Annotated in this window: 49 protein-coding genes (1 of these 49 cut by a window edge); 24 read left to right on the top strand and 25 right to left on the bottom strand. The window is 72.3% G+C overall.

Annotation, left to right across the window (positions count from 1 at the left end; all coding sequences use genetic code 11):
* The 6 genes in view from ABD333_RS06785 to ABD333_RS06810 are tightly spaced (at most 32 nt apart) and all read left to right on the top strand, a layout consistent with a single transcriptional unit that may run on beyond the window.
* A protein-coding gene (locus ABD333_RS06785) for an SDR family oxidoreductase (RefSeq protein ID WP_344538665.1) crosses the window boundary here: on the top strand, positions 1–657 show its 3' portion. The gene continues 126 nt to the left of window position 1, outside the view; the window shows 657 of its 783 coding nt (coding positions 127–783); the start codon falls outside the window, past its left edge; the stop codon is at positions 655–657.
* A 1-nt stretch (position 658) separates the two neighbouring features.
* Positions 659–1276, top strand: a complete 618-nt coding sequence (locus ABD333_RS06790) for a TetR/AcrR family transcriptional regulator (RefSeq protein WP_344538666.1) — start codon at positions 659–661, stop codon at positions 1274–1276.
* Positions 1277–1303: 27 nt separating this feature from the next.
* Positions 1304–2458, top strand: a complete 1155-nt coding sequence (locus tag ABD333_RS06795) for an acetyl-CoA C-acetyltransferase (protein ID WP_344538668.1) — start codon at positions 1304–1306, stop codon at positions 2456–2458.
* 16 nt (positions 2459–2474) lie between these two features.
* A complete protein-coding gene (locus ABD333_RS06800; protein WP_344538670.1) occupies positions 2475–3623 on the top strand; it encodes a CoA transferase in 1149 nt (382 codons plus the stop codon).
* Entirely contained in the window at positions 3620–4450 is an 831-nt protein-coding gene (locus ABD333_RS06805) for an HTD2 family dehydratase (protein ID WP_344538672.1), read from the top strand. Before ABD333_RS06800 ends, ABD333_RS06805 begins: the two co-directional genes overlap by 4 nt.
* A 32-nt stretch (positions 4451–4482) precedes the next feature.
* Complete coding sequence (locus ABD333_RS06810; RefSeq protein WP_344538673.1) at positions 4483–5106, top strand: TetR/AcrR family transcriptional regulator; 624 nt, start codon at positions 4483–4485, stop codon at positions 5104–5106.
* Here the strand turns inward: ABD333_RS06810 and ABD333_RS06815 are convergent.
* Entirely contained in the window at positions 5084–5641 is a 558-nt protein-coding gene (locus ABD333_RS06815) for a TetR/AcrR family transcriptional regulator (RefSeq protein WP_344538675.1), read from the bottom strand. The two genes, ABD333_RS06810 and ABD333_RS06815, sit on opposite strands and share 23 nt — an antisense overlap.
* Before the next feature lie 73 nt (positions 5642–5714).
* On the opposite strand from ABD333_RS06815, the gene ABD333_RS06820 reads away from it, so the two are divergent.
* Complete coding sequence (locus tag ABD333_RS06820; RefSeq protein WP_344538677.1) at positions 5715–7535, top strand: ABC transporter ATP-binding protein; 1821 nt, start codon at positions 5715–5717, stop codon at positions 7533–7535.
* Here ABD333_RS06820 and ABD333_RS06825 read toward each other — a convergent pair.
* A complete protein-coding gene (locus ABD333_RS06825; RefSeq protein WP_344538679.1) occupies positions 7489–8649 on the bottom strand; it encodes an acyl-CoA dehydrogenase family protein in 1161 nt (386 codons plus the stop codon). The genes ABD333_RS06820 and ABD333_RS06825 overlap by 47 nt on opposite strands.
* A 43-nt stretch (positions 8650–8692) precedes the next feature.
* Between ABD333_RS06825 and ABD333_RS06830 the strand changes: the two genes are divergently transcribed.
* Both ABD333_RS06830 and ABD333_RS06835 read left to right on the top strand, forming a co-directional pair.
* Positions 8693–9874, top strand: coding sequence for an acyl-CoA dehydrogenase family protein (locus ABD333_RS06830; RefSeq protein WP_344538681.1), 1182 nt, complete (start codon positions 8693–8695; stop codon positions 9872–9874).
* The gene (locus ABD333_RS06835) at positions 9875–11059 is read left to right on the top strand and encodes a CaiB/BaiF CoA transferase family protein (protein ID WP_344538683.1); all 1185 of its coding nucleotides are present in this window, start codon (positions 9875–9877) and stop codon (positions 11057–11059) included.
* On the opposite strand, the gene ABD333_RS06840 is transcribed toward ABD333_RS06835, so the two are convergent.
* From ABD333_RS06840 to ABD333_RS06860, 5 genes are all read right to left on the bottom strand, one after another.
* Complete coding sequence (locus ABD333_RS06840) at positions 11008–12309, bottom strand: MFS transporter (RefSeq protein WP_344538685.1); 1302 nt, start codon at positions 12307–12309, stop codon at positions 11008–11010. The genes ABD333_RS06835 and ABD333_RS06840 overlap by 52 nt on opposite strands.
* A gap of 47 nt (positions 12310–12356) precedes the next feature.
* The gene (locus ABD333_RS06845) at positions 12357–13121 is read right to left on the bottom strand and encodes an ABC transporter ATP-binding protein (protein WP_344538686.1); all 765 of its coding nucleotides are present in this window, start codon (positions 13119–13121) and stop codon (positions 12357–12359) included.
* 2 nt (positions 13122–13123) lie between these two features.
* Positions 13124–14176, bottom strand: coding sequence for a FecCD family ABC transporter permease (locus ABD333_RS06850; RefSeq protein WP_344538688.1), 1053 nt, complete (start codon positions 14174–14176; stop codon positions 13124–13126).
* Positions 14166–15251: an ABC transporter substrate-binding protein gene (locus ABD333_RS06855; RefSeq protein WP_344538690.1), complete on the bottom strand. Its 1086-nt coding sequence runs from the start codon at positions 15249–15251 to the stop codon at positions 14166–14168. The genes ABD333_RS06850 and ABD333_RS06855 overlap by 11 nt, the downstream gene beginning before the upstream one ends.
* Positions 15252–15327: 76 nt before the next feature.
* Positions 15328–15921 carry a hypothetical protein gene (locus ABD333_RS06860; protein ID WP_344538692.1) on the bottom strand — a complete coding sequence of 198 codons (594 nt, stop codon included), beginning with the start codon at positions 15919–15921 and terminating at the stop codon, positions 15328–15330.
* Positions 15922–15999: 78 nt separating this feature from the next.
* On the opposite strand from ABD333_RS06860, the gene ABD333_RS06865 reads away from it, so the two are divergent.
* The 3 genes from ABD333_RS06865 to ABD333_RS06875 all read left to right on the top strand — a co-directional run bounded on the left by ABD333_RS06865 (position 16000) and on the right by ABD333_RS06875 (position 18959).
* Entirely contained in the window at positions 16000–16866 is an 867-nt protein-coding gene (locus ABD333_RS06865) for a helix-turn-helix transcriptional regulator (RefSeq protein ID WP_344538693.1), read from the top strand.
* A 138-nt stretch (positions 16867–17004) separates the two neighbouring features.
* A complete protein-coding gene (locus ABD333_RS06870) occupies positions 17005–18012 on the top strand; it encodes an aldo/keto reductase (RefSeq protein WP_344538695.1) in 1008 nt (335 codons plus the stop codon).
* On the top strand, positions 18012–18959 hold the full coding sequence (locus ABD333_RS06875) for a quinone oxidoreductase family protein (RefSeq protein WP_344538696.1): 948 nt from the start codon (positions 18012–18014) through the stop codon (positions 18957–18959). The genes ABD333_RS06870 and ABD333_RS06875 overlap by 1 nt, the downstream gene beginning before the upstream one ends.
* On the opposite strand, the gene ABD333_RS06880 is transcribed toward ABD333_RS06875, so the two are convergent.
* Genes ABD333_RS06880 through ABD333_RS06895 form a run of 4 tightly spaced genes read right to left on the bottom strand, consistent with a single transcriptional unit; the run spans position 18949 to position 22347 of the window.
* Positions 18949–20013, bottom strand: a complete 1065-nt coding sequence (locus ABD333_RS06880; protein WP_344538698.1) for an NAD(P)H-dependent flavin oxidoreductase — start codon at positions 20011–20013, stop codon at positions 18949–18951. The genes ABD333_RS06875 and ABD333_RS06880 overlap by 11 nt on opposite strands.
* Positions 20010–20741 (bottom strand): CoA-transferase subunit beta, encoded by a 732-nt coding sequence (locus ABD333_RS06885; RefSeq protein WP_344538699.1) that lies wholly within the window; start codon positions 20739–20741, stop codon positions 20010–20012. Before ABD333_RS06885 ends, ABD333_RS06880 begins: the two co-directional genes overlap by 4 nt.
* Entirely contained in the window at positions 20738–21601 is an 864-nt protein-coding gene (locus ABD333_RS06890) for a CoA transferase subunit A (RefSeq protein ID WP_344538700.1), read from the bottom strand. Before ABD333_RS06890 ends, ABD333_RS06885 begins: the two co-directional genes overlap by 4 nt.
* Positions 21598–22347 carry an enoyl-CoA hydratase family protein gene (locus ABD333_RS06895; RefSeq protein ID WP_344538702.1) on the bottom strand — a complete coding sequence of 250 codons (750 nt, stop codon included), beginning with the start codon at positions 22345–22347 and terminating at the stop codon, positions 21598–21600. Before ABD333_RS06895 ends, ABD333_RS06890 begins: the two co-directional genes overlap by 4 nt.
* Positions 22348–22402: 55 nt before the next feature.
* Here ABD333_RS06895 and ABD333_RS06900 point away from each other — a divergent pair, with 55 nt between their 5' ends.
* Both ABD333_RS06900 and ABD333_RS06905 read left to right on the top strand, forming a co-directional pair.
* The gene (locus ABD333_RS06900; RefSeq protein ID WP_344538704.1) at positions 22403–23170 is read left to right on the top strand and encodes an SDR family oxidoreductase; all 768 of its coding nucleotides are present in this window, start codon (positions 22403–22405) and stop codon (positions 23168–23170) included.
* Between the two features lie 28 nt (positions 23171–23198).
* Complete coding sequence (locus ABD333_RS06905) at positions 23199–24107, top strand: SDR family oxidoreductase (protein WP_344538706.1); 909 nt, start codon at positions 23199–23201, stop codon at positions 24105–24107.
* Here ABD333_RS06905 and ABD333_RS06910 read toward each other — a convergent pair.
* Positions 24092–25045, bottom strand: coding sequence for an AraC family transcriptional regulator (locus ABD333_RS06910; RefSeq protein ID WP_344538708.1), 954 nt, complete (start codon positions 25043–25045; stop codon positions 24092–24094). The genes ABD333_RS06905 and ABD333_RS06910 overlap by 16 nt on opposite strands.
* Positions 25046–25062: 17 nt before the next feature.
* Positions 25063–26088 carry a hypothetical protein gene (locus ABD333_RS06915; RefSeq protein ID WP_344538710.1) on the bottom strand — a complete coding sequence of 342 codons (1026 nt, stop codon included), beginning with the start codon at positions 26086–26088 and terminating at the stop codon, positions 25063–25065.
* A gap of 157 nt (positions 26089–26245) precedes the next feature.
* Between ABD333_RS06915 and ABD333_RS06920 the strand changes: the two genes are divergently transcribed.
* On the top strand, positions 26246–27070 hold the full coding sequence (locus ABD333_RS06920) for an NAD(P)H-binding protein (RefSeq protein WP_344538712.1): 825 nt from the start codon (positions 26246–26248) through the stop codon (positions 27068–27070).
* A 1-nt stretch (position 27071) separates the two neighbouring features.
* Here the strand turns inward: ABD333_RS06920 and ABD333_RS06925 are convergent, their stop codons facing one another.
* On the bottom strand, positions 27072–27485 hold the full coding sequence (locus tag ABD333_RS06925; protein ID WP_344538714.1) for a MarR family winged helix-turn-helix transcriptional regulator: 414 nt from the start codon (positions 27483–27485) through the stop codon (positions 27072–27074).
* Between the two features lie 92 nt (positions 27486–27577).
* Between ABD333_RS06925 and ABD333_RS06930 the strand changes: the two genes are divergently transcribed.
* From ABD333_RS06930 to ABD333_RS06940, 3 genes are all read left to right on the top strand, one after another.
* Positions 27578–29347, top strand: a complete 1770-nt coding sequence (locus ABD333_RS06930) for an ABC transporter ATP-binding protein (protein WP_344538716.1) — start codon at positions 27578–27580, stop codon at positions 29345–29347.
* Between the two features lie 210 nt (positions 29348–29557).
* Entirely contained in the window at positions 29558–30166 is a 609-nt protein-coding gene (locus tag ABD333_RS06935; protein WP_344538718.1) for a hypothetical protein, read from the top strand.
* On the top strand, positions 30163–31635 hold the full coding sequence (locus ABD333_RS06940) for an NADH-ubiquinone oxidoreductase-F iron-sulfur binding region domain-containing protein (protein WP_344538719.1): 1473 nt from the start codon (positions 30163–30165) through the stop codon (positions 31633–31635). The genes ABD333_RS06935 and ABD333_RS06940 overlap by 4 nt, the downstream gene beginning before the upstream one ends.
* A gap of 36 nt (positions 31636–31671) precedes the next feature.
* On the opposite strand, the gene ABD333_RS06945 is transcribed toward ABD333_RS06940, so the two are convergent.
* A complete protein-coding gene (locus ABD333_RS06945) occupies positions 31672–33129 on the bottom strand; it encodes a serine/threonine-protein kinase (protein WP_344538720.1) in 1458 nt (485 codons plus the stop codon).
* A gap of 287 nt (positions 33130–33416) precedes the next feature.
* On the opposite strand from ABD333_RS06945, the gene hrpA reads away from it, so the two are divergent.
* Entirely contained in the window at positions 33417–37376 is a 3960-nt protein-coding gene (gene hrpA, locus ABD333_RS06950; RefSeq protein WP_344538722.1) for an ATP-dependent RNA helicase HrpA, read from the top strand.
* A 33-nt stretch (positions 37377–37409) separates the two neighbouring features.
* On the opposite strand, the gene ABD333_RS06955 is transcribed toward hrpA, so the two are convergent.
* The gene (locus tag ABD333_RS06955) at positions 37410–38003 is read right to left on the bottom strand and encodes an ATP-dependent Clp protease proteolytic subunit (RefSeq protein ID WP_344538724.1); all 594 of its coding nucleotides are present in this window, start codon (positions 38001–38003) and stop codon (positions 37410–37412) included.
* A 90-nt stretch (positions 38004–38093) separates the two neighbouring features.
* Between ABD333_RS06955 and ABD333_RS06960 the strand changes: the two genes are divergently transcribed.
* The gene (locus tag ABD333_RS06960; protein ID WP_344538725.1) at positions 38094–39035 is read left to right on the top strand and encodes a LysR family transcriptional regulator; all 942 of its coding nucleotides are present in this window, start codon (positions 38094–38096) and stop codon (positions 39033–39035) included.
* A gap of 1 nt (position 39036) precedes the next feature.
* Here ABD333_RS06960 and ABD333_RS06965 read toward each other — a convergent pair whose 3' ends face one another.
* The 3 genes from ABD333_RS06965 to ABD333_RS06975 are packed head-to-tail and all read right to left on the bottom strand — an operon-like array spanning position 39037 to position 41864.
* On the bottom strand, positions 39037–39261 hold the full coding sequence (locus ABD333_RS06965; protein WP_344538727.1) for a hypothetical protein: 225 nt from the start codon (positions 39259–39261) through the stop codon (positions 39037–39039).
* A 30-nt stretch (positions 39262–39291) separates the two neighbouring features.
* Positions 39292–40893, bottom strand: a complete 1602-nt coding sequence (locus tag ABD333_RS06970) for an ABC transporter permease (protein WP_344538728.1) — start codon at positions 40891–40893, stop codon at positions 39292–39294.
* Positions 40890–41864: an ABC transporter ATP-binding protein gene (locus ABD333_RS06975; RefSeq protein ID WP_344538730.1), complete on the bottom strand. Its 975-nt coding sequence runs from the start codon at positions 41862–41864 to the stop codon at positions 40890–40892. Before ABD333_RS06975 ends, ABD333_RS06970 begins: the two co-directional genes overlap by 4 nt.
* Positions 41865–41952: 88 nt before the next feature.
* Here ABD333_RS06975 and ABD333_RS06980 point away from each other — a divergent pair, with 88 nt between their 5' ends.
* Together ABD333_RS06980 and ABD333_RS06985 are read left to right on the top strand one after the other, a co-directional pair.
* Entirely contained in the window at positions 41953–42453 is a 501-nt protein-coding gene (locus ABD333_RS06980) for a GbsR/MarR family transcriptional regulator (protein ID WP_344538732.1), read from the top strand.
* An 80-nt stretch (positions 42454–42533) separates the two neighbouring features.
* Positions 42534–44054 carry a coiled-coil domain-containing protein gene (locus ABD333_RS06985; protein WP_344538734.1) on the top strand — a complete coding sequence of 507 codons (1521 nt, stop codon included), beginning with the start codon at positions 42534–42536 and terminating at the stop codon, positions 44052–44054.
* A gap of 39 nt (positions 44055–44093) precedes the next feature.
* Here the strand turns inward: ABD333_RS06985 and ABD333_RS06990 are convergent, their stop codons facing one another.
* From ABD333_RS06990 to ABD333_RS07000, 3 genes are all read right to left on the bottom strand, one after another.
* A complete protein-coding gene (locus ABD333_RS06990) occupies positions 44094–44393 on the bottom strand; it encodes a hypothetical protein (RefSeq protein ID WP_344538736.1) in 300 nt (99 codons plus the stop codon).
* Positions 44394–44464: 71 nt separating this feature from the next.
* Positions 44465–45145, bottom strand: coding sequence for a hypothetical protein (locus tag ABD333_RS06995; protein ID WP_344538738.1), 681 nt, complete (start codon positions 45143–45145; stop codon positions 44465–44467).
* Positions 45146–45659: 514 nt separating this feature from the next.
* Positions 45660–46175 carry a hypothetical protein gene (locus ABD333_RS07000; RefSeq protein ID WP_344538740.1) on the bottom strand — a complete coding sequence of 172 codons (516 nt, stop codon included), beginning with the start codon at positions 46173–46175 and terminating at the stop codon, positions 45660–45662.
* Positions 46176–46373: 198 nt separating this feature from the next.
* Between ABD333_RS07000 and ABD333_RS07005 the strand changes: the two genes are divergently transcribed.
* Entirely contained in the window at positions 46374–47180 is an 807-nt protein-coding gene (locus ABD333_RS07005) for an ABC transporter ATP-binding protein (RefSeq protein WP_410558634.1), read from the top strand.
* A 14-nt stretch (positions 47181–47194) separates the two neighbouring features.
* Here the strand turns inward: ABD333_RS07005 and ABD333_RS07010 are convergent, their stop codons facing one another.
* The 3 genes from ABD333_RS07010 to ABD333_RS07020 are packed head-to-tail and all read right to left on the bottom strand — an operon-like array spanning position 47195 to position 51065.
* Positions 47195–48514 carry an AAA domain-containing protein gene (locus ABD333_RS07010; protein WP_344538742.1) on the bottom strand — a complete coding sequence of 440 codons (1320 nt, stop codon included), beginning with the start codon at positions 48512–48514 and terminating at the stop codon, positions 47195–47197.
* A complete protein-coding gene (locus tag ABD333_RS07015; RefSeq protein ID WP_344538744.1) occupies positions 48511–49983 on the bottom strand; it encodes a hypothetical protein in 1473 nt (490 codons plus the stop codon). The genes ABD333_RS07010 and ABD333_RS07015 overlap by 4 nt, the downstream gene beginning before the upstream one ends.
* Positions 49980–51065, bottom strand: a complete 1086-nt coding sequence (locus tag ABD333_RS07020) for a hypothetical protein (RefSeq protein WP_344538746.1) — start codon at positions 51063–51065, stop codon at positions 49980–49982. The genes ABD333_RS07015 and ABD333_RS07020 overlap by 4 nt, the downstream gene beginning before the upstream one ends.
* A gap of 304 nt (positions 51066–51369) precedes the next feature.
* Here ABD333_RS07020 and ABD333_RS07025 point away from each other — a divergent pair, with 304 nt between their 5' ends.
* Positions 51370–51795 carry a CBS domain-containing protein gene (locus tag ABD333_RS07025; protein WP_344538748.1) on the top strand — a complete coding sequence of 142 codons (426 nt, stop codon included), beginning with the start codon at positions 51370–51372 and terminating at the stop codon, positions 51793–51795.
* Positions 51796–52179: the final 384 nt, after the last annotated feature.

A 52179-nucleotide genomic window follows, 5' to 3' on the forward strand; every position in this document is an offset into this window, starting at 1 on the left:
CGCGTGCTGATCTCGGACGCGCACGAACGGCGTCTCGGGCAGTCGCTCGCGGAGCTGGAGAAGGAGTTCGGCACCGGCAGGGTCGCCGCGCTGCCCTGCGACGTGACCTCCGAGGAGCAGGTCCGGGCGCTCTACGACCTGGCCCTCGAACGCTTCGGGCGCATCGACGTCGCGGTCAACAACGCCGGGCTCGGCGGCACCGCCGACCTGGTCGACATGCCGGACGACCAGTGGGACCGCGTCCTCGACATCACGCTGAACGGCACCATGCGCTGCACCCGCGCGGCCCTGCGCCGCATGCGCGACCAGGGCTCCGGTGTGATCGTCAACAACGCGTCGGTGATCGGGTGGCGGGCACAGAAGGGCCAGTCGCACTACGCCGCCGCCAAGGCCGGGGTCATGGCGCTCACCCGCTGCGCCGCACTGGAGGCCGCCGGCTTCGGGGTACGGATCAACGCGGTCTCGCCGTCCCTGGCCATGCACCCGCACCTGGTCAAGGTGACCTCGGAGGAACTCCTGGAGGAGCTGACGCGCCGCGAGGCGTTCGGCCGCTACGCCGAACCCTGGGAGGTGGCCAACGTTATCGTCTTCCTGGCCAGCGACTACTCGTCCTACATGACGGGCGAGGTCGTCTCCGTCTCCTCTCAGAAAGCGTGACATGAGCCCACGACGGCGCGACGCCGAAGGCACCGCCGCGGCACGGGCGGAACGGCGGGCCGAGCTGCTCGCCACCGCCGCCGAGGTGTTCGCCTCCCAGGGGTACGCCGCCACCACCGTCCGGAAGGTGGCCGACGCCGCCGGGATCCTCGGCGGCAGCCTGTACTACCACTTCGACTCCAAGGAGTCGATGGCCGACGAGATCCTTTCGACGTTCCTCGACGAGATGTGGGCCGCCTACGACCGGGTCCTCGCCGCCGGGCTCGGCGCCCGCGAGACGCTGGAGGCCCTGGTCGTGGAGTCGTTCCGCTCGATCGACCGGCACCGGCCCGCCGTCGTCGTCTACCAGAACGAGTCCAAGCACCTGGCGACCAGCGAACGGTTCCACTACCTGCTCGAATCGCGGCGGCGGTTCGAGGAGATGTGGCTGGCGCTGCTGGACCGGGGCATCGAGGAGGGCGCGTTCCGGCCCGACCTCGACCGTTCCCTGGTCTACCGGTTCATCCGCGACACCGTCTGGGTCGCGGCGACCTGGTACCAGACCGGCGGGCGGCTGTCCGCCGAAGAGATCGCCAAGCAGTACCTCGCCATGGTCCTGGAAGGGATCCAGGCGAGCTGAGACCCCCTGGCTGTTAGGAGACACGTCATGGCCGAGGCCTACATCGTCGAGGCGGTCCGCGCGCCGGTCGGGCGCCGCGGCGGCGGGCTCGCCGGGGTGCACCCGGCGGACCTGGGCGCCCACGTCCTGTCGGCGCTGATGGACCGCGCCGGGGCCGACCCGGCGGCGGTCGAGGACGTCGTCTTCGGCTGCGTCGACAACGTCGGCCCGCAGGCCGGGGACATCGCCCGCACCTGCTGGCTGGCGGCGGGGCTGCCCGAGGAGGTCCCCGGCGTCACCGTCGACCGCCAGTGCGGCTCCTCTCAGCAGGCCGTGCACTTCGCCGCCCAGGCGGTGCTGTCGGGCACCTCCGACCTGGTGGTGGCGGGCGGCGTGCAGAACATGTCGCAGATCCCGATCGCGTACGCGATGACCGCCGCCGAGCCGCTCGGCTTCGACAAGGGCCCGTTCGCCGGCTCCAAGGGCTGGGTGCGCCGCTACGGTGAGCGCGAGGTCTCGCAGTTCGCGGGCGCCGAGCAGATCGCCCGCGACTGGGACATCTCCCGCGAGGAGATGGAGGCGTTCGCGTACGAGTCGCACCAGCGCGCGATCCGCGCCATCGACGAGGGCCGCTTCGAACGCGAGATCGCCCCGTACGAAGGGGTCACCACCGACGAGGGACCGCGGCGCGACACCACCCGGGAGAAGATGGCCGGGCTCAAGGCCCTCGTCGAGGACGGCCGGCTCACCGCCGCGCTCTCCTCCCAGATCTCCGACGGCGCCGCCGCCCTCCTCATCGCCTCCGAGCAGGCCGTCCGCGACCACGGCCTCACACCGCGCGCCCGGATCCACCACCTCTCGGCGCGCGGCGAGGACCCGATCCGCATGCTGTCCGCCCCGATCCCGGCCACGGCGCACGCGTTCAAGAAGAGCGGCATGACGATGGACGACATCGACGCCATCGAGATCAACGAGGCGTTCGCATCGGTCGTGCTGGCCTGGCTCAAGGAGACCGGGGCAGACCCGGCCAAGACCAACCCCAACGGCGGCGCGATCGCGCTCGGGCATCCGCTCGGCGCGACCGGCGCCCGCCTCATGACCACCCTCCTGCACGAACTGGAGCGCACCGGCGGCCGCTACGGTCTGCAGACCATGTGCGAGGGAGGCGGCCAGGCCAACGTCACTATCCTGGAGCGTCTTTGATCCAGGGATGGTGGTCATGCTGGCAGGGCTGCGGGTCGTCGAGATCTCCAGTTTCGTCGCGGCGCCGCTGGGCGGGATGACCCTCGCCCAGCTGGGCGCCGACGTGATCCGGGTCGATCCGGTGGGCGGCGCGGCCGACACCGGGCGGTGGCCGCTCGCGCCGTCCGGCACGAGCCTGCTGTGGACCGGAATGAACAAGGGCAAACGATCGATCACCGTCGACTTCCGTTCGCCGGCGGGCCGCGAGGTCGTGACGCGTCTCGCGGCCGATGCCGGGATCGTGCTGACCAACGCCGTCGGCCGCGACTGGCTCGGCTACGAGGCCCTCGCGGGCGCCCGGCCCGACCTGATCCACCTGCAGATCGAGGGGCGTGCGGGCGGCGCGCCCGCCGTCGACTACACGGTGAACGCCGAGATCGGCTTTCCGCTGGTGACCGGGCCGCCCGACCACGCGGCCCCGGTTTCGCACGTCCTGCCCGCCTGGGACGTCGCCTGCGGCCTCTACGCGGCCGTCGGCATCCTCGCCGCCGAACGCCGCCGTTCCCGTACGGGCGAGGGCGCGCGGATCACGCTCCCGCTCTACGACGTCGCCCTCGCCACCGCGGGCAACCTCGGTTTCCTCGCCGAGGCGCAGCTCGGGCAGGAACGCCCTCGCGTCGGCAACCACCTGTTCGGCGGCTTCGGCCGTGACTTCGCCGTCGCCGACGGCCGTGTCATGGTCGTGGCCATGACCGGACGCCACTTCGCCGACCTCTGCCAGGTCACCGGGGTGCGGGAGACCGTCGCGGAGCTGGAACGCCTCCTGGGCGCGGACTTCTCCGTGGACGGCGACCGGTTCCGCCACCGTGAGGCGCTCGCCGCCCTGATGGCGCCGTGGTTCGAGTCACGCTCCCTCGCCGAGGTGGAGAAGGCGATGGAGGGCACGGCCGTGCTGTGGTCCCCGTACCGCCGGTTCACCGAGCTCGATCTCGACGCCAACCCCATGCTCGGTGACATCGACCAGCCCGGCGTGGGCCGTCTGCGCGCTCCGGCCTCCCCTCTCGACACCGGCGACGGCGACCGGACGGCCGTGCCGGCGCCGCGCCTCGGCGAGCACACCGACGCCATCCTCGAATCGCTCGGCCTGGACGCCGCCGAGCTGCGCGCGCAGGGCGCCGTGGCATGATCGGCATCGACGGCTGGTCGCCGGCGCCGCAGGAGACCACCGAACGGATCGACGCGGCGCCCGCGCTCGCGCTGGCCGGGCTCCTCGACGTCGAACCCCCGGTCGACGTGCTCCCGCCCCTCTGGCAGTGGCTTCACTTCCTGGACCGGCTCCCGCAGGCCGCCCTCGGCCCGGACGGCCATCCCCGCGACGGCCGTTTCCTGCCGCCCATCCCGGATCGTCGCCGCATGTTCGCCGGTGGCCGCTGCGCGTTCCACGACGCGATCCGCTTCGGCGACACCATCACCCGCCGCGCCGAACTGGCTTCGACCGTGCTCAAGCAGGGCCGGAGCGGCGAGCTGCTGTTCGTCACCGTCCGCCTCACCTACCTGCGGGACGGAACGGAGATCGCGGTCGAGGAGCAAGATCTCGTCTACCGCAGCGGCGCTCCGGACGCCGCTCCGGACGCCGTTGCCGTGTCGTACGAACCGCCGGAGGCCGACGGTGACTGGCTTCTGCCGTTCACCGCCGATCCGGTGTCGCTGTTCCGTTTCAGCGCGCTGACCTACAACGCCCACCGCATCCACTACGACGCGGCCTACGCGACGCAGGTCGAGGGGCATGCGGGTCTGGTCGTGCACGGCCCGTTGCTGGCGATCCTCTGCCTGGAGCTGCCGCGCCGCGCCGGCCTGCCGGTGCGGGAGCTGGCCTTCCGTGCCCGCAGACCCGTGTACGCGGGCCAGCCGATCGTGGTGACCGGATCTCCGAACGGCGACCTGGCCGTCCAGGCGCCGGGCGGCGTCACCGCGGTGACGGCGACGTTCGGGCCGGCTCCGTCAAACGATTGACCGCGAACGCGCGGCGAACCTAGCGTGACGCCATGACCAGCGATTCCAGCCCCGCGCGCGTGCTGGACGTTGCCACCCGGTTGTTCTCCGAGCTCGGCTACGACGGGACCTCGACCCGCATGATCGCCGAGGCCGCCGGGCTCGACCTCGCGACGGTGGCCCACCACGTGGGCGGCAAACGCGACCTGTACCTGGCCGTGATGGAACGCGCCCACCGGGCCGAACGGGCGGCCCTGGAGCACGCCCTCGCCGGGTTCACCCCGGACGCCGCGGGCGTGCACCGCCTCGTGGACGGGTATCTCGACTTCTGCGTCGAGCATCCGGAGGTTCCGGCGCTCTGGATGCACCGGTGGCTGTCCGACGCGGCCGACGTCGCCCACCTGGAGAACGTCTACGTCCGGCCCATGCTCGATCTGGTCGCCGAAGCGGTGCGGCCCGCCGTCGGCGACGGGACCGACCTCGAATACGCCCTGATGACGGTCATCTGGTGCACGCACGGCTTCAGCCGCGGCGGAGTGCTGGACGCGGGCGGGCGGCGCGTCGGCGTGGACGACCCCCGGCAGCTGGCGCGGTTCCGGGCCCACCTGCACCGGCTCGTCGGGCAGCTGCTCGACCTGCCCTGGCCGTCGGCGCTCAGGCGGCGATCGCCTTTGTGAGGCTCCGCAGGCACTGGGTCAGGGACTCGTGCTTGGACGCGCCATTGGTGTGGACGTGCGACCAGGCCGCGTAGAGCATGCACCAGATCAGATGCTGGATCCACACCGGATCCAGCGCGCGGTCGATCTCCCCGGCCGCCTGGCCGCGCTGGACGAGATCGATCAGTGCCCGGTCGGCCGCGGTCTCCTGCTCCCAGCCCTCCCAGTCCCAGAACTCCGGCACGTTGAAGACCAGGGTGAGGTTCTCACCGAGGTCGAAGTACTCCGAGCACAGCCGCGCCACCGCCTCCAGCGCCGGGCCCTCGGCAAGGCGGGACCGGTCGGTGGCGGCGGCGATCTTGTCGAGCACGTCGGCGCCGATGGCGGTCAGCAGGTCGGACCGCTCGGCGAAGTAACGGTGGATGGTCGTGCGCCCCACCGCCGCCGCGGCGGCCACGTCGGCGAGCGAGGCCGCCGGGTTCTTGGCGAGGACCGAGACGGCCGCGTCCAGGATGGCGCGACGGGTCCGCACCCGGGCCTTGGTCTCCGCTGTCATGCCGTGATGGTACCGCCTACTCCAAAATAAAACTCGTTTGACTCGAACGGAACATGTGTGTTCCATTAATGCCATGTCTGTTCCAGTTGAGTCCGGCCGCTTCCCGAGACTGCGGATCCTGTGGTCGTTCGCCCGCCCGTACCGCGGCAAGCTGGTGCTCGGCCTCGTTCTCGCGCTGGTCGGGTCGGCGCTCGGGCTGGCGACCCCGATGGTGACCAAGTGGATCCTGGACTCGCTGGACGCCGACCGGTCCCTCGGCGGGCCGATCGCGGCGCTGCTGGTCCTGATGATCTTCGGCGCGGGATTCGCGTACTGGCAGTGGATGCTGCTCGGCGCCCTGGGCGAACGGGTGGTGCTGGACGCCCGCGAGTCGCTCGTCCGGCGGTTCCTGCGGGCGACGGTGCCCGCGGTCACCGCCCGCCCGGTGGGGGAGATGGTCACCCGGGTCACCTCGGACACGGTGCTGCTCAGGGAGGCCGCGTCCGCCAGCGTGATCGGGCTGATCAACGGGGCGGTCATGCTCGCCGGGACCCTGATCCTCATGGGCGTGCTCGACCTGGTGCTGCTCGGCACCACGGTGGCGGCGCTCGCCGTGGTCGTCGTGCTGTTCGCCCTGCTGATGCCGTCGATCGCCAAGGCGCAGGAACGGGCGCAGGAGCACATCGGGCGGCTCGGCGGCGTGCTGGAGGGCACGCTGCGGGCCATCCGGACGGTCAAGGTCAGCCGGGCCGAGGACCGCCAGAGCGAACGGATCATGACCGACGCCCGCGCCTCGGCCGTGCACGGCGTCCGGGCCGTCCAGCGCGAGGCGACGGCGTGGACGATCGCCTGGACCGGCCTGCAGCTCGCGATCATCCTGATCCTCGGCGTCGGTGCCTGGCGGGTCGGCCAGGGCGGCTTGGAGGTGTCGGGCCTGATCGCGTTCCTGCTGTACGCGTTCGGCCTGATCGACCCGATCACCGAGCTCAGCCAGAACCTCACCACGCTGCAGTCGGGCATGGCCGCCGCGCAGCGCATCCGCGAGGTGGACGCGCTGGAGTCCGAGCTCGAAACACCCGAATCCCACCCCCGCGCGGACGTCTCCGCCCGCGAGGCCCTTGTGCATGATGGCGGTCCGTTGCTGGAGATGCGCGGGGTCACGGCGGCCTACGGTCCGGGGCTCGAACCGGTCGTCCGCCGGCTGGATCTCGCCATCCCGCGCCGTGGGCACACCGCGATCGTCGGGCCGTCCGGGGCCGGGAAGACGACCCTCTTCTCCCTCATCCTGCGCTTCCTCGAACCGCAGGAGGGCGAGCTGCTCCTCGACGGCCTGCCGTACGCCCACCACGGGCACGAAAGGCTGCGCGAGCGGCTGGCGTACGTGGAACAGGACACGCCGATCGTGCCGGGCACGATCCGCGACAACCTGCTGTTCTCGCATCCGGACGCGACCGAGGACGAGTTGCGCGCGGTGCTGCGCGACGTCCGGCTGGCCGACCGGATCGACTCCCTCGAAGCCGGTCTGGACACGCCGCTGTCGTCCACCTCGGTGTCCGGCGGCGAACGCCAGCGCATCGCGCTCGCGCGGGCCCTGCTGCGCACCCCCGACGTGCTGCTGCTGGACGAGGCCACGGCGCAGCTCGACGGGCTGACCGAGGCCGCCATCCATGACTGCATCCGGACCCGTGCCGCCGAGGGAGCGGTGGTGACCATCGCTCACCGGCTCTCCACGGTCGTCGACGCCGACACCATCCTGGTGATGGAGGCGGGCCGGATCCGCGCTCAGGGACGGCACGCCGAGCTGCTGGCGGCCGACGGGCTCTACCGGGAGCTCGTGGCGGCGCTCAGCGTGCCGGGATCGCCGCCGGTCAGGCTCGATCGATCCGATGACGATCGATCAGCTGTCGGACGATGACGTTGCGCTGGATCTCGTTGGTGCCCTCCCCGACGATCATCAGGGGCGCGTCGCGGAAGTAGCGTTCGACGTCGAACTCGGTGGAATAGCCCGCGGCGCCGTGGATGCGCACGGCGTTGAGGGCGATCTCCATCGCGGACTCCGACGCGTACAGCTTGGCCATCCCGGCCTCCAGGTCGCAGCGCTCGCCGCCGTCGAGCCGGTCGGCGGCGTCGAGCGTCAGCAGCCGGGCGGCGCTCAGCCGGGTGGCCATGTCGGCGAGGTAGTTGCCGACCGACTGGTGCTGCCAGATCGGCTTGCCGAACGCCTCGCGCTGCTGCGCGTACCGCAGCGAGTCCTCCAGCGCGGCGCGGCCGACGCCGAGCGCCCGCGCGGCGACCTGGATGCGGCCGACCTCCAGGCCGCGCATCATCTGCGCGAAGCCGCGGCCCTCCTCGCCGCCGAGCACGGCGTCCAGCGGCGCCTCGTACCGGTCGAACGAGAGCTCGCAGCTCTCCACGCCCTTGTAGCCGAGCTTGGGCAGGTCGCGGGAGACCGTCAGGCCTGGCCCCGGTTCGGCGAGGAGGATGCTGATGCCGCGATGGCGCGGCTCGGCGGCCGGGTCGGTCTTGCACATCAGAGCGATGAGGCCGGAGCGCCGCGCGTTGGTGATCCACATCTTGGCGCCGGTCACGACGTAGCGGTCGCCCTCGCGCCGGGCGGCCGTGCTCATCGCCTGCAGGTCGGAGCCGCCGGACGGCTCGGTGAGCGCCATCGTGGCGCGCAGCTCACCGGTCGCCATGCGCGGCAGGTAGCGGTCCTTCTGCGCCTCGGTGCCGAACGTGGCGATCAGCTGCGAGACGACGGTGTGCCCGCCGTACGCCCCGGCCAGCGACATCCAGCCGCGGGCGATCTCCTCGGTGACCAGCGCGTAGCAGCGCTTGGAGACGGCCGACTCCCCGTAGGGCGCGGGGACGGCGAGGCCGAAGACGCCGAGCTCCTTCATCCGCTCGATCAGCCGTTCCGGATAGGCGTCGGCGTGCTCCAGTTCCCGGGCCGCCGGGCGGACCTCCCGGTCGACGAAGTCCCGGACGACGCCGACGATGGCGGCCTCCTCCTCGGTCAGCGTGTGCAACGGCCTCCCCTTCCAGAACGCGGTTCTAATACTGTAGGGACTCGTGGGCAGACTTCAGCAGACGTACGGGCTGACCGGCGAGCAACGCGAGATCCTGGCGACCGTCCGCGCGTTCGTGGACAAGGAGATCCTCCCGGTCGCGACCGATCTGGAGCACGCCGACGCCTATCCGCAGGCGATCGTGGACGGGATGCGCGAGCTCGGACTCTTCGGGCTCATGATCGACGAGGTGTACGGCGGGCTCGGCGAGTCGCTGCTGACGTACGCCCTGGTCGTGGAGGAGCTGTCGCGCGGCTGGATGAGCGTGTCGGGCATCGTCAACACGCACTTCATCGTCGCGTGGATGATCACCCAGCACGGCACCCCCGAGCAGCGGGACTTCTACCTGCCCCGGATGGCCACGGGGGAGATCCGCGGCGCCTTCTCGATGTCGGAGCCCGGCTGCGGCTCGGACGTGGCGGCGATCCAGACCCGCGCGGTGCCCGCCGGTCCCGGCATGTACGCGATCACCGGCCAGAAGATGTGGCTGACCAACGGAGCCACCGCCAACCTGGTCGCCACGCTCGTCAAGACCGATCCGGCCGCCGGGCACCGGGGCATGACGACCTTCCTCGTCGACAAGGAGCCCGGCTTCGGCGAGGTGGCGCCCGGGCTGACCGTGCCCGGCAAGATCGACAAGATGGGGTACAAGGGCGTCGACACCACCGAGCTCCTCTTCGACGCGTACCGCGTTCCGGCCGCGCGGATCCTCGGCGGCGAGCCGGGCCGCGGCTTCTACCAGATGATGGACGGCGTCGAGGTCGGACGCGTCAACGTGGCGGCGCGCGGCTGCGGCATGGCCCGCCGCGCGTACGAGCTGGCCCTGGCCTACGCCAGGGAACGCGAGACGTTCGGCAAGCCGATCGCCGAGCACCAGGCGGTCCTGTTCAGGCTCGCGGAGATGGCGACCAAGGTCGAGGCCGCGCACCAGCTGATGGTCATGGCGGCGCGGCGCAAGGACTCGGGAGAACGCAACGACCTTGAGGCGGGGATGGCCAAGTACCTGGCCGGCGAATACTGCAAGGAGGTCGTGGAGGACTCGTTCCGCATCCACGGCGGCTACGGCTACTCCAAGGAGTTCGAGATCGAACGGCTCTACCGGGAGGCGCCGATGCTGCTGATCGGGGAGGGCACGGCCGACATCCAGAAAATGATCATCGGTCGCCGGCTGCTGGCGGAGTCGTAGGTGCTCCCGCTGGAGGGCGTCACCGTCGTCGCGCTGGAGCAGGCGGTGGCCGCGCCGTTCGCCAGCCGCCAGCTCGCCGACCTCGGCGCCCGCGTCATCAAGGTCGAACGCGTGGACGGCGGCGACTTCGCCCGCGCCTACGACGCCTCCGTCAAGGGCGCGCTCGGCACGCACTTCGCCTGGCTCAACCGTTCGAAGGAGTCGGTCGCGCTCGACCTCAAGCAGCCGGGCGGCCGCACGATCCTCGCCCAGCTGATCGCCAAGGCCGACGTCTTCCTGCAGAACCTCGCACCGGGCGCCGCCGCCCGCCTCGGCTTCGGTGCCGAGGCCCTCCGCGCCCGCCACCCGCGCCTGATCGTCATCGACATGTCGGGGTACGGCTCGCGCGGGCCGTACCGGGACAAACGTGCCTACGACATGCTCGTGCAGGCGGAGGCCGGGCTCGTCTCGGTGACCGGAACGCCCGAGACGCCGGTCAAGGCGGGCTCGCCGCTGGCCGACATCGCCGCGGGGATGTACGCGTTCTCGGGAGCCCTCGCCGCCCTGGTACGGCGGGGGACCACAGGCGAGGGCGCGTCGGTCGAGGTGTCGATGTTCGACGCCGTCGCCGAGTGGATGGGCCAGGCGATCTACGCGACCCGCTACACCGGGGAGGCGCCGCGGCGGTCCGCGCTCGGCCACCCGGTGATCGCGCCGTACGACGCGTACCCGACCTCGGACGGCGAGGACGTGGTCATCGGCGTCCAGAACGACCGGCAGTGGGCCGCCCTCGTCACCGGCGTCCTCGGCCGCGCCGATCTGGCGTCCGACCCCGGCTACGCCACCAACCGGGCGCGCGTCGGCAACCGGACGGAGGTGGACGCGCTCGTCGTCTCCGTGACCGCCGGGATGACGCGCGCCGAGCTGGTGCGGCGGCTGGACGAGGCCGGGGTGCCCAACGCCTCCATCAACGACACCCATGGCCTGCTCGCGCATCCGCAGCTGGCCGAGCGTGACCGCTGGCGCACGGTCGGCTCACCGGCCGGGGAGCTGCCGGCGATCCTGCCGCCCATCACCTTCGCGGACACCGAAGCACGGATGGGCCCGATCCCGGCGCTCGGCGAGCACACGGCCGCCGTGCTCGCCGAGCTGGGCTACGGCGCGGCGACCGTCGGCAGGTTGCGCTCGGCCGGGACCGTCGCCTGAACGTCGCGGTCGGGCCGCACGGTCAGGAGCGCCACCAGGCCGCCCGCCACCAGCAGCAACCCCGACACGTCGAAGGCGTTGTCGAAGCCCGCCGCCTCGGTGGCCGCCGCGTCGATGATGAGGCCGGACACGTACGGCGCCAGGATGCTGGACGTCGCCGCGACGGCGTAGCCGGTGGCGAGCGCGGTGGCCCGCTGCGTGGGCGGGCAGATGCGCGCGATCGCGGCGGTGGTCAGCGGGGTCTGCGCGTTGCCCACCGCGAATCCCAGCGCCATCAGCGGGAGCATCAGCGCCACCGGGCCCACCCGGGTGAGCCCGAGCAGGCACAGCCCGCCGGTCAGCGCGGCGACGGCACCGATCACGCCCTGCGCGAGCCGCGGCGAGGCGTCCCGCTTGAGCAGCCGCTGCGCGAGCACGCCCCCGCCCAGCACGAACAGCACCCCGGTCACGCTCGGCAGCCCGATGGCTCCGCTCACCGCCGCGTCGCTGAAGCCGACGTGGTCCTCCAGCCAGGTGGGGAGCCAGGTCAGCGCCAGTGCCAGCGACCACATCACGGCGAACATCGAGAAGGTGCCGCCGAGCCACGTGCCGGACAGGAAGATCCGCCGGTACGGGACGCGCTCGGCCTGGCCGGCCTTCGCCTCGTCGGGCGAGGGCGCCGCCGCGTAGGGCCCGTCGCCGCCCCAGCGCCACCACGCCAGGAGCCACAGCAGCCCGAGCAGGCCGAGCATCCCGAACGTGGCGCGCCAGTCGAACAGGGCGAGGACGACGATCACCAGCGGCGCGCCGACCACCGCGCCGAGCGCCGCGCCGACCGCCATGAGGGCCGCGGGCAGCGAGCGCCGCACCTCGGGGAACCAGCCGAACGCGATGTTGGTGGCCAGCGGGAAACTCGGTCCTTCGCCAGCGCCGAGCAGGACGCGCGTCGCGACCAGGCTGGCGAACCCGGCCGCCGGGATCAGGATCGGCAGCTGCGCGGCCGACCAGACCAGCACGAGCACCGCGAGCAGCGGCCGGGCCCGCAGCCGGTCGCCGAACAGGCCCACCAGCAGCGCCGACAGGCTGAACAGCAGGTAGAAGGAGCTCGCGATGGCGCCGAACTCCGACGCCGTCAGGTCCAGGTCGTCCCTGATCGGGTCGGCGACCAGGCCGAGGACGCCCTTGTCGGCGAAGTTGAGCGCCATGAACGCCATCAGCAGGGCGACGATCGACCAGGCTCGGCGCCCGGTGGCGGGGGCTTCGGGCTGCACCGGCGGCTCCTTCGAGGGCGGGGGACGCGCGCGGGCGGATGCGGCGATCATAGCGACGCCACCGCGATATGGGGACGGCCCGTGATCGGGTGCGGACCGACATGGGCGCGCACCCCGAACACCTCCGCCACGAACTCCGGCGTGAGCACCTCCAGCGGCGGGCCCGCCGCCCGTACGGCGCCGTCCTTCAGCACGACCACGTGGTCGCAGTACGCGGCCGCGTGATCGAGGTCGTGCAGCGCCGTGAGCAGCGTGAGCCCGAGCGAGCGGATCAGGTCGAGCAGCCCCAGCTGAGCCCGGACGTCCAGATGATTGGTCGGCTCGTCGAGCACCAGGAGCGGCGCCTCCTGGGCGAGCGCGCGGGCCAGCAGCACCCGCTGCCGCTCACCGCCCGACAACGTCGAGAACAGCCGGTCCGCGGCCCACGCCATCTCGACTCGCTTGAGCGAGTCCGTGACCACGGCGCGGTCGGCGGCGTCCTCACGGTCGAGCAGGCCCTTGTGCGGGGCGCGTCCCATCGCGACGACCTCAGCGGCCGAGAACTCCGCCGTCAGGTCGCCGTGCTGCGTCACCACGGCGCGATGGCGGGCGGCCCGCCTGGCGGGCATCCGCCACAGGTCGGCCCCGTCCAGCGACACGACCCCGCCGGTGGGCCGCAGCGCCCGGTAGACGGTGCGCAGCAAGGTCGACTTGCCGCTCCCGTTCGGCCCGACCAGCCCGACGAACCGTCCCGGCTCCGCGACGAGATCGACGTCCGACACGATCGGGGTGCCGTCGATCTCGGCGGTGACGCCCTCGATGACCAGCCGCATCCTCACGCACCTCCCGAACGGCGGCGCATCAGCAGCCAGATGAAGAACGGCACCCCGAGCCCCGTGGTGAAGATGCCGACGGGCAGCTCGTTCGGCCGGTCGACCGTGCGGCAGGCGATGTCGACGGCCACCAGGAACAGCGCTCCCATCAGCAGCGCCACGGGCAGCACGCGGCGGTGGTCGCCGCCGACCAGGAAGCGGGCGGCGTGCGGCACCATCAGCCCGACGAACCCGATCCCGCCGACCACGCTCACGGCGGTCGCGGTCAGCAGCGAGCCGATCACCAGCAGCGCGATCCGCAGCGCCGCCACCGAGGTGCCGAGGCCCGCGGCCGCGTCCTCACCGGCCATCAGCGCGTTCAGGTTGCGGGCCTGGAGCAGCAGGAACGCCGTGCAGGCGGCGATCACGGCGGCGGGGACGCCGAGATCGGACCAGGTGGCGCCCGCGACGCTGCCCATCAGCCAGAACATCAGGCCGTGCAGCTCGGTCGGGTTGACCTGCAACTGGAGGTAGGTCGTCGCGGCCGAACACAGGTAGCCCACCGCGACGCCGATCAGGACGAGCCGGGAGTCCAGCAGGCGCCCGCCGCGCTGCGCCAGCGCGTACACCGCGAGCACGCTCAGGATGGACGTGGCGAACGCCGCGCCCGTCACCCCGAGCCCGCCCACCGCGGTGGCGCCGAACGCGACGACCAGGACCGCGCCGAGCGACGCTCCGGACGAGATGCCGAGGATGTACGGGTCGGCCAGCGGATTGCGGACCAGGGCCTGGAGCGCCACCCCCGCCACGCTGAGCCCGGCGCCGACGAGGGCCGCCACCAGGACGCGGGGCGTCCGGATGTCCCAGACGACCTGGTCGCGCAGCGGGTCGCCCACGCCGGAGCCGGTGAGACGCGCGCCGATCACCTTCCAGACCGCCCCGAACGGCAGGTTCACCGAGCCGATCGAGATCGCCGCGACCGTCGTCAGGACGAGGGCGGCGGCCAGCGCGACGATGAGCACGCCGATCATCCGCCCCGAGACCAGGTGCGGCCCGCTCTTGGTCTCAGCCGACACCGTGCACCGCCTTGGCGAGCTTCTCGACGGCCACGGCGTTCAGCGGGCCGAGGAAGACGCCGTCGGCCACCGTCGCGAACGTGCCGGTCCTTGACGCGCTCCACTGCGGGTACTGCGCGAAGAGCCTGCGCGCCTCGGCGGCCGGGTCCTCGGTGGGCTGGAAGGCGCCCACCACGAGGACGTCCACCTGGGCGGTCGCGAGCTGCTCCTTGTTGATCGACGCGACGGCCTCGGGGGCCAGGCCCGCGAAGGCGTTGACGCCGCCGGCCGCCTTGAGCACCTGGTCGGCGACGCCGCCGGTCCACACGGCGGGCAGGCCGTGCGCGTTCATCATCGCCATGCCGGGATAGGCGATGAGGACCTTCTTGGGGGTCCTGCCCGCGGTGCGGGCGCGCACGTCCTCGATGCGGCGCCGGAGGTCGGCGGTCACCTCGGCGGCCTTGTGCTGGACGTCGAAGACGCGGCCGAGCAGGCGCAGGAAGTCGTGCGACGACTCGATCGAGGCGTTCTTGTACCTGCGGCGTTCCGCCTCGGTGGCGGCCGGCTTGCCGTACGCGCAGTTGACCGGGTTGACGAGGGTGGTGATCCCGGCGGCGGCGAGCTGCTCGCGCGTCGCCATGCCCTTCTTCGCGTCGAAGCCGCCGGACCAGTGCGAGATCACCAGGTCGGGCTTGGCCGCGAGGACCTGCTCGGCGGGGACCTCGAAGTTCTTGTTCATCGTCAGGCCCCCGGTCGGGAGGGCCTTGATGGCCGGGATCATCGAAGGGTCGTCCGACACCCCGTACGACTGGGCGTTGGCGAGGATGTGCTTCTGCAGGCCGAGCAGGACGACGCTCTCGACCTCCGCGACCGAGGTCCCGTTGAGGATCAGGACGCGCCGCGGAGGCCTGGCGAAGGTGATCTTCTGGCCGCAGTTGTCGAACGTGAGGGGATAGCTGGTCTTGGCCGGTGGGGCATCCGCACCGGACGAGACGGTGTCGGCTCCGGACGGGGAGCCGCCGCACCCGGCCGCGGGGGCCGCGAGCGTCAGGGCGGCGAGGGCCGCGAGGGCAGGCGGCCTCATACGAACGTTCATGGAGGGTTTCCTTGCTTCCGGTGGTCGTCACGGGTACGCGAAGGCACGCCGGACCCGCCCACCGGGGGCGATGGGGTCAGGCGGCGGCGTGCGGTCGTACCGCCGGAGGCCCCCGGCGGCGGACGGCGCGGGCCAGCAGCACCCCCAGGAGCGGCGCCGGGTCGGCGGCGACCAGCACGGCCCACGGCGGACGGTGCGCCACCGGCCGCGAGATCGGCCGGACGTGGGCGATCGCGATCGTGAAGACGGCGGTGAGCAGCCACCAGAGCGCCCGGTCGGCCCCGGCGAGCAGGGTGGCGGCGGCGACCGCGGCCACCAGGTGACCGGCGAGCATCGCCGGCCCGAGCGCCGCCGTCCCGGCCGGTGGCGGCGGGGGCGCGGCCCCCGCGTGGTGCGCCGGACCGGACGCCAGCACCGTGAACGCGAAGTGGAAGGCGACCTGGGCCCAGCCGACCAGGACCAGGATCTTCCAGAACGAGAGCAGACGGGCGGCCACGACGACGCAGAGCACGCCGACGACGGCACCGGCCGCGAGTATCACCGGGACGGGCGGGAGGCAGCAATCCCCGCCGCCGCCCCGCACGTGGCCGGCGAGCGCGAGCAGCGTGCACGCGGCGGCGAGGAAACCACCCCGCGCGTACCGCGGCATCACCGCACCCGAACCGGCCACGTGGCCAGCCTAGAGCCGGAGGCGATCAACGCCCGGCCGGGGGGCGAACCGGCGCGGGCGCGCGGTTATCGTGGGGCCATGAGCAGCGTCAACGGCCCAGAGGGCACCTCGCACGGTCTGCGCCGCGACGAACTGCGCGACTTCCTGAGGACGCGGCGCGCCCGGCTCACCCCGCGTGACGTGGGCATGCCGGACGCGGGACGGCGCCGGACCCCGGGCCTGCGGCGCGAGGAGGTCGCCGTGCTCGCCGGGGTCGGGGTGTCCTGGTACACCTGGCTCGAACAGGGCCGCGACATCAAGGTCTCCGGGGACGTGCTCGACGCCATCGCCCGCGCGCTGCGGCTGGACGAGGCCGAACGGCAGCACCTCTACCTGCTCGCCGGGCTCAATCCTCCCCAGGCCGAGGCGAAGGACTCCGTGGAGATCAGCCCCGAGCTCCAGCGGGTGCTGGACGCGTGGTCGCCCCGGCCCGCCTACGTCCGCGACCGCTACTGGAACTTCGCGGCGATCAACCAGGCCGCGCAGATCGTCTTCGGCTACGACGTGCACGATCACAACTGCGTGGTGACGTTCTTCACCAACGAGCGGTACCGGGCGCGCGACACCCGGTGGGCGGAGGCGGCGAGCAAGGTGGCGGGCAGGTTCCGCGCCGACGCCGCCCGCTATCCGGACGATCCCGAGTTCGGCCGGATCGCCGCGGACCTGAGCGCGGTCAGCCCCGAGTTCGCCGAGATCTGGGCGCGGCACGAGGTCACCGCCGACACCACGGCCGTCAAGACCATCGACCATCCCGACGTCGGCGAGCTGGCGTTCGAGGCGCTGGCGATGCCGCTGGAGGCGATCCCGGGACACCATCTGGTCCTGCACAACCCGAAGCCCGGCACCGAGACCCAGGAACGGCTGGAACGCCTGATGAGCCGCGTGCGCCTCGTTCAGGCGAGCTAGATCGGCCCCGGCTTCCGCCCGTTCCCGCAGCCTGGTGGTGCCACACCCAGGATAAGCCGCGTCTGTCTGCCCTCCCGGATGTCCTGCACGATCGGTGGCATGGGCCTTGCACGGCCTTCCCACCTGAGAGGAGACACCATGAGGACACGTACGTTCGCGGGCACGCCCGTCGGCGCCGTCGGGCTCGGCTGCATGGGCATGAGCTGGGCCTACGGCGAATCCGAACGGGACGACGCCGCGTCGATCGCCCTGATCCACGAGGCGGTCGACCTCGGCGTCACCTTCCTGGACACCGCCCAGGTCTACGGCGACGGTGACAACGAGGCACTGCTCGGCCGGGCCCTCGCGGGCCGGCGCGACCAGGTCGTGATCGCCACCAAGACCGGCCTGCGGGTCGAGGACCGCGCGACCATCGACATGAGCCGCGACGGTTCGCCCGAGTTCGTGAAGAGGTCGCTGGACGACAGCCTGCGCCGGCTGGGCACCGACGTCGTCGATCTTTACTACCTGCACCGCGTCGACCCCGAGGTTCCCCTTGCCGAGACCTGGGGAGCGATGGCCGAGCTGGTCACCGAGGGCAAGGTGCGGCGGCTGGGCCTGTCCGAGGTGACCGTCGCGCAGGCTCAGGAGGCCCACACGGTCCACCCGGTCGCGGCGATCCAGTCGGAGTTGTCGCTGTGGACGCGCGACCCGATGGACGCGCCGGGCGGCAGCGCCGGAGGGTTCTCCGGCGACACCATCTCGGGCAGCGGGCCGGGCGACGTGGTCGGCTGGTGCCGGGACAACGGCGCCGCCTTCGTGCCGTTCTCCCCGCTCGGAAGGGGCTTCCTCACCGGCTCCGTCACCGCGGCCGACTTCGAGGACACCGACTACCGGGGCCGCAACCCGCGTTTCCAGCAGGAGGCGCTCAAGGCCAACCTGCGGATCGTCGACATCGTCAAGGGCGTCGCGGCCCGTCACGGCGCCACCCCGGCCCAGGTCGCCATCGCGTGGACGCTCGCGCAGGGCGACCACATCATCCCGATCCCCGGCACCAAGAAGTCCAAGTACCTGAACGAGAACGCCGGCGCCGCCGACCTCGACCTCACCGCGGCCGACCTGGCCGAGCTGAACGACGTCCCGGCCGCCGTCGGGGACCGGTACTGATGAGGGCGGTCACCATCCCCGCGTTCGGGGACGCCGGCGTCCTGACGATGGCCGACGTGAAGATCCCCGAACCGGGCCCCGGCCAGGTCGCCATCGACGTCGCGTACGCGGGCGCCAACTTCGCCGAGATCCTCTACCGCCAGGGCGTCGCGGACGTTCCGCTGCCGTTCGTCCCCGGCATCGAGGTCGCGGGGCACATCCGCGCCCTCGGGCCCGACGTCGAGGGCCTGCGCGTCGGCCAGGCGGTAGCCGCGCTCACGATCGTCGACAGCGGCGGCTATGCCGAGGTGGTGGTCACCTCCGCCGATCTGGTCGCCCCGCTGGAGGGCGGCGCGCTCGACCTGCGCGTCGCCGCGGCGGTGCCGTCCAACAGCACCACCGCGTTCCTGGTGCTCGACCGCGTGGCGCGCATCGAGCCCGGCGAGTCCGTCCTGGTCCACGCCGCGGCGGGAGGCGTGGGGAGCCAGCTGGGCCAGGCCGCCCGGCTCCTCGGCGCCGCCCGCGTCGTCGGGACGGTCGGCGGCCCGGCCAAGGTCGAGGCCGCCAGGGCGTTCGGCTACGACGACGTGGTCCTCCGCGACGAGCTCACCGGCAAGTTCGACATCGTCGTCGACATGGTCGGCGGCCCGACGCGCCGCGCCAGCTTGGACGCCCTCGCGCCCATGGGCCGCATGGTCGTCATGGGCAACGCGTCCGGAGGGCCGGACGTCGGCGTGCCGGCCAACGAGCTGTGGTTCTCCAACAAGACCGTGTCGGGGTTCAACCTCGCCGCGTTCTCGGCCGCGTTCCCGGCCGAGGCGGGCCGGGCCCTGCGCCGGGCGGTCTGCGCCGCCGCCGCCGGCGACCTGCGCCTCAAGGTCGAGGAGCTTCCCCTGGAGGAGGCCGCCGAGGCGCAGCGCCGCATCGAGTCGGGTGCCACGACCGGCAAGCTGGTCCTCAAGGTCTGACGCTGGCCTGCTGGCTTCTGATGGCGCCGACGGCGGTCTGGACGATGTCGTCGATGAGGGCCTCGCAGGTGGGCAGCTCGTCGATGACCGCGACCACCTGGCCCGAGGCCATCACGCCCAGGTCGGGGCGGCCGTCCACCATCGCGGCCCTCAGCAGCATGGGCGTGTTGGCCGCCATGAGCACCTGCGACCAGGACAGGTCCTTGCCGTGCTTCATGGCCCTGCCGTCGGCGATCATGGCCCGCCAGGACATGCCGGAGAGCCGTTTGAAGCGGGCGCCGTTGCGCAGCGCGCGGACCAGGCCGGTCAGGCGGCCCGAACGTTCGAGGGTGTCGACCAGGTCGCTGCGCAGGACCCGGTGCGGCATACCGTCCACCTGCCGGGTCACGACCGTTTCGGCGGCGCCGAGATAGACCCGCTTGACCTCCTCGGGCACGGAGCTGTCGGCTGTCAGGAGGAAGCGCGTGCCCATGGCGACCCCGGCCGCACCGTAGGCGAGGGCCGCCGCGAGGCCGCGGCCGTCAAAGAAGCCGCCGGCGGCGATGACCGGGATGTCGACGGCGTCGACGACCTGGGGGAGCAGGAGCGTGGTGGCGACCGCGCCGGTATGGCCGCCGCCCTCGCCGCCCTGGACGAGCACCGCGTCGGCTCCCCACGCGGCGACCTTCTCGGCGTGGCGGCGGGCGCCGACGGACGGGATCACCACGACGCCCGCGTCCTTGAGCCTGCCGATCAGCTCCCGCCGGGGCGCCAGGGCGAACGACGCGACCCGTACCCCCTCCTTGATCAGCAGGTCGATGCGGTCGCCCGCGTCGGTGGCGTCGGCGCGGAGGTTGACGCCGAACGGGGCGTCCGTGCGGTCCTTGACCTCGTGGATCGCGTGGGCCAGCTGATCGAGGGTCATGGTGGCCGAGGCGAGCACGCCGAGGCCGCCCGCCTCGGCGACGGCCGTGACGAGGCGCGGTCCGGCCACCCAGCCCATGCCGGTCTGCACGACGGGATGCCGTACGCCGGCCAGCCGGGTGAGGGGCGTGTCGAGGAGCTGCTCGATCATGACGGGACCTCGCGTTCGCGCAGGCCCTTGGGGTCGAGGACCTCGCGCATGATCCGCAGCTCGTCAGGGGTGGGAAGGCGGGTCTCGGGGACCTCGGCGGGAACGTCGAGCTCGAAGCCGGTGCCGGCGATCACCTCGGAGACCGGGACGCCGGGGTGGACCGAGCGCAGGCGCATGCGGCGCGTGGGGGTCTCGAAGTCGAGCACGGCGAGGTTGGTGACGACGGCGCGGATCTCGTACGCGCCGCGGTCGTGACCGACGCCGCTCACGAAGTCGACCTTCTCGGTGAAGACGCGGGCCGAGTGTCTGGGCACCCAGTAGCTGGTGGTGTTGAGCAGCGTGTTGCCCGGTCCGCCGCGGACGCCGAGAAGCTGCCGTTCAGGCCGCTCCCAGTCGCCGATGCACGAGATGTTGGTGTTGCCGAACGGGTCGATCTGGACGGGGCCCATCACGACGTGGCGCCGCCCGTTCAGGACCAGCCAGAGATGGTCGCGGAACGGGAGCCAGCCTTCGATGGTGGTGGCCTTGCGTCCCAGCGGGACGGGTTCGGCGCTCAGCACCGGGCCGCCGTCGGTGGTCAGCAGGTCCGGCTCGAACGTCGCGCGCGCCAGGCGTGAGCCGAGCATCGGGACGAAGCCCGCCACCGCCGCGGCCACGATCTCGCCGTCGCCCCTGAACAGCTCGGCGCAGGCCACCGCGCAGACCTCGGCGCGAGTCGCCGTCGTCATCGGTTCTCCTCCTGCCACGTGCGTACGGCGTCCTGGTAGGCGGCCTCGTCTCCGGACAGGAACCGCTCACGGAACGCGGCCCATTCGCCGGGGTCGGCCGCGGCCTTGGCGTAGAGCCGCTGGAACGCCTCGTCCCGGTCGTGGTCGGGCTCGCAGGCCGTGAAGTGCGCGCCGCCCGGGGTCTCGACGACCCCGGTGACGTGGGCGCGGCTGATGAGAAGGGACTGCGGCGGGCCCTCCTTGAGCAGGTCGCCGGTGTCGACGAGCCGTTCGCACGACACGTAGGTACGGTCGGCGGCCTTGGCGAAGAGGTCGTCCATGTACGGGTCGGGGCCGAGGTACTGGGCGTTGCCGCGGGCGTCGGCGCGGTTCAGGTGCACGAACGCCGCGTCCATCGTCAGCGCGGGGACGGCGACGAGCTCCTGTCCGTCCTCGTACGGCGAACGGATCGTCCTCAGCTCCGGGTTGACCCGCAGCACGTCCGAGCCGATCCCCGCCGGCGTCGGCAGGAAGGGCAGCCGGTGCGCCGCCGCGTACAGCCCGAACATGAACATGCCCTCGTCGTACTCGGTCAGCTCGATGCCGCCGTTCTGGCGTGCCTGCCGGAAGTGCGGCTCCAGCGGGATCGAGTCGAGGGTGACGAACGCCGTGACCAGCCTGCGCACCTTCCCGTACGCGCAGAGCAGGCCGACGTCGGGCCCGCCGTAGGAGACGACGGTCAGGTCGCTCACCGGGGAGCGGCAGATCGCGCGCACCAGCGCCATCGGCTTGCGGCGCGACCCCCAGCCGCCGATCCCGATCGTCATGCCGCTCTCCAGCGACCCGGCGATCGCGTCGATCGTCGTGACCTTGCCGCTCACCGGCCCTCCCCGCGCACGAAGGCGTCGCGGTGGGCGTCACCGGCGCCGACCAGGTTGAGCTCGAAGGTGAAGCCCTGCTCGTAGCGGTAGCTGCGCTTCACGTCGACCGGGTCGATCCCGTTGAGCGACTCCTTGGCCCGCCGGATCACCAGCGGGTCCTTGGCGGCGATGCTCCCGGCGACCTCGAAGGCCTTCGCGCGCAGGTCAGCGGCCGGGACGACCTCCAGCACCGATCCGTGCCGGTGCAGTTCCTCGGCGGTCACCGTGCGGCACGTGTAGACCATCGCGCGCATCAGGTGCTGCGGTACGAGGCGCGCGAGGTGCGTGGCGGCGCCGAGCGCGCCCCGGTCGACCTCGGGAAGGCCGAAGTAGGCGTCCTCGGCGGCGACGACGACGTCCGCGTTGCCGACCAGGCCGATGCCGCCGCCGAGGCAGAAGCCGTTCACCGCGGCGACGACCGGGACCTCGCACTCGTAGACCGCCGCGAACGCCGCGTAGCAGCCGCGGTTGGCGCCGACGAGCGCGGTGTGGCCCTCGGTGTTCTGCATCTCCTTGATGTCGACGCCGGCGTTGAAGCCGCGTCCCTCGGCGCGGAGCACGACGGCGCCGACCTTCGGGTCGCGTCCGGCCGCGAGCACCGCGCCGGCCAGGTCGAACCAGCCCCGGACGGTCAGCGCGTTGACCGGTGGGGCGTCGACGACGATCTCGGCGATCCCGCCCGCGTGGGTCGTGGTGGAGATTCCCATGCGCTACCTTTCCACCAAACATTTGTTAGAACAGACCGTAGCAGAGGAGGGCCGGATGACTCTTTCGCTGGATCTCACCGGCAGGCTCGCCGTCGTGACGGGGGGAGTGCGCGGAGTCGGCCTGGGCATCAGCCGGGCTCTCCTGGAGGCGGGAGCCGACGTGGTCGCCGTCGCCCGCCGCACGCCGGAGTCGCTTCCCTCGGCCGGGGGCCGCACGGCACGGTTCGTCTCGCTCGACGTGCGCGACCCGGCCGCGGCCGAGGCGTTCCTCGACGGTCTGGACCGGGTGGACGTCCTGGTCAACAACGCGGGCGGCACCCCGTACCTGCCGATCTCCGAGGGCGAGGTCCGCACCCATGTCAAGATCATCGAGCTGAACCTCACCTCGGCACTGATCATGTCGAGGGCCGCCAACGCGCGCATGCAGGCCCAGGACGGCGGCGGTTCGATCATCATGATCAGCAGCGTCAGCGGCATGCGGCCCTCACCAGGCACCGCCGCGTACGGCGCCGCCAAGGCGGGTCTGGAAAACCTCGCCACCTCGCTGGCCGTCGAGTGGTCCCCGCGCGTACGGGTCAACTCGCTCACCCTCGGCATGGTCCGCACCGAGCAGTCCCATCTGCACTACGGCGACGAGGACGGAGTAGCCGCGGTGGCGCGGACGGTGCCGCTGGGCCGCCTGGCCGACCCGTACGACATCGGCGCGGCCTGCGCGTTCCTCGCCTCCGACCTCGCGAGCTACATCAGCGGGTCCGCGCTGCTGCTGCACGGCGGGGGAGAACGCCCCGCGTTCCTGGACGCCGCCAACGTCAACCGCGAGTGAAACGAGCCAGGTGAACAAGGAGGATTGAATGATCTGCAAGGACCGCGTCGCCGTCGTCACCGGAGCGGGCCGCGGCCTCGGCCGGGCGCACGCGCTGGAGTTCGCCCACCAGGGCGCCAAGGTCGTCGTCAACGACCTCGGGGTCGCCCGCGACGGCACCGGCGACGCCTCCGGAGGCCCCGCGCACGAGGTGGTCGAGGAGATCGAGCGGCTCGGCGGGCAGGCGGTCGCCAGCCCCCACGACATCGCCACCGAGGAGGGGGCGGCCGCCCTGGTCGCGACCGCGATCGACGCGTTCGGGCGCCTGGACGTCCTGGTCAACAACGCGGGCTTCCTGCGCGACCGGATGCTGGTCAACCTGTCCGAGGACGAGTGGGACGCGGTCATGCGCGTTCACCTCAAGGGGCACTTCCTGCCGCTCAAGCACGCCGGGCGGTACTGGCGCGGCGAGGGCAAGGCGGGCCGGCCGGTCGACGCCCGGGTCATCAACACCTCGTCCGGCGCCGGGCTGCTCGGCAGTGTCGGCCAGGGCAACTACTCGGCCGCGAAGGCCGGCATCGTCGGGCTGACCCTGGTCGCGGCGGCCGAGCTCGGCCGCTACGGGGTGACGGTGAACGCGATCGCCCCGGCCGCCCGGACGCGCATGACCGAGGAGGTCTTCGCGCAGACCATGGCCGCGCCCGGCGAGGGCGAGTTCGACGCGATGGCCCCCGAGAACGTGTCGCCGCTGGTGGTCTGGCTGGGCTCGGCGGAGTCGCGCGGCGTCACCGGCCGGGTCTTCGAGGCCGAGGGCGGGAGGATCTGCGTGATGGACGCCTTCCGGCATGGCCCCGCCATCGACAAGGGCGCCCGCTGGGATCCAGCCGAACTGAGCCCCGTTCTGACCGAGCTGCTCGCCCGTTCGCCGGCGCCCGAGCCCGTCTACGGCACGAGCTGAGCGGTCGCGCGCAGCACCGTGCTCGGGCTCTCGCCCCGCACCCGCTTGAAGGCGTTGCTGAAAGCGAACCCGTCCGAGTAGCCGACCTTGCGCGCCACCGACGCCACGCTCGACCCCGGCTCGCGCAGCAGGTCGGCCGCCACGGCCATCCGCCACTCGGTCAGGTACGTCAGCGGCGGCTGGCCCACGAGCTCGGTGAAACGCCGGGCGAAGACGGCCCGCGACATGCCGATCTCACCCGCCAGCCCGGCCACGGTCCAGGGCTTGGCGGGCTCGTCGTGCAGCAGCCGCAGCGCCCGCCCGATCTGGGGGTCGCCGAGCGCGCGGTACCCGGCGGGCGGCTCGGCGTCGGGCCGGGCGAACCACGAGCGCAGCACCCGGACGAGGAGCATGTCGAGCAGGCGGTCGAGAATGACCTGCTGGCCCGGTTCCTCGCGGACGATCTCCGTGGCGAGCAGGTCGAGCAGCGGCACGAACTCGGGCGCCCGCGGAACGACGGCCAGCTCCGGCAGCGCCCTGAGGAGCCGCTCGCAGACGTCGCCGCGCATCGCGTACTCGGCCGTGACGAAGAGGTCCGAGCCGTCGGCCGTGAACCCGTACGTCCGCGGCCCGAGCACGAAGTTGTGCGCGGCGGTTTCAGGCCCGTCCGCGGTCAGCCAGCACCGGTCGGCGCTCTCGATGACCACCTGGGCGGGAGTGTCCGGGCTGTCGCCCACGGTGAACGAGCCGTTGCCCCGAATCAGGACGATGTCGCCCTCCCGGGCCTCCACCGGCTCCCCGCCGACCGGCGTGATCCAGGCGTCGCCGCTGAGCATGGCGCCGAGCGCCAGCGGGGTCGACGAGGTGCGGTGCACCGCCCAGGGCGGCTCGGCGACGGACCGGCAGAACGTCGCGCCGCGCGCCCGCACACCGGACAGGAGGTCGTCGAGGAGGTCCATACCAAGACGATCTCACATCAGACCAGGGAGTCCAGATACGAGATCGTCGTCGTCCGGGCACCGCGATCGCCGCCGGCGAAGCCGTAGCACAGCCGCGCCGAGTCCCCGGCCCGCTGGATCGCCATGCCCTCGGCCTTCCGGTGGACGTGCGGGAAGGAGGCCGAGGGGCCGGAGTCGAGGGACCGCCGCTGCACCACGCGCCCGGTCGTGAGATCGACGGCGGTGAGGTAGGCCTCGTCCCGAGCGTTCGCGGCCAGGATGTACATGTGCCGGTCATAGGGCGCATAGCCCTGGACCTCCACGACGCCGCTCGCCCCTGGGGCCGCCCGGATGCTTCCGGGGAACGTCGGGAGCGGTGGCTCCGTGAACCACGCGACCGGGTGGTAGCTGCGGGCGATCACATCGTCCAGCGAGTAGACGGCGTAGCGTGCCCTCCCGGCCAGGACGTACCGCTGCACCAGCCGGTTGCCGGCCGGGTCGAGCGCGCAGGTGACGTCGGTGGCGCCTCGGACCAGCCAGTGCTTCTCGATGACCGCCGACTCCGGGGTGAACGTGGCGCCGTCGGCGAACGGAATCCTGGCGAGGGCCCGGCCGGTGCAGTCCAGCCCGTCCGTCCGGACGGCGCCGTCCACTTCGACCCACAGGCGCAGGTCGCCGGGTGTCGACTCGACGGCGATCGACATCCCGTGGCCCCACCCGACGCCTCTCCGGTCGCGCAGGACCATGCCGCCGAGGACGTTCCCGGCCAGATCGGTCTTCGTGACGCGCAGGCGGCCCGCGGGCGCGGCGTCGATCTCTTCGAGCAGCTGCGCGAAGTAGAGGTGGCCGCGCAGGTCGTCGAAGCCGAACGACTGGATCACCGAGCCCGGGCGGATCGTGGTGTTCCACAGCAGCGGGCGCACGGCCCCGGCGATGTCGAACCGCCTCGGCGCGGACGCGTTCGCGGCCCGCGCACCGGCGAGGAACGGGGTCAGCGCCACCGCCGCCGCGGCTCGCCCGCCGAGCGTGAGCGCCCGCCGCCGGTTCCACTGCTGCTCGTGCATGGACCCACCTCGTCGACCCGATCTTCCGCTGCGTGGAAAGGTAGCGGTCCTCGGTGGAGCACGCGTCATCCCGAGGTGTGATCTTCGGGACGATCGCGCATGCGATCGAGACGAACACCCATGGATCGTCTCGCGTCCGGCTGATGTCATGATCCCCATGACCGAATCGACCATTCTCGTGCTCGGCGCCCGCGGCAAGACCGGCCGCCGCGTCGCCGACCGCCTCACCGGCCTTGGCCGCCCCGTCCGGGCCGCCTCCCGCACCACCGGCTTCGACCTGGCCGACCCCGCCACCTGGAACGCCGCCCTTGACGGTGTGTCCGCCGTCTACCTGGTCCCGATGAACGAGTACGTCGACCAGTCCGTCATCGCGGACTTCACCGCCGCGGCGGTCGCGGCGGGCGTCCAGCGGATCGTGCTGCTGTCTGCCCGGGGCGTGGGCGGAAAGCCCCAGCCCGCTCAGGAACCGGCCGAACGCGCCGTCCGCGAGTCCGGGGTCGCCTGGACGATCCTGCGCCCGGCCTGGTTCGCCCAGAACTTCAGTGAGGACTTCTTCCTCGATCCGCTCCGGGCGGGCGAGCTGGCGCTGCCCGCCGGCGAGGGGCGCGAGCCGTTCATCGACGCCGAGGACATCGCCGACGTCGCGGTGGCGGCGCTCACCGGCGAGGGGCACGCGGGCGAGATCTACGAGATCTCCGGCCCCGAGCCCCTGTCGTTCCGTACCGCCGTCGAACTCATCGCCGAGGCGTCCGGCCGGGAGATCCGCTACACGCCGCTCCGGACGGCCGAGTTCGTCGCGAACCTCACCTCCGTGGGGCTGCCCGCCGAGTCCGCCGAAGTCCTGGCGGGCCTCCTGGACGGCATCGCCAACGGCGTGGGCGACCACGTGAGCGACGGCGTGAGGCGTGCCCTGGGCCGCGACTCCCGCCCGTTCGCCGACTACGTCAAGGCCGCCGCCGCCACCGGCGTGTGGTCGGCGTAGCTCATTCGCGGTCGTCGAGCAGCGCGAGCAGCGCACGAAGCTGCTCGCGCTGCCCGGCGGTCAGCGGCCGGAAGACCTCCTCGGCGGCCTCGCGGCGCGCCTCGGCCATCCGCGTCCGCACCGCGCGCCCCTGGTCAGTGGCGGACACCAGGGTCGAACGGCGGTTGCCGGGATCGGGCTCGCGGGCGGCCAGCCCGGCCTTCTCCAGCGCGTCCACCACGGTGGTGACCGAACGGGGCACCACGCCCAGCCGATCGGCCAGCTCCGCCATGCGCAGGGGCTCCTCGGCGCTGGTGATCACTCGTAGCGCCCGGGACAGGGACGGCGTGAGCCCCAGCGGCGCCAGGCGCTCCAGCTGCCTGCGGCGGATCCTGCGGGCGGTCTGGCCGAACAGCTCCACCAGGTCCTTCTCCATACAAGAGAGCCTAACTCACTGTTTAGCGGAATAACTGTGAGCTTGGCTCAGTTAAATCGGGCATCTTCGTGACCATCCCCGAGGAGCCGCCCATGCAGTCCACTCCACAGACACCCCCACCCGAGCTGCGCCGCATCCTGCGGCTTTTCCGCCCCTACCGCGCCCGGCTGGCGGTGGTCGCCCTCTTCGTCGGCCTGTCGGCCCTGGTCGCGCTGGCGTCGCCGTTCATGCTCCGCGAGGTCCTGGACGTCGCGCTGCCGCAGGGCCGCACCGGCCTGCTGGCCCTGCTCGTCATCGGCATGATCGCCGTCGCGGTCGCCACCAGCGTCTTCGGCGTCCTGCAGACCTACATCTCCACCGGCGTCGGGCAGCGGGTCATGCACGACCTGCGCACCGCCGTCTACGGGCACCTGCAGCGGATGCCGCTCTCGTTCTTCACCAGGACCCGCACCGGCGAGGTGCAGTCCCGGATCGCCAACGACATCGGCGGCATGCAGTCCACGGTCACCTCGACCGCCACCTCGCTGGTCTCCAACTTCACCTCGGTCATCGCGACCGTCATCGCGATGGCGGTCCTCGAATGGCGCCTGACCCTCGTCTCCCTGGCCATGCTGCCGTTCTTCGTCTGGATCAGCCGCCGCGTCGGCCGCGAGCGCAAGCGGATCACCGGCCAGCGCCAGCAGCAGCTGGCCGCGATGTCGGCGATCGTGGAGGAGTCCCTGTCGGTCAGCGGCATGCTGCTCGGCCGGACGATGGGCCGCTCCCGCGCGCTGACGGGCGACTTCGCGGCCCAGTCCCGCGACCTGGTGGACCTGGAGATCCGGTCGAGCATGGCCGGGCGCTGGCGGCAGTCGACCATCGGCATCGTCATGTCGGCGATGCCCGCCGTCATCTACCTGGCCGCCGGACTCACCTCGTCCAACGGCAAGCCGTTCATCTCCATCGGCACCCTGGTGGCCTTCACCACGCTCCAGGCCTCGCTGTTCCGCCCGATGGTGATGCTGCTGCAGACCGGCGTCGAGGTGCAGAGCTCGATGGCCCTCTTCGGCCGCATCTTCGAATACCTCGACCTGCGCCCGGACATCGAGGAGCCCGCGAAACCCACCCCGCTCACCAAGGTGCGCGGTGAGGTCCGCTTCGAGAACGTGGGCTTCTCCTACGACGGCTCGCCCGCCCTCAAGGATCTCGACATCACGATCCCCGCGGGCACGAGCCTCGCCCTCGTCGGTGAGACCGGCTCGGGCAAGACCACCCTCGGCTACCTGGTGCCCCGCCTGTACGACGCCACGTCCGGCCGCGTCACGATCGACGGCGTCGACGTCCGCGACCTGTCGTTCGAGGACCTCGCCAACGCCGTCGGCGTGGTCTCGCAGGAGACCTATCTCTTCCACGCCAGCGTCGGCGACAACCTGCGCTTCGCCAAGCCGGACGCCACCGACGACCAGCTCCACGAAGCCGCGCGCGCCGCGCGGATCCACGACCACATCATGAGCCTCCCGGACGGCTACGACACGATGGTCGGCGAACGCGGCTACCGCTTCTCGGGCGGCGAGAAGCAGCGTCTGGCGATCGCCCGCACCATCCTGCGCAACCCGCCGATCCTGGTCCTGGACGAGGCGACCAGCGCCCTGGACACCCAGACCGAGCAGGCCGTCCAGGAGGCCATCGACCGCCTCGCCGAAGGCCGCACCACCATCACGATCGCGCACCGCCTGTCCACCGTCCGCGACGCCGACCAGATCGTCGTCCTCGACAAGGGCCGCATCGCCGAACGAGGCACCCACGACGAGCTGCGGGCCCAGGACGGCCACTACGCCACCCTCCTGTCGCGCGACAACGCCGCCGTCCCCGTCGCCGTGTGAATCCTCCTCCCCGGATCGCCGAACTGACCCCGAGCTGGAGGCGTCCTACCAGCCGGCGGGTTCGTCACGGACTACCGGAGAGGCGAGATGGCTCCCGACCATCGCAGGCTCGCGCACGAGGGAACCAGGGGTTTCGGCGTAGGCACCGGCTCCGCCTCCGGGCGTAGGCCTGTCAGACGCCGGAGGGTACGGATTCCGCTCCGGCCGGCCGTGATGCTCACTCCGGGGGCGGCGGCCTTCGCGCTGCTCGGCATGGCGATCAGCATGGGCCGGGCCGGTCCCGCCGCCCGGGCGCTGGGACGGTTCCTCGATTTCTACTGCGGGGTCTTCGCGCTGGTCACCCTCTCGCTGGCGGTCATGGTCGGGGTGCTCGCGACGGATCGTACGATCCTCGCCCCGGCGCACCGGGTGCACGCGCAGGCCGTGCACCGGGCACTGGCCTTCGCCGCCGTCGCGATGCTGGCGGCGCATCTGGCCACGCAACTGTCGCGGCATCGGGTGGGGATCGCGGAGGCGTTCGTCCCGTTCTCGTCCTCGGTGACGTTCGCGCTGGGCACGGTCGCGTTCTATCTGCTGCTCGTGGCGGTCGCGAGCGGCATCGCGCGGGGGCGGTTCGCGCTCACCGGCAGGCCGTGGGCGTGGCGGCTCCTGCACCTCAGCGCCTACGTCGCGTGGCCGATGGGCATCTGGCACGGCCTGACGGCGGGCCGGGAAGCCGCCCCCTTCGTGAAGACGGCCTACGCGCTCTGCCTGGGAGCGGTGGCGCTGGCCCTGATCGCACGGCCATTCCTCCGGCGGCGGGCGGGGAGGGGATCGTGACCGGGCTCGCCGTGCGGCAGATCGGCCCCGGCCGGCTCACCCGCGGACTGGAAGGCGGCGGCCGTGTCGACTGGGAGACGCACCGGCGCCTGCACCCCGACCCGCGGATGATCGGCTCCGACGGACTGATCGCACTCGCCGAGGCGGGCAGGCTGTGCGGCCGGGGAGGGGCGGGCTTCCCGTTCGCCACCAAGCTGCGGGCCGTCGTAGCCAGCGCCGCGCGCCGCCGCAAACGCACCGTCGTGGTCGTCAACGGCACCGAGGGAGAACCCGGCAGCGCCAAGGACAAGGTGCTGCTCCGCCGCGCGCCGCACGTGATCCTGGACGGCGCGGCGCTGGCCGCCACGGCGCTCGGCGCGCGCGAGATCGTGGTCGCGGTGACCGACGAGGAGGCCGCCGCCTCGGTGGAGCTCGCGATCCGGGAACGGGAGCTGGACGGGCGTGCCCGGGTCGTCCGGCTGCCGGAACGGTTCATCACGGGTGAGAGCGGGGCGCTGGTTCGCGGCATCAACGGACGCCGTCCCATCCCACCCGGCCGCAAGGGCCGCACCTCCACCCGGGGCGTCGACGGGCTCCCGACGCTGCTGTCGAACGCGGAGACCTACGCGCAGCTCGCCGTTCTCGCCGGACTCGGGCCGGGCGCGTACGGGAAGGTCGGCATCCCGGAGGAACCGGGCACCGTCCTGCTGACCGTGACCGGGTCGGCCCGGTTCCCGGCGGTCGTGGAGACACCGGCGGGGGCACCGCTGGCCCATCTGCTGGACCTGTGCGGCAGCCGGGCGGGCGAGGGCGTGCTCGTCGGCGGCTACCACGGCGCGTGGCTCAGCGGCGACACCGCCACCCGCACGCAGGCGTCACGGGCGAGCCTGCGGGAGGCGGGCGGGACGCTCGGCGCGGGCATCGTCATGCCGATCGGCCGGGGCACCTGCCCGCTCGGCGAGGTCGCGCGGGTCGCCCGCTATCTGGCCGCCGAGTCGGCGGGGCAGTGCGGGCCCTGCCGGCTCGGCCTGCCCGACGTCGCCGGGGCGCTCGCCGCGCTGGCGGGCGGGCAGGACGCGGCGGCCGCGCTGGAACGGGTCCGCCGGGCGGCCCGGATGGTGGTCAGGCGCGGCGCCTGCGCCCACCCCGACGGGGTGTCGCGGTTCGTCCTCACCGCGCTGGAGGTCTTCGAGGCCGACGCCGCCGACCATGTGGCGCACGGCGGCTGCGGGCGTCCCGTGCTGGGCGTCCTGCCCGCCGAGACCGACGCGCAGCTGCGGCTGGAGGTCGACTGGAGCCGCTGCGACGGGCACGGGCTCTGCGCCGGCCTTCTGCGCGGCACCGTACGGATGGACGAGTACGGCTATCCCGTGATCCCCGCCGAGCCGATCCCGGCGGCGCTCGAACCGGACGCCCGGCGGGCCGTCGCCATGTGTCCCGGGCTGGCGCTCCGCCTGGTGCCGCGCGTTCCCAAGGAAGCACGCCGATGACCGGCGGCGAACCCACGTCGCTGACCGGCAGGCCGCTCAGCTCGGACGGTATTCCTTGAGGTACTGGGCGACCTTCTGGGCGTACGGCCTGTACGCGGGAGGCACGCCGCGGGCCTTCTTCACCTTGTCGACGCTCGTGCGATAGAGCCCCGCCAGGTTGAGCGCCGGGTCGCCCGGCACGTCCTGGATCTGGCGGCCGAGCGAGCACAGGAACCGGCCCATCGCCGGGATGGACAGCTCCGGGGTGATGTCGGCGGGCCGCGGCGCGGGGTTGTTGGACCCGCCCGGCTGCCAGTACATCAGCACCGTGGGCGTCCACCGGGCGATGCCGTACTCGTCGGCCTTCGGGTCCGAGAGGTAGGGGTTGAAGTCGCTCTCGGCCTTGAGCATGGCGGCGATCAGGGCCGGGCTCATTCCCTTGATCTCGCACCACGTGCCCGCGCGCACGATCAGGCGCCGGTACTGCACCGGGATGCCGCGGTCGGTACGGAGCCACCGTCCGTTCGGATCGCCCATGGACTCGCCGTGCTCCTTCTTGGGCGCGGAGTCGGCCCGCTTCGCGCGCTCGTCGTCTCCGGCGAGGGCCCACACGGTCCCGCCGGTGGCGAGCATGAGCGCGGCCACCACGCCCCCGGCCGCCCAGAGCAGGCGGTTTCGGCGGGCCGCGCGCCGCTTCTGGGCCGGGCGGGTGTGGGGCAGCGGATCGGTGTCGACCTTGCCGAGCGTCTGGGACAGGGCCTGGGCGAAGTCGGCGGCCGAGACCCAGCGGCGCTCCCGCTCCGGGTCGAGCGCGCGCTCCACGACGATGTCGATGTTGTGCGGCACGGTCGGCCGCAGCTCGCTCGGCAGCCGCTTCCCCTCCGCGGGCGGCTCCCCGGTGAGCATGTGATAGGTGAGGGCGCCCAGCCCGTACACGTCGGAACGCCTGTCGGGGGCACCGTCGATCTGCCCCTGCTCGGGGGCCATGTAACCCGGCGACCCGGCGGGCAGCGTCAGGCTGGACAGCCGGTCGTCGGTCCGGGCGATGCCGAGGTCCGAAATCATGATCCGGTCGGCGCCGTCGGTCGACCGGATCAGCACGTTGGACGGCTTGAGGTCGCGGTGCACGATGCCGCGGGCGTGCAGCGCCTCCACGCCGCGGGCGACCTCGCGGGCCAGGTTGAGCGCGTCGTTCAGCGGCAGCGGACCGGCGGCGAGCAGCTCCTCCAGCGTGCCGCGGTCGGCGTAGCTCATCACGAAGTAGGGCCGGCCGTCCGGCAGCTCGCCGATGTCGAAGACCTGGACGAGCCGGTGCGAGTCGACCGAGCGCAGCAGCCGGGCCTCCCGCACGAAGCGTTCCCGGACGTCCTCGCGCTGGGCCCAGTGGTCGGCCAGGATCTTGATCGCGACCGGGGCCTCCAGCTCGGCGTCGTGGCCGAGCCAGACGGCGGCGAAGCCGCCGGATCCGAGGAGCTTGTCGATCCGGTAGCGCCCAGCCGCACGCGGAGTCTCCATGGTCGCCAATCATGAAGGATCCGCTGGGTTTCGGGGAGTCCTTTCAAGGCATCAGACCTGTCACGTCTGCCGTGTTCGATTCTGGATCACCGCAGGTCAGCTGAGGGGCCGGTGGTATCAGGGCCAGGAATTCGCCCGCAATGGCAGATGTTGGACACAAAGGGCCGCCGCCAGGGTCGTCGTACGGTCGTTCCCGATCGACCGGACCCCCGGGAAAATGGATCGCCTGGGCGCGGCCTGGGCGGCTACGGTGCCAAGCGGCCCGGAGCCATATCCTTGACGAACGTATGAGGACGCCTGTGAAATCGCCGCTCGCCGACCTGCGCGCGCGCCTGCCCGAGCTGATGCTGCGAGACCGGCATCGGTTGCGCCGTCGTATCGACGGCGCCCAGAAGACGCGCGACGCCAAGCGGCGGGACAAGATCACTGGCGAGATCGCCGCCGAGGTCGAGGCCGCCGAGCGGCGGGTGGCGCGGCGGCGCGCGGCCATGCCCGCGATCACCTATCCGCCCGAGCTGCCGGTCAGCCAGAAGCGCGACGACCTGCTGGCCGCCGTCCGCGACCACCAGGTCGTGATCGTCGCGGGTGAGACCGGCTCCGGCAAGACCACGCAGCTGCCCAAGATCTGTCTGGAACTGGGCCGCGGCATCCATGGTGGGATCGGCCACACCCAGCCGCGGCGGCTGGCGGCGCGCACGGTCGCCGACCGGATCGCCGAGGAGCTCGGGACGCCGCTCGGCGAGGCCGTCGGCTACAAGGTCAGGTTCACCGACCATTCCAGCGACGACACGCTCGTCAAGCTGATGACCGACGGCATCCTGCTCGCCGAGATCCAGACCGACCGGCTGCTGCGCCAGTACGACACGCTGATCATCGACGAGGCGCACGAGCGCAGCCTCAACATCGACTTCCTGCTGGGCTATCTCAAGGAGATCCTGCCCCGCCGCCCCGACCTCAAGATCATCATCACGTCCGCGACCATCGACCCGGAGCGGTTCTCCGAGCACTTCGACGGTGCGCCGATCGTCGAGGTGTCCGGGCGCACCTATCCGGTGGAGGTCCGGTACCGCCCGGTCATCGACCCCGAAGACCCGAAGGCCGACCCCGACCGCGACCAGCTCCAGGCGATCCTGGACGCGGTGGACGAGCTCGCGCTGGAGGCGCCCGGCGACGTCCTGGTCTTCCTGAGCGGCGAACGCGAGATCCGCGACACGGCCGACGCGCTCCAGAAGCACTTCCAGGGACGCAAGGGCCAGGCCACCGAGATCCTGCCGCTCTACGCCCGCCTCTCGGCGGCCGAGCAGCACCGGGTCTTCCAGGCCCACCGCGGCCGCCGGGTCGTGCTGGCGACCAACGTCGCCGAGACCTCGCTCACCGTTCCGGGCATCAAGTACGTCGTCGACCCGGGCACGGCGCGCATCTCCCGCTACAGCCACCGGCTCAAGGTGCAGCGGCTGCCCATCGAGGCGATCTCACAGGCGTCCGCCAACCAGCGCAAGGGCCGTTGCGGCCGTGTGTCCGAAGGCATCTGCATCCGGCTCTACTCCGAGGAGGACTTCGAGTCCCGGCCCGAGTTCACCGACCCGGAGATCCTGCGGACCAACCTGGCCTCGGTCATCCTGCAGATGACCTCCCTCGGGCTCGGTGACATCGCCGCGTTCCCGTTCGTCGAGCCGCCGGACCGGCGCAACGTCAAGGCCGGCGTCGACCTGCTCCACGAGCTCGGCGCCATCGACCCGGCCGAGTCCGACCCGCGCAAGCGCCTCACCCCGCTGGGCCGCCGGCTGGCGCAGCTGCCGGTCGACCCGCGGCTGGCGCGGATGGTGCTGGAGGCCGACAAGAACGGCTGCGTGCGCGAGGTCCTGGTCATCGCGGCCGCGCTGTCGATCCAGGACCCGCGCGAGCGGCCCGCCGAGCACCAGCAGGCCGCCGACGAGAAGCACCGCCGCTTCGCCGACCCGACGTCGGACTTCCTGGCCTATCTCAACCTCTGGAACTACCTGCGCGAGCAGCAGCGCGAGCTGTCGGGCAGCGCGTTCCGGCGGATGTGCAAGAACGAGTTCCTGCATTTCCTCCGCGTACGCGAATGGCAGGACCTGCACAGCCAGCTGCGGCAGGTCGCCAAGTCGCTGGGCGTCGGCGTCAACAGCGCCGACGCGCCGCCCGACCGCGTGCACATCTCGCTGCTGGCGGGCCTGCTGTCGCACATCGGCCTGATGGACACCGACAAGAAGGACGACAAGAAGGACTCGCGGCGGCGCGGCCACGAATACCTCGGCGCGCGCGGCGCCAAGTTCGCGGTCTTCCCGGGCTCGGCGCTGTTCAAGAAGCCGCCGCGCTGGGTGATGGCCGCCGAGCTCGTCGAGACCTCCCGGCTCTGGGGACGCGTCAACGCCAAGATCGAGCCCGAGTGGATCGAGCCGCTGGCCGGGCATCTGGTCAAGCGCTCCTACAGCGAGCCGCACTGGTCGAAGAAGCAGGCGGCGGTTGTCGCGTACGAGAAGGTCACGCTCTACGGCGTGCCCATCGTGGCTCAGCGGAACGTCAACTACGGCAACATCGATCCGAAGCTGTCGCGCGAGCTGTTCATCAGGCACGCGCTGGTCGAGGGCGACTGGGAGACCCACCACCGGTTCTTCCGCGACAACCGGGCGCTTCTCGAAGAGGTCGAGGAGCTGGAGCACCGCGCCCGCCGCCGCGACATCCTCGTGGACGACGAGACGCTCTTCGAGTTCTACGACGAACGCGTACCGGACGACGTCGTCTCCGGCCGCCACTTCGACTCGTGGTGGAAGAGTGCCCGCCACACCGAGCCCGACCTGCTCAGCTTCGAGAAGTCGATGCTCATCAACCAGAGCGCCGACGACGTCAGCGAGGCCGACTACCCCGACGTGTGGCAGCAGGGGCCGCTGCGCCTGAGCCTGACCTACCAGTTCGAGCCGGGAACCGACGCCGACGGCGTCACCGTGCACGTCCCGCTGCAGGTGCTCAACCAGGTCAGGCCCGACGGCTTCGACTGGCAGGTCCCTGGGCTGCGGACGGAGCTGGTGACCGAGCTCATCCGCTCCCTGCCCAAGCAGCTGCGCGTCAACTTCGTCCCGGCCCCCGACTTCGCGCGCCGCGTTCTGGAACGGGTGTCGCCGCGCACCGAACCGCTCCTCGACGCCCTCGAACGCGAGCTGTCGGCGATGAGCGGCGTGCCGGTGGCCCGCGAGGCCTGGGATCTGTCCAGGCTCCCGGCGCACCTGCATCTGACGTTCCGCGTCGTGGACGACCGCAGGCGAACGCTCGCCGAAGACCTCGACCTCGACGTTCTCAAGCGCAAGCTCAAGGGCAAGGTCCGCGGCACCCTTTCCAAGGCGGCGTCGGCGGGCGGTCTCGAACGCGCGGGCCTGCGGGAGTGGACGATCGGCGAGCTGCCGCGCACGTACGAGCGCAGGCAGGCGGGCTACGAGGTCAAGGCCTTTCCGGCGCTGACCGACGAGGGCGACAGCGTCGCCGTGCGGATGTACGAGACCGAGGCCGAGCAGCGCCGCGCCATGTGGCTGGGCACGCGGCGCCTCGTTCTGCTGAACGCGCCGTCCCCGGTCAAGCTCATCCAGGGGCGGCTCACCAACCAGGGCAAGCTCGCGCTCAGCCACAATCCGCACGGGTCGGTGGCCGCGCTGTTCGACGACTGCGTGACCGCGGCCGCCGACCGGCTGATCGCCGAGGCCGGGGGACCGGCGTGGGACGAGGAGGCCTTCACCCGCCTCTACGACCACGTACGGGCCGGGCTGCACGACGCCACCGCGGCGATCGTGGCCCAGGTCGAACGCATCCTCGCCGAGTCCCATGAGATCGACCGGCGGCTGCGCGGCACCGCCAGCCTGACGCTCGTGCCGTCGCTGACCGACATCCGCGAACGGCTCGGCAAGCTCGTCCATCCCGGGTTCGTGACCGAGACCGGCTGGCATCGCCTGGCGGACCTGCCGCGCTACCTTCGCGCGCTGCAGATCCGCCTCGACAAGCTCCCGGAGAACCCTAACCGCGACCGCCAGCTGTCGCAGCAGGTCGCGGTGCTGGAGCAGGAGTACGAGCAGACGCTGCGACGGCTGCACCCGGCCCGCCGCGACGACGAAGCGGCCCGGCAGGTCCGCTGGATGCTGGAGGAGCTGCGGGTCAGCCTCTTCGCCGTGCAGCTCGGCACCCGCTACCCGGTGTCGGACAAGCGGATCCGCAAGGCGATGGTCCAGCTCACCCCGTAGTCAGCATGGTCGGCCGACCCGTGCTCCCGCCGGTCAGACCGCCGCCTCGGCGGGGATGCGGGGCGCGCTGCCGACGACCTCGTCCACGAACCCGTAGTCCCTGGCCTCCTCGGCGGTGAACCAGCGGTCGCGGTCGGAGTCGGCCTCGATGCGCTCGACGGGCTGACCGGTGTGGTGGGCGATCAGCCGCTGCATCGTGCGCTTGGTGAACAGCATGTTCTCGGCCTGGACCGCGATGTCGGAGGCCGTTCCCCCGATCCCGCCGGACGGCTGGTGCATCAGGATCCGCGCGTGCGGCAGGGCGAAGCGCTTGCCGGGAGCGCCCGCGCAGAGCAGGAACTGGCCCATGGACGCGGTGAAGCCCAGCGACAGCGTCGCCACGTCGTTCGGGATGTACTGCATGACGTCGTAGATGGCCATCCCGGCGGTGACGGAGCCGCCGGGGGAGTTGATGTAGAGGTGGATGTCCCGCGTCCGGTCCTCGGCGGACAACAGCAGCATCTCGCCGCAGATCCGGTTGGCGATGGCGTCGTCCACCTCCTGTCCCAGGAAGACGATGCGCTGCTGGAGCAGCCGCTGGAAGACCGGATCGCCGATGGAGGGTACGGGGGTGGAGTCTTTGGTCATGACCTCAGGAAATCCGCTGCTCAGGGCGGGTGTCCAACAGCCGTTGGCGCCGTTTTGACAACCACCGGTTGTGAATCGATGCTGGGGGCCATGGACGTGGATCTTCAGGGCTTGCGCGCCTTCGTGGCCACGGCCGAGGAGATGCACTTCGGCAGGGCGGCCGAACGGATGTACCTCAGCCAGCAGGCCCTCTCCAAGCGCATCCGGCGGCTCGAAGAGGCCCTCGGGGCGTCGCTGTTCGACCGCACCACGCGCCGCGTCGAGCTGACCGCGGCCGGACGCCGGCTTCTGCCGAAGGCGAAACACGCGCTGGCCGCGTTCGACGCGGCCGTCGAGTCGGTGCGCGAGCGCGCCGGGCGCTTGCGGGTGGACGTCTACGACGAGCGGTTCAGCCCCCTCGGGGTGCTCCGCGAGCTCCTGGACCGCGACCCGGAGCTGCGGATCGAGCCCAGCATGAGGCAGGGGCTCGCGGTCGCGCTGCCCGCCGTGGCGGGCCGCGAGATCGACGCCGCGTTCGGCCAGGTCCACGACCTCGGCACGCCGTTGCCGCCCGAATTGGAACACCGGCTGTCGCACGTCCAGCCGATGCACGTCTTCGTCGGCGTCGAGCATCCGCTCGCGGACCGGGGCACGATGCGGCCGCAGGACCTGCGGGAGGCCGGGATCGTGATGCCCGATCCCGGCGACGCCACCGAGGCCCGCGGTTACCTGACCCGGCTGGCCCGGCGGTTCGGCATTCCGATCCGCTTCGTCGAGCCTGCCGTCGGCCACCGCCACTACAGCGAGCTGGTCCGCCGCGAGGGCCGCGCGGTCGCGCTCGGCGAGGCGTCCATCGAGGCGCTGCCCGGCTCCGGCCTGCACCGCATCCGGCTCGTCGATCCCGTGCCGCTCGTTCCGTGGTCGGTCGTGTGGCACCGGGACAACCGCAACCCGCAGCTCCGCCGCATGCTGCGGCTGCTCGGGACGCCGGACCTCCCGCCGCCCGACGACCCCGCCTACTGGCTCGCCGAGCCCTACCGCCCGGCCGGCTGAGTCAGCTCAGCTCCCCGGCGAAGAGCTCCAGATGAGCGCACTGGCGGCACCGGAACGCGTCCACCCGCCAGCGCTGCTTGCCGAACCGCTTCGCGCCGCCGAGCATCCCGCGCTCCAGTGGACCGGCGATCCAGCGAGCGAAGCCCTTGGACGACTCGCCCGAGTCCTCGATGAAGCCCGGTTCGAGGTCGGGCGAGCCGCAGTAGGTGCACTTCAGTTCGGCCATCCGGGCAGCCTATAGGGCGAATAGCCAGGATCAGCCGGTGATGTCGCGACGCCGGAACCCGTACACGCCGACCGCGATGAGCGCGGCGGCGACGGCCAGCAACCCGGCGATCGGCGTGGCGCTCAGCTCGCCGCCGGGCAGGCGCGGCGAGTGGGCGAACGGCGACACGTCCATGAGCCACTCCGGCAGCTCGAACAGCGGACCGAGCTCGCCGATCAGCAGGAACGCGACCAGCGCGGCCCAGCCCGCGACGACGAACCGCGGCACGAGCCCGAACGCGGCGATCACGATCCCGACGATGACCCATGCGGCCGGAATCTGGACCAGCGCGGCGCCGATGAGCCGCCCGACCTCGCCCATGTCGTCAGTAGCGCCGCCGTACGCGAGCCCGGCGCCGAACCCGACCGTGACGAGGATCAGCGCGGTGCCCAGCAGCGCGATGAGCAGATGGCTGAACGTCCAGCCGATCCGCCCGGTCGCGGTCGCCAGCAGCGGCTCGGCCCGCTGCGTGGTCTCCTCCGAGCGCAGCCGCATGGCCGACTGCACGCCGAACACCGACGCGAACACCGCGACGAAGCCCAGCTCGGTGGCCAGGAAGGCGTCGGTGAGGTTCTGCGTGCTGCCGCCCAGCTTCTCGATGAACTCCCGGGCCTGGTCGCTCTCCAGCATGTCGTCGACGTTGGTGGCGATGCTGCCGAACAGCAGGCCGCCGACGAAGCCGCCGATCGTCCACCCGATGACCGAGCCGCGCTGCAGCCGCCAGGCCAGGCCGAGCGGGCTGCCCAGGCTCGCCGGCGCGGTCGCCGGGCCGGGCCGGTCCGGGAGCAGCCCGGCGCCGAGGTCGCGCCGCGCGACCAGGGCGTAGGCGACGGCCACCATGACCGCGGCGAACGTGACCGTGATGAGGGCGACCCACCAGCGATCGCCCGCGTACGGGCGGAACTGCTGGCCCCAGCCGATGGGGGAGAGCCACGACAACCACTGCGGCCCGTTCTCATCGGAGGTGTCGCCGACCGCGCGGACCAGGTAGACCGCGCCCAGCACCGCCGAGGAGATGCCGATGGCGGTGCGGGCGCTGTCGGTCAGCTGGGCGACCACGGCGGCGATGGCGCCGAACGCGACGCCGACGCTGGCCCAGGCCAGGCCCGAGGCGAACGAACCGGCCACCGGGAGCCCGGCGGCGACGAGGCCGAGCGCGGCCAGCAGGCCGATCACCGCGTTGGTGCCGAGCACCACCAGCAGCGCCGCCGTCAGCGGGGCGCGCCGCCCGACCACCGTGGCGCCGACCAGTTCCAGGCGGCCGCTCTCCTCCTCCTGGCGGGTGTGCCGGACGACGACGATGATCGACAGGATCGCGGCCAGCAGCGACCCGAAGATGTTCATCTTGAGCATCGAGACGGCGCCGAGCGAGGTCGGGTCGTAGACCTTGCCGTACAGCGCGACCAGCGACGGGGTGTCGTTGGTGTTGGAGGCCAGCTTCACCCGCGACTCGACCGTGGGGTACAGGCCCTTGGTGGACGAGGCGGTCGACGACGCCGTCAGCACGAAGATCGCGGTCCACACGGGCAGCATCACCCGGTCCCGCCGGAGAGCGAGGCGGGCGAGGCCGCCGGTGCCCGTCAGCGCTTTCATCGAGACGCCTCCCGTGCGGCTCCGGCCCCGTCCTGCGCGGCTCCGGCCCCGTTCTGCGCGGCCTCGGCCCCGGTCCCGTTCGCCCGCAGGTCGTCCTCGTAGTGCCGCAGGAACAGCTCCTCCAGCGTCGGCGGCTGGCTGGTGAGGCTCACCACGCCGCACGACACGAGCCGCTTGAGCACCGGGTCGAGCCGGGCGCTGTCGACCTCCAGCTTGATCCTGTTGCCGTCGATCTCCACGTCGTGCACGCCGGGCATCGTGGACAGGCCGTCCGGCGGGCTCGTGAGCTCGGCTTGCAGGGAGGTACGGGTCAGGTGGCGCAGCTCGTCGAGCGTGCCCGACTCCACCGCGCGGCCCTTGCGGATGATCGTCACCCGGTCGCAGAGCGCCTCGACCTCGCTCAGGATGTGGCTGGAGAGCAGGACGGTACGGCCGCTGCGGCGCTCGTCCTGGATGCACTGCTGGAAGACCTCCTCCATCAGCGGGTCCAGGCCGGAGGTCGGCTCGTCCAGGATCAGCAGCTCGACGTCGGACGCGAGGGCCGCGACGAGACCGACCTTCTGCCGGTTGCCCTTGGAGTAGGCGCGGCCCTTCTTGCGCGGGTCGAGTTCGAACCGTTCGAGGAGCTCCTGGCGGCGCTGCCGGTTCAGCCCGCCGCGCAGCCGGCCGAGCAGGTCGATCACCTCGCCGCCGGTCAGGTTGGGCCACAACGTGACGTCGCCGGGTACGTAGGCCAGGCGGCGGTGCAGCTCGGTGGCCTCCCGCCACGGGTCTCCGCCGAGGAGCTCGGCGCTGCCGGCGTCGGCGCGCAGCAGCCCGAGCAGGACGCGGATCGTTGTCGACTTGCCCGCGCCGTTGGGGCCCAGGAAGCCGTGCACCTCGCCGGTCGTGACGGTGAGGTCGAGCTCATCGAGCGCGCGTGTGCGGCCGAACGTCTTGACGAGGCCGCGCACAGAGATGGCGGTATTCATGCTTCAAAACCTACACTACTTTCACGAAATCGTGAATCTTCTGAATCGGATAAACTGGGGAGCAGCCGACCTGGGGAGATGATGCCGAGTGACCGACCCGACTGCGTCCGTGCGCGACGACGAGGCCGTGCTGAGGTTCGTCGAGCGGTTCGCCTCGATCCTGGCCGCGAGCGGCTGGCCGCGGATGCCCGCACGGGTCTTCGTGGCGCTGATGGTCACCGACTCGGGCGCCCTCACGGCCGCCGAGCTGGCGCGGATGCTCAGCGTCAGCCCCGCCGCGGTGTCCGGCGCGGTCGCCTATCTCACCCGGCTCCATCTGGCCATCCGGGAACGTGAGCCGGGCTCTCGCCGCGACGTCTTCCGGGTGCGCGACGACGCGTGGCAGGACGCGCTGGCCGACCGGGACGCCCTCCTGGCCCAGTACGCCGGGAGCATGGCCGAGGGGGCGGGCGTGGTCGGGCTCGACACCCCCGCTGGGCGCCGGCTCGCCGAGGGGGTGGAGTTCTTCGAGTTCGTGCGCAAGGAGCTCGACGGCCTGATGGACCGGTGGCGGGCCCACAAGAGCGGGTCGCCCCCGGACCAGAGATAACGGCTGCTCGCGCGCGCGGAGGGTCTCACATACCCCCCAAGTCTCTGCAGTCACGCGTAAGTGTGCGTATCGTTCATCCCATGCCAAACAGCGATGAGCGCGACAATGGCCTCGGGGAGAAGGTCGTGACCTCCGACGACGGCACCACGACCGGGGACCGGGAGAACGACGTCGCCGTGCCCGCGCCGAAGGCGGAGGCCGCGGTGACACACGTCGGCGACCCGGTGGCGATGTGGCCGTGCGCCAACTGTGGCCGTCCGGTGCCTCAGCCGGTCGGGGCCGTGCGCACGATTCGCTACTGCCAGGACAACGACGGCGCCTGCGCCCGCGAGGCGCTGGAACGCCGCGAGCGCGGCCGTGACGCCCCCGGCCTGACCGGCCAGGTGGCCTCGGCCTGGGAGATGGTCGAGCGTCTGGAGAAGACGGCCGATCTCCTCGCCGAGTCGCTCACCTCCGAGCTGAGCGTCGCGGGCGTCGAGAAGCGGGTCGCCGAGGTGCGCGCCGAGGCCGCCCGGGAGCTGTCGGTCGCGCAGAACGAGCGCGACGCCTCCCAGCGGCAGGCCGAGGAGGCCTGGCAGGAGGCGGCCACGGCCCGGCAGCGCGCCGAGACCGCCGAGAAGGACGCCGCCCGCATGCGCGAGGAGGCCAAGCGCGCGACCGCCAAGCGCGACGCCGCCCAGCAGGCCTGGGAGGAGGCGCACCAGATCGCGCAGCAGGCCGTGTCGGCCAAGCTCGCGGCCGAGAGCGAGCGCGACCGCATCGCCGCCCGCGAGACCGAGCTGCTCGCCGCGCTCGAGGCGAGCCGCGCCGAGATGGTGACCCTGCACGCCAAGATCGCCGAGACCGAGGGCGCGGCCGAGTCGCACCGCGTCGAGGCGGCCGTGGCCAAGCAGGGCGCCGAGGACCTGCGCACGGCCATGCGCGACACCGAGGCGCAGCGGCAGCGGGCCATGCAGTCCGCCAGCAAGGCCGAGGCCGAGCGCACGGCCGCGCTGCGCGCGCAGTCGGAGGCCGAGGCCGAGGCGGTGCGAGCCGCCGCCCGGGCCGAGGAGGCCGCCAAGGAACGCGACGCCGCACAGGCACTGGCCCAGCAGGCCATCGCCGAACGCGACGAGTTCAATGTCACGGTCAACGACCAGGCGATCCAGCTGCGCCAGCTGTCCCAGTCGGTCGCCGAGCAGCAGGCCGCGCTCACCGCGCTCGCCGAGGAACGCGACGCGGCGCGTGCCGAGGCCGACCGCGCCCGGCGCCAGATCGACCAGCTGACGCACAACACGCTGTCGTCCAACATCCCGCCCGCGTCATCACCGGCGGCGCAGATGCCCGGCGGCGCGCCGCCGCAGCTCCACGGCACCTCGGCGTCGCCGCTGGGCGCCCCGCCGCCCAGCCGTTCACAGACCGGCGGCTACGCCCAGCCGGGCGAACCGTCGTCGACGGGCCCGCTGCTGAGCGGCCCTTATCCGGCGCCGCAGCAGCCCCTCGGGCAGCCTTCGGCGACCGGGACCAACCCGATGAACGGCGGCAACCCGCCGCCTCCGCGCGCCGACCGGCCGGACGACCTGATGATCGACCGCGAAGACCCCCTTTTCGCCGGCCCCTGAGCTCCCCGCCCTCGCGGGGAGCTCAGAGGCACCGTACGGTCAGCGCTGGCGGGCGATCATGTAGATCACCAGAAGCGAGGCGCCGACGATCAGCACAGCGTGAAACCGCTCCTTGACCGCCGTGTGGCGCAGGTTGGAGACGCGTTGCCGCCCGACCCGCACGTCGAATATCGCCCGGCGAGCACGTTCCCACGAGATGCCCATGTAGGCCGCGAGTGCCGCCACGCCGAGAATGAGAAATCCACTTCCGCTCATCTGGCCCGACCTCCATTGGTCGCGGGTGCTCAGACTGAACGCATTGAAGCCATCCTGCCGCGCAGGGTCGGCGTCACGCGACACATTTTCGGCACTTCCGCAAAGAAGGGACCGGCGCCTGGGACTTATGTCCTGTTTTGCCCGGGACATCGGCCTCAGGATCTGAAGCGGTCCGGGTCGATCTCGATCCAGATCTGCTCCGCGCGGCCCAGCAGCCGCCCGTCCGCGCCGTACGCCGCCGTGGCCGCGTGCAGCTTGCGGCCTTCGCGGCTGCGAGCCAGCCCCATCACGACGCAGCGTTCGCCGGGCGCCGGGAGGTCGGCCACCTGCGCGGTCATCGTGCCGAGCACCGCCGGGCGGCCCGCCGGGTCGAACGCCCAGCCGCCCGGGCAGTCCAGCGCCGCCCAGACCAGCTCGGGCGCCGCCTCGGCGGCCGTCCAGGGGGAGGCCACGAGGCCCTCGCCGACCGCGCCGGGCTCCAGCCGCAGGCCGTCACCGTGCTCCGGGCCGCACACGAAGCAGCGGGAGAACGGGTGGTTTTCGATGGTCCGGAACTTCTCCGCGGCCTCCAGCGCCGCCTCGTACGGCACGGGCGGCACCGGCGGCACCACGATCGCCCCGGCGAGCGCCTCGGCGACCAGCAGCTCACCGTGCCACAGCCGCACGCTGTGGCCGCGCTCGTCCTCCCGCGTGACAGACAGGGGAGTGGCCAGCGGCGGCGGGAGGCGCAGCGTCACGGTGACCGTGTCGGCCGCGACGTGCCCGGCCAGCAGCCCCGCGACGTAGCCGCCGTTGCCCGAGCCGTCGGGCCCGCAGAACCGTGTCTCGATGAACACACCAACCCCCGAAGTCCCGAATCCGACCAAAACGCGATCGATCATATTGAGGCGGTCGGACATTCCCGAGCCGGGGGTCGCTCCACCTGCGACCGGCGTCCCCCAGGCGCGGGCGACCTCCGCAGCGGGTGACGTCCGCGGCGGAGAGGGCCGGCGGCGGCTGACGTCCGGGCGGCGCGGTTGAGCCGGCGGCGGGTGGCGTCCGGGCGGCGGGGCTGGGCCGGTGGCGAGGGAGGGCCGGGCGGCGGGGGAGGGCCGGCGCGGGTGACGTCCGGTGGCGGGTTGGGTCGGCGGCGGGATTGGGCTGGCGGCGGGGGAGTGCCGGTCGGAGGGGTTGGGTCGGCGGCCGGTGGTGTCCGGCAGCGGGTTGAGCCCGGCAGCGGGGCTGGGCCCGGTGGCGGGTGACGTCCGGCAGCGGGGTTGGGCCAGCGGGGGGTTGGGCCGACGGTGGGAGAGAGCTGGCGGCAAGCGACGTCCACGGCGGGTGACGTCCGGGGGCGGGGTTGGGGCGGGTTCAGATGGCGCGGGACGGCTGGGGGCGGCCGGGGCGGGTGGTGAAGAACACGGAGAACGAACCCTTGAGGCGGGCGCGCACGGTCTCCTCGTCGACCGGTCCGTCGGCGGGCACCGGGGTGCGCTCCAGGGCACGTGCGATCAGCAGCTCGATCTTGCGATCGGCCACCAGGACCGAACAGGTGTCACAGGAGTACCACGGGTAGAGCATGTTGAGCACGGCCACGGCCGTGTCGTCGTCGGACAGCTGGGTGGTGTCGAGCTCGACCTCGAACATGTCGGTGTCCTCGGGGTCCAGCGTCGGGTAGTAGAGCCAGCTCGGGGCGGCCCCGCCGCAGAAGTCGCAGTCCTGGGCGCGCGGGGCGGCGGCGCCGACCGCGAGCTCCAGCTCGTGGTCCCAGGGCTCCACCCGCTGGTTGTGGCGGTAGCCCACCCCGTCCAGCGTGCCCTCCCGGTTGTGCGTGACGTCGTGCACCTCACCGCCGCAGCGGGCGCACATGAAGCCGATGTCCTCCATGCCCCCTCCGGTGATCGCTGTGGCACCGGATCTCACAGTATCCGGCAGCGGGCCCGCCTCGTACCCGGCTCTCGCGGGACGGGACGCTCCAGGTGGTAAAGATAGGCACATGCTGGACATCCCGGTGGTCAAAGTTCCGCTAGCGTGAAGATCATTCCGCGTTCCGGTGCCAGTGCCAGTTCCGAACGGGAGGCCCCGTTGTCCCTCATCCCTGCCCGGACCGACCTGGTCCTTAACGCCGACAAGGTGGATCTCGTCCGCGACCGGCGGCTCCTGCTCGACCGGGTCTCGATGACGGTGCTCGCCGGGGAGCACTGGGCGCTGCTCGGTCCCAACGGCGCGGGCAAGAGCACGCTGCTCGGCATCCTCGGCGCCTACACCCATCCGACGCGCGGGACGGCGGAGATCTTCGGCCATCGGCTCGGCAGGGTGAACGTGCACGACGTGCGCGCCCTGATCGGGCAGGTCAACCCGCGCCATCCGCTGGAGTCGGCGCGCACCGTACGGGAGATCGTCCTCACGGGCGCGACCGGCACGATCGAGCTCGTGCCCCGCTGGACGCCCACCGGCGACGAGCTGCGCCGCGCCGACGAGCTGATCGAGCTCATGGGGCTCGCCCGGATCACCGATGCGCGCTGGCCGAACCTCTCCCAGGGGGAACGCGGCCGGACCCTGATCGCCCGCGCGCTCATGCCGGAACCGCGGCTGCTGCTCATGGACGAGCCCGCGACCGGCCTCGACCTCGCCGCCCGCGAACGGCTGCTGGCGAGCATCGACGAGATCAGGCAGAGCCGTCCCGCGCTGACCACCGTCCTGGTGACCCATCACCTCGAAGAGCTGCCCGCCAGCACGAGCCACGCGCTGCTGCTCCGCGACGGCGCCGTGCTGGCCGCCGGGCCGGCCGACGAGGTCCTCACCACGGAGCTGGTCAGCGCCTGCTTCGACCATCCGGTGACGATCACCCGGGCCAACGGCCGCTGGGCCGCCACCGCGGGCCGCGCCTAGGCGTGGGCAGTGGCTCAGTGGTGCGAACGGACGCGATGCTGGGCCAGGTGCGCGAGGACGGACTGGTTGGCCTCCCAGCCGTCCGGGAACGTGACCGGCACGCCGAGGCGCACCGGCTCGGCCGACGGGTGCGCGTCCAGCAGCTCGGGTATCCCGGCGCGCGCGACGACGACGCACGCGTGGCGGTGCCTGGACGTGAGAACGCACAACCGTCCTGACTCCAGGTGGAACGCGGTCGCGTCGCGGCGGCCGGAGAGCGGATGCAGGACGACCGTCACGTCGTATTCGCGTCCTTGCAGCCGGTTGGCCGTGTCCACCGTGATGCCCTTGCCGTGCTCCCCGAGCGCGGCGCGGATGGCCGTGACCTGGTCGCGGTGGGCGGCGCCGATGGCGATGCGGTCGGCGCCCACCGGGGACGTGCCGAGCTCCGAGTGGGCGACTCCGCCGCGCTGCAGCAGCCGTACGGCGAGCGCCGCAGTCGACTGGATCGCCTCGCCGTCGGTGCGGAGCGCATGCCTGGCGGGCAGCTCGTAGAGGGCCCAGCCGGTCGCGGCGGCCTCGTCCAGCGCGCGGTCGTAGGTCGTGCCCATGCCGCCCGCACCGAACTCCAGCCGGCGGTCGCCCGGCCCGGTGCCCGAACGGAACCCGGTGAACGGATAGAACGCGTTCGACACCACCGGAGCCGCCGAGGCCGGAAGCCGCCACGACACCGGCAGCCGGTGCACCGGCAGATCGGGGTTGTGCGCGAGCAGCACCGAGACGGCACTGCGCATCGGGTCCCAGGACAGCCCGGCCCAGCGTTCGACCTCGACCGTGGAGAACGGGTCGAGCTGGCCCGGGTCGCCCACGAACAGCGCCCGTTCGAAGCGGCCCGCGATGCGCAGCAACATGTCCGAGCGCATCTGGTACGCCTCGTCCACGATCGCCCACGGCCACGAGCCCTCGCCGAGCGTCGCCCACTTGGCCGCGGTGCCGATGACGACCGTACGGTCGGCGAGATCGTCGGCCTTCGTCGCGACGCGCACCGACGTGTGGGCCGTCACGCGTCCGGACGGCACGTAGGCCGAGGCCGACAGGCGGCCGATGCTCACGTCCGGGTGCTTGATCGCGATCCGTTCGATCAGGTCGTCGACCTGCTCGTTGGTCTGCGCCACGACCATCAGGCGTTCACCGGCCGCGGCCAGGTGCGCGGCGGCGCGGACCACCAGCGTGGACTTGCCCGCGCCCGGCGGCGAGTCGACGACCACGCCGCGGTGGCCGCCGTGCAGGTCGGCGAGCACGTCGCCGACGACCCGGTTCGCGGCCGTGGACGGCGTCTCCGCCGTATCGGTCACGACCACTCCTCCGCCGCGTCCTCGTCCGTCGGCACGTACTCCTCGGGCGGCCCGCCGTGCGTCCACGGCGTGTCCTCCCGTTCGGGGAACTTCGCCGCGCCCCACGACCCGGCGCCGAGCGAGGTGAAGCACACCCGGTCACCGGGCTCCGGCACGACGCCAGGCTCGGGCACAAGCTTGCGGCCCATGCCGCCGGTCAGCTCCAGCAGCACGCCGCCGTTCCCGTCGATCTCGATGATCTTTCCCTTGAGTGCGGGCCGGGCGGCGTCGCACACGGTCGTGCCGACGTCCAGCTGGAGCGGGTCGCCGGTCGCGACGCGGACGTGGGGACGGAGCTTGGGACGCCTGCCCGACTCGTCCAGCCGGGCCGGGTCGCTCTCGGTGACGACGCCGCCGAACGCTTGGCCCGACAGCCGGTACTCCGCCATGACCAGCGGATCGTCGAACGCCCGCTGCGCGTCGTAGGCGTCCTGCGCGCGTTCGAGGTCGTGCAGGCGGCGCGCGGCACGGACGGCGGGGTCGCGGCGGGCCTGCGGATGGCCGTCGTCGAACGTCGAGTGGTACCAGGTGAACGAGTCGCGGTCGCGTTCCCAGCGGGCCGCGACGCTCGCGCCCTCCGGCAGCGCCCGCAGCAGCCCGACCGCGTCCCACATCAGGTCCCACGTCGGCCTGAGCTGGCCGTCCAGGACCGAGCGGACACGTTCCTCCGCGCGGTCGTCGCGCGCCTGGTCGTAGGCGGCGATCGCGGGAGCGAGCACCTCGTTGTCGAACGTGGGGTCGGTGGCGGGTCCCGCGGGCGGGCAGGTCGCCGGGTCTTCGGCGCGCGCGGCGGCCGCGGGCCCGTCCAGCCCGTCCAGCGGATCGATCCAGCCGAGCAGCGCGGCCAGACTGCCGTCCTCCAGCGAGCTCTGGCCGGTGGCCCAATGCAGCCGCAGCGTCTCGGTCATCGTCATCAGCAGGCACGCGCCCGGCTTGTCGTGCCGGTCGGCGAACCACGTCAGCCAGCGGCCGAGCCTCGGCACGGCGGGATCCACCGGGTGCGGCCCGTCGGTGCGCCGGAACCGCGTCGAACGCCCGAGCATCCGCACGAACCCGACCCCGGCGCGGTTGGGCACCAGGATCTGCGGCGCGTCCCCGTACCGGACGCGTTCCTCGCCGTCCTTGCCCGGTTTCAGCTCCTCGATCGCGCCCCGGCTCGACTCGACGTACTCCAAGACGAGCTTGGCCAGGTCGGTGGCGAACGCGAACCGCAGGTCACGGTTGCGCGGCTGCGGCACCACCAGCAGCACCGGCTCGGCACGTTCGGTGCCGAGCATGACCGCGAGCGGCGCCGCCGCCTCGCCGGCGAGCTTGAGCGGCACCATGACCAGCGGCTCCGCGGCGAGATGACAGTGCCGCACGGTGGCGAGCGGCTGGGCGCGGCCGGTCGCCACGGCCTCCAGCCGCGCCAGCGACGAGAGCACGCTCATGCGCTCACCGGTGCGGTGAGGGCCTCCCGGCGCAGGCGCGCGGCGGTACGAAGCCGTTCGGCCGTCTCGGCGAGCTCGGGCGGCGGCGCGAGCGAACCATCGGCGAGCGCGAGCGCGGTGGCGACCGAGTCGACCCCGCCGAAGTCGTCGCGGACCGCCTTGCCCAGCACGCCGGTGGCGCCGCACGCGCGCGCCTCGTCCCGGCAGAAGAACGCCATCTCGCAGCTGGCCATGCACTCGGGCGCGTAGCGGGCCTCGACCGTACGGACGGCGTCCGGCAGCTCCCCGGTCTCCAGCGCGAACGTCAGGTCGTCGGGAAGGCCGCCGATGATCTGCTCGACACTGGCGAGCCGGGCCAGCTGGCGTTCGAGCACCGCAAGCTGGGGTCGCACGTCGAGCGGCGTCGCGACGGGCCGGTTGGAGAAGTTCTCGGGGCAGACGAGGAAGACCTCGTGCGACACGCGTTCGGCCGGCTCGCCCAGCTCCACGACCAGGCGGCGCAGCGCGAGGACGTACACCGCGGACTGGCGGGCGGCGGCCGCGACCTGCTCCGGCTCGGCCTGCCCGTCGATCACGGCGAACGACTTGATCTCGATGATGTGGAAGCGGCCCCGCAGCTGGAAGGCGATGACGTCGGGCTCCAGATAGGCGGGCTGCCCGGCGATGTCGAGGCGCAGCAGCGGATGGTCGAACAACATGCCCTCCCCGCTGCTGAGAGCCCGTTCGAGCAGCCGCCGCGTGCGCGCGTGCCGCAGCTCGCGGCTCTCATCCCCGCCTTCGAGGTCGTCGTAGGCGACCTGGGGCACGTCGACGCGGTCCCGGAGCAGGTCGAGCAGCTGCGCGCAACCATCGGCCTTCACCTGAGCCTCGAACGCGTTGCCGCGCGTGATGGCGAACTGCGACTGGCCGAACGGAGCGGGAAACCCCAGCCGACGCGCGACCGCGTCCTTGTCCACACCCGCGGCGTCCATGACGCCGCGCCGGGCGCACCCGGGATTGGCGGTCAACGCGGCGATCGTCCGGGCGTTGTGGTTGCGGGGCTCGGCGCCACCGCGCAGGCGTTCCATCGCGTCGTGCGTCATCGTCCCTTCTCCCGTCGGTCCGGCATCGCGGCCTCGGCCACCACCGGACCGACTGTACCGACCACCCCTGCCACCACACCCGGAATGCTGACCGCGAAACGCCTCAGGAGGCGCGCCTGCGACCAGATGCGCAGCGCCACGCAGAGCGGCCTTCAGGCAGCCGCCCGCATGACCGGTTTTACGCCTGATCGGTGACTTGCCAGACTTTGCCCGAATAGAGCATTCCGTGACGCGGCCCTTGCCCTAGCGATCCGCGCCGGGGGGAATCGTTCGGTCAACAAGGAGATCTCAACGAGGGGGATTCATGACCACGGCACGGGAGATCATGCATCCGGGCGCCGAGTGCGTCAGCGAGGACGAGAGCCTCGTCGACGCCGCCCAGAAGATGCGCGAACTCGATGTCGGCTCGCTGCCCATCTGCGGCAACGACGACAAGCTCCACGGCATCATCACCGACCGCGACATCGTCGTGGGATGCGTGGCCTCCGGCAAGGACCCCGCGAAGGTGAAGGCCGGCGAGTTCGGCCAGGACCGGCTGCACATGGTCAGCGCCACCGACGACGCCGACGCGGTCGTCCGGATGATGGAGCGCCACCAGATCCGCCGTGTCCCCGTCATCGAGAACAAGCGCCTGGTCGGCATGATCAGCGAAGCCGACCTGGCCCAGCACCTGCCGGAGGAGCAGCTGGCCCGCTTCGTCGAAAACGTCTACGCCCGCAACCGCAGCTAACCGCAGGCCGTCCCCACCCACGGCCTCACGCCGTGCGCATGTCGTCAACGGGCCTACGCTGCGCGCCTCACGCCAGCGCAGCCTCGCGCCAGGCGCGCCTGCGTCAGCACCTCCTGCGCCCGGCGATTTATGTAAGCGAGGCTCGCGCCGCGCGCATGTCGTCAGCCTGGTTTGCGCCGGGCGGAGCCGCGTCAGCGCTTCCTGCGTCGGGCGGTTTACGTAAGCGTGCTCGCGCCGGGGGCGCATGTCGTCAGCGTGGTTTGCGCCGGGCGGAGCCGCGTCAGCGCTTCCTGCGTCGGGCGGTTTACGTAAGCGTGCTCGCGCCGGGGGCGCATGTCGTCAGCGTGGTTTGCGCCGGGCGGAGCCGCGTCAGCGCTTCCTGCG

The sequence above is a fragment of the Actinomadura fulvescens genome (genome assembly GCF_039533225.1).
Taxonomy (GTDB): Bacteria; Actinomycetota; Actinomycetes; order Streptosporangiales; family Streptosporangiaceae; genus Spirillospora; species Spirillospora fulvescens.

Bases quoted from the DNA above. Each gene is read 5' to 3' on its own strand.
- ABD333_RS06795 (WP_344538668.1), top strand. From the start codon at position 1,304: ATGGCCGAGGCCTACATCGTCGAGGCGGTCCGCGCGCCGGTCGGGCGC.
- ABD333_RS06975 (WP_344538730.1), bottom strand. From the start codon at position 41,864: ATGAATACCGCCATCTCTGTGCGCGGCCTCGTCAAGACGTTCGGCCGC.
- ABD333_RS06885 (WP_344538699.1), bottom strand. From the start codon at position 20,741: ATGACGACGGCGACTCGCGCCGAGGTCTGCGCGGTGGCCTGCGCCGAG.
- ABD333_RS06810 (WP_344538673.1), top strand. From the start codon at position 4,483: ATGACCAGCGATTCCAGCCCCGCGCGCGTGCTGGACGTTGCCACCCGG.
- ABD333_RS07020 (WP_344538746.1), bottom strand. From the start codon at position 51,065: ATGACGCACGACGCGATGGAACGCCTGCGCGGTGGCGCCGAGCCCCGC.
- ABD333_RS06880 (WP_344538698.1), bottom strand. From the start codon at position 20,013: ATGATCGAGCAGCTCCTCGACACGCCCCTCACCCGGCTGGCCGGCGTA.
- ABD333_RS06925 (WP_344538714.1), bottom strand. From the start codon at position 27,485: ATGGAGAAGGACCTGGTGGAGCTGTTCGGCCAGACCGCCCGCAGGATC.
- ABD333_RS06920 (WP_344538712.1), top strand. From the start codon at position 26,246: ATGACCGAATCGACCATTCTCGTGCTCGGCGCCCGCGGCAAGACCGGC.
- ABD333_RS06865 (WP_344538693.1), top strand. From the start codon at position 16,000: ATGAGCAGCGTCAACGGCCCAGAGGGCACCTCGCACGGTCTGCGCCGC.
- ABD333_RS06820 (WP_344538677.1), top strand. From the start codon at position 5,715: ATGTCTGTTCCAGTTGAGTCCGGCCGCTTCCCGAGACTGCGGATCCTG.
- ABD333_RS06845 (WP_344538686.1), bottom strand. From the start codon at position 13,121: ATGCGGCTGGTCATCGAGGGCGTCACCGCCGAGATCGACGGCACCCCG.
- ABD333_RS06960 (WP_344538725.1), top strand. From the start codon at position 38,094: ATGGACGTGGATCTTCAGGGCTTGCGCGCCTTCGTGGCCACGGCCGAG.
- ABD333_RS06800 (WP_344538670.1), top strand. From the start codon at position 2,475: ATGCTGGCAGGGCTGCGGGTCGTCGAGATCTCCAGTTTCGTCGCGGCG.
- ABD333_RS06930 (WP_344538716.1), top strand. From the start codon at position 27,578: ATGCAGTCCACTCCACAGACACCCCCACCCGAGCTGCGCCGCATCCTG.
- ABD333_RS06855 (WP_344538690.1), bottom strand. From the start codon at position 15,251: ATGAACGTTCGTATGAGGCCGCCTGCCCTCGCGGCCCTCGCCGCCCTG.
- ABD333_RS06895 (WP_344538702.1), bottom strand. From the start codon at position 22,347: ATGGGAATCTCCACCACGACCCACGCGGGCGGGATCGCCGAGATCGTC.
- ABD333_RS06900 (WP_344538704.1), top strand. From the start codon at position 22,403: ATGACTCTTTCGCTGGATCTCACCGGCAGGCTCGCCGTCGTGACGGGG.
- ABD333_RS06915 (WP_344538710.1), bottom strand. From the start codon at position 26,088: ATGCACGAGCAGCAGTGGAACCGGCGGCGGGCGCTCACGCTCGGCGGG.
- hrpA (WP_344538722.1), top strand. From the start codon at position 33,417: ATGAGGACGCCTGTGAAATCGCCGCTCGCCGACCTGCGCGCGCGCCTG.
- ABD333_RS06965 (WP_344538727.1), bottom strand. From the start codon at position 39,261: ATGGCCGAACTGAAGTGCACCTACTGCGGCTCGCCCGACCTCGAACCG.
- ABD333_RS06970 (WP_344538728.1), bottom strand. From the start codon at position 40,893: ATGAAAGCGCTGACGGGCACCGGCGGCCTCGCCCGCCTCGCTCTCCGG.
- ABD333_RS07025 (WP_344538748.1), top strand. From the start codon at position 51,370: ATGACCACGGCACGGGAGATCATGCATCCGGGCGCCGAGTGCGTCAGC.
- ABD333_RS06985 (WP_344538734.1), top strand. From the start codon at position 42,534: ATGCCAAACAGCGATGAGCGCGACAATGGCCTCGGGGAGAAGGTCGTG.
- ABD333_RS06875 (WP_344538696.1), top strand. From the start codon at position 18,012: ATGAGGGCGGTCACCATCCCCGCGTTCGGGGACGCCGGCGTCCTGACG.
- ABD333_RS06815 (WP_344538675.1), bottom strand. From the start codon at position 5,641: ATGACAGCGGAGACCAAGGCCCGGGTGCGGACCCGTCGCGCCATCCTG.
- ABD333_RS07015 (WP_344538744.1), bottom strand. From the start codon at position 49,983: ATGAGCGTGCTCTCGTCGCTGGCGCGGCTGGAGGCCGTGGCGACCGGC.
- ABD333_RS06870 (WP_344538695.1), top strand. From the start codon at position 17,005: ATGAGGACACGTACGTTCGCGGGCACGCCCGTCGGCGCCGTCGGGCTC.
- ABD333_RS07000 (WP_344538740.1), bottom strand. From the start codon at position 46,175: ATGGAGGACATCGGCTTCATGTGCGCCCGCTGCGGCGGTGAGGTGCAC.
- ABD333_RS06955 (WP_344538724.1), bottom strand. From the start codon at position 38,003: ATGACCAAAGACTCCACCCCCGTACCCTCCATCGGCGATCCGGTCTTC.
- ABD333_RS06805 (WP_344538672.1), top strand. From the start codon at position 3,620: ATGATCGGCATCGACGGCTGGTCGCCGGCGCCGCAGGAGACCACCGAA.
- ABD333_RS06905 (WP_344538706.1), top strand. From the start codon at position 23,199: ATGATCTGCAAGGACCGCGTCGCCGTCGTCACCGGAGCGGGCCGCGGC.
- ABD333_RS06790 (WP_344538666.1), top strand. From the start codon at position 659: ATGAGCCCACGACGGCGCGACGCCGAAGGCACCGCCGCGGCACGGGCG.
- ABD333_RS06945 (WP_344538720.1), bottom strand. From the start codon at position 33,129: ATGGAGACTCCGCGTGCGGCTGGGCGCTACCGGATCGACAAGCTCCTC.
- ABD333_RS06910 (WP_344538708.1), bottom strand. From the start codon at position 25,045: ATGGACCTCCTCGACGACCTCCTGTCCGGTGTGCGGGCGCGCGGCGCG.